Annotated in this window: 52 protein-coding genes, 1 tRNA gene and 1 pseudogene (2 of these 54 cut by a window edge); 19 read left to right on the top strand and 35 right to left on the bottom strand. The window is 59.5% G+C overall.

Annotated features, from left to right (window positions below; translation table 11 throughout):
• The 13 genes from argB to uvrA form a co-directional block, all read right to left on the bottom strand.
• Positions 1-731, bottom strand: the 5' portion of a protein-coding gene (gene argB, locus I6J26_RS00525; RefSeq protein WP_115022301.1) for an acetylglutamate kinase. The gene continues 205 nt to the left of window position 1, outside the view; only the first 731 of its 936 coding nucleotides appear in the window; the start codon lies at positions 729-731; the stop codon falls past the left edge of the window.
• A 20-nt stretch (positions 732-751) separates the two neighbouring features.
• Positions 752-1909 carry a bifunctional glutamate N-acetyltransferase/amino-acid acetyltransferase ArgJ gene (gene argJ, locus I6J26_RS00530; protein ID WP_115022304.1) on the bottom strand — a complete coding sequence of 386 codons (1158 nt, stop codon included), beginning with the start codon at positions 1907-1909 and terminating at the stop codon, positions 752-754.
• A gap of 54 nt (positions 1910-1963) precedes the next feature.
• A complete protein-coding gene (argC, locus tag I6J26_RS00535; protein WP_115022305.1) occupies positions 1964-3007 on the bottom strand; it encodes an N-acetyl-gamma-glutamyl-phosphate reductase in 1044 nt (347 codons plus the stop codon).
• 177 nt (positions 3008-3184) lie between these two features.
• Positions 3185-3637: a hypothetical protein gene (locus I6J26_RS00540; protein WP_115022306.1), complete on the bottom strand. Its 453-nt coding sequence runs from the start codon at positions 3635-3637 to the stop codon at positions 3185-3187.
• A 151-nt stretch (positions 3638-3788) separates the two neighbouring features.
• Positions 3789-6311 (bottom strand): phenylalanine--tRNA ligase subunit beta, encoded by a 2523-nt coding sequence (pheT, locus tag I6J26_RS00545; protein WP_115022307.1) that lies wholly within the window; start codon positions 6309-6311, stop codon positions 3789-3791.
• 27 nt (positions 6312-6338) lie between these two features.
• The gene (gene pheS / locus I6J26_RS00550) at positions 6339-7385 is read right to left on the bottom strand and encodes a phenylalanine--tRNA ligase subunit alpha (protein WP_115022308.1); all 1047 of its coding nucleotides are present in this window, start codon (positions 7383-7385) and stop codon (positions 6339-6341) included.
• A 97-nt stretch (positions 7386-7482) separates the two neighbouring features.
• On the bottom strand, positions 7483-8283 hold the full coding sequence (locus I6J26_RS00555) for a TrmH family RNA methyltransferase (RefSeq protein ID WP_115024355.1): 801 nt from the start codon (positions 8281-8283) through the stop codon (positions 7483-7485).
• Between the two features lie 131 nt (positions 8284-8414).
• The gene (locus tag I6J26_RS00560; RefSeq protein ID WP_239121803.1) at positions 8415-9635 is read right to left on the bottom strand and encodes an alkaline phosphatase; all 1221 of its coding nucleotides are present in this window, start codon (positions 9633-9635) and stop codon (positions 8415-8417) included.
• 84 nt (positions 9636-9719) lie between these two features.
• Positions 9720-10103 carry a 50S ribosomal protein L20 gene (rplT, locus tag I6J26_RS00565; RefSeq protein WP_039675591.1) on the bottom strand — a complete coding sequence of 128 codons (384 nt, stop codon included), beginning with the start codon at positions 10101-10103 and terminating at the stop codon, positions 9720-9722.
• Positions 10104-10159: 56 nt separating this feature from the next.
• A complete protein-coding gene (rpmI, locus tag I6J26_RS00570) occupies positions 10160-10354 on the bottom strand; it encodes a 50S ribosomal protein L35 (protein WP_039675593.1) in 195 nt (64 codons plus the stop codon).
• Positions 10355-10390: 36 nt separating this feature from the next.
• The gene (infC, locus tag I6J26_RS00575) at positions 10391-10912 is read right to left on the bottom strand and encodes a translation initiation factor IF-3 (protein ID WP_082013933.1); all 522 of its coding nucleotides are present in this window, start codon (positions 10910-10912) and stop codon (positions 10391-10393) included.
• Between the two features lie 267 nt (positions 10913-11179).
• On the bottom strand, positions 11180-12256 hold the full coding sequence (locus I6J26_RS00580; RefSeq protein ID WP_181815374.1) for an S-adenosylmethionine synthetase: 1077 nt from the start codon (positions 12254-12256) through the stop codon (positions 11180-11182).
• Entirely contained in the window at positions 12253-15090 is a 2838-nt protein-coding gene (gene uvrA / locus I6J26_RS00585) for an excinuclease ABC subunit UvrA (protein WP_115022309.1), read from the bottom strand. Before uvrA ends, I6J26_RS00580 begins: the two co-directional genes overlap by 4 nt.
• 76 nt (positions 15091-15166) lie before the next feature.
• On the opposite strand from uvrA, the gene I6J26_RS00590 reads away from it, so the two are divergent.
• From I6J26_RS00590 to I6J26_RS00605, 4 genes are all read left to right on the top strand, one after another.
• Positions 15167-15769 (top strand): MBL fold metallo-hydrolase, encoded by a 603-nt coding sequence (locus tag I6J26_RS00590; RefSeq protein WP_115022310.1) that lies wholly within the window; start codon positions 15167-15169, stop codon positions 15767-15769.
• Between the two features lie 72 nt (positions 15770-15841).
• Entirely contained in the window at positions 15842-16765 is a 924-nt protein-coding gene (locus I6J26_RS00595; protein ID WP_115022311.1) for a DoxX family protein, read from the top strand.
• A 195-nt stretch (positions 16766-16960) separates the two neighbouring features.
• Positions 16961-19147, top strand: coding sequence for a HelD family protein (locus I6J26_RS00600; protein WP_239121859.1), 2187 nt, complete (start codon positions 16961-16963; stop codon positions 19145-19147).
• Between the two features lie 10 nt (positions 19148-19157).
• A complete protein-coding gene (locus I6J26_RS00605) occupies positions 19158-20168 on the top strand; it encodes an App1 family protein (RefSeq protein ID WP_115022313.1) in 1011 nt (336 codons plus the stop codon).
• Between the two features lie 71 nt (positions 20169-20239).
• On the opposite strand, the gene I6J26_RS00610 is transcribed toward I6J26_RS00605, so the two are convergent.
• The 4 genes from I6J26_RS00610 to I6J26_RS00625 form a co-directional block, all read right to left on the bottom strand.
• Positions 20240-20680, bottom strand: a complete 441-nt coding sequence (locus I6J26_RS00610; RefSeq protein WP_039675608.1) for a universal stress protein — start codon at positions 20678-20680, stop codon at positions 20240-20242.
• Between the two features lie 113 nt (positions 20681-20793).
• On the bottom strand, positions 20794-21243 hold the full coding sequence (locus tag I6J26_RS00615) for a universal stress protein (protein WP_039675610.1): 450 nt from the start codon (positions 21241-21243) through the stop codon (positions 20794-20796).
• A 75-nt stretch (positions 21244-21318) separates the two neighbouring features.
• Positions 21319-23418 (bottom strand): excinuclease ABC subunit UvrB, encoded by a 2100-nt coding sequence (gene uvrB / locus I6J26_RS00620; RefSeq protein ID WP_115022314.1) that lies wholly within the window; start codon positions 23416-23418, stop codon positions 21319-21321.
• Between the two features lie 21 nt (positions 23419-23439).
• Positions 23440-23802: a DUF4259 domain-containing protein gene (locus I6J26_RS00625; protein WP_115022315.1), complete on the bottom strand. Its 363-nt coding sequence runs from the start codon at positions 23800-23802 to the stop codon at positions 23440-23442.
• A 104-nt stretch (positions 23803-23906) separates the two neighbouring features.
• Here I6J26_RS00625 and I6J26_RS00630 point away from each other — a divergent pair, with 104 nt between their 5' ends.
• The gene (locus I6J26_RS00630) at positions 23907-25277 is read left to right on the top strand and encodes a DUF4185 domain-containing protein (RefSeq protein ID WP_115022316.1); all 1371 of its coding nucleotides are present in this window, start codon (positions 23907-23909) and stop codon (positions 25275-25277) included.
• Here I6J26_RS00630 and coaE read toward each other — a convergent pair whose 3' ends face one another.
• On the bottom strand, positions 25278-25877 hold the full coding sequence (gene coaE / locus I6J26_RS00635; protein WP_115022317.1) for a dephospho-CoA kinase: 600 nt from the start codon (positions 25875-25877) through the stop codon (positions 25278-25280).
• 118 nt (positions 25878-25995) lie between these two features.
• A complete protein-coding gene (gene rpsA / locus I6J26_RS00640; protein ID WP_039675620.1) occupies positions 25996-27459 on the bottom strand; it encodes a 30S ribosomal protein S1 in 1464 nt (487 codons plus the stop codon).
• A 229-nt stretch (positions 27460-27688) separates the two neighbouring features.
• On the opposite strand from rpsA, the gene I6J26_RS00645 reads away from it, so the two are divergent.
• The gene (locus I6J26_RS00645) at positions 27689-28429 is read left to right on the top strand and encodes a class I SAM-dependent DNA methyltransferase (RefSeq protein WP_115022318.1); all 741 of its coding nucleotides are present in this window, start codon (positions 27689-27691) and stop codon (positions 28427-28429) included.
• 46 nt (positions 28430-28475) lie between these two features.
• Positions 28476-28946, top strand: a complete 471-nt coding sequence (locus tag I6J26_RS00650) for an RDD family protein (protein WP_115022319.1) — start codon at positions 28476-28478, stop codon at positions 28944-28946.
• Positions 28947-28949: 3 nt separating this feature from the next.
• On the opposite strand, the gene polA is transcribed toward I6J26_RS00650, so the two are convergent.
• Positions 28950-31613 carry a DNA polymerase I gene (polA, locus tag I6J26_RS00655; protein WP_115022320.1) on the bottom strand — a complete coding sequence of 888 codons (2664 nt, stop codon included), beginning with the start codon at positions 31611-31613 and terminating at the stop codon, positions 28950-28952.
• A 145-nt stretch (positions 31614-31758) separates the two neighbouring features.
• Between polA and I6J26_RS00660 the strand changes: the two genes are divergently transcribed.
• From I6J26_RS00660 to I6J26_RS00685, 6 genes are all read left to right on the top strand, one after another.
• Positions 31759-31835, top strand: a tRNA-Leu gene (locus I6J26_RS00660).
• 75 nt (positions 31836-31910) lie between these two features.
• Positions 31911-32198 (top strand): hypothetical protein, encoded by a 288-nt coding sequence (locus I6J26_RS00665; RefSeq protein WP_115022321.1) that lies wholly within the window; start codon positions 31911-31913, stop codon positions 32196-32198.
• Between the two features lie 141 nt (positions 32199-32339).
• Positions 32340-33155 (top strand): DUF368 domain-containing protein, encoded by an 816-nt coding sequence (locus I6J26_RS00670; protein ID WP_115022322.1) that lies wholly within the window; start codon positions 32340-32342, stop codon positions 33153-33155.
• A gap of 3 nt (positions 33156-33158) precedes the next feature.
• On the top strand, positions 33159-34040 hold the full coding sequence (locus I6J26_RS00675) for an ABC transporter substrate-binding protein (protein WP_115022323.1): 882 nt from the start codon (positions 33159-33161) through the stop codon (positions 34038-34040).
• Positions 34033-34971: an amino acid ABC transporter permease gene (locus I6J26_RS00680; RefSeq protein WP_115022324.1), complete on the top strand. Its 939-nt coding sequence runs from the start codon at positions 34033-34035 to the stop codon at positions 34969-34971. The genes I6J26_RS00675 and I6J26_RS00680 overlap by 8 nt, the downstream gene beginning before the upstream one ends.
• Entirely contained in the window at positions 34971-35735 is a 765-nt protein-coding gene (locus tag I6J26_RS00685; RefSeq protein WP_115022325.1) for an amino acid ABC transporter ATP-binding protein, read from the top strand. Before I6J26_RS00680 ends, I6J26_RS00685 begins: the two co-directional genes overlap by 1 nt.
• A 58-nt stretch (positions 35736-35793) precedes the next feature.
• Here I6J26_RS00685 and nusB read toward each other — a convergent pair whose 3' ends face one another.
• The 15 genes from nusB to aspS all read right to left on the bottom strand — a co-directional run bounded on the left by nusB (position 35794) and on the right by aspS (position 51863).
• Positions 35794-36321 (bottom strand): transcription antitermination factor NusB, encoded by a 528-nt coding sequence (nusB, locus tag I6J26_RS00690; RefSeq protein ID WP_115022326.1) that lies wholly within the window; start codon positions 36319-36321, stop codon positions 35794-35796.
• Between the two features lies 1 nt (position 36322).
• Positions 36323-36886: an elongation factor P gene (gene efp / locus I6J26_RS00695; RefSeq protein ID WP_039675637.1), complete on the bottom strand. Its 564-nt coding sequence runs from the start codon at positions 36884-36886 to the stop codon at positions 36323-36325.
• A 127-nt stretch (positions 36887-37013) separates the two neighbouring features.
• Entirely contained in the window at positions 37014-38105 is a 1092-nt protein-coding gene (locus tag I6J26_RS00700) for a M24 family metallopeptidase (protein WP_115022327.1), read from the bottom strand.
• Between the two features lie 44 nt (positions 38106-38149).
• On the bottom strand, positions 38150-38575 hold the full coding sequence (gene aroQ, locus I6J26_RS00705; protein ID WP_115022328.1) for a type II 3-dehydroquinate dehydratase: 426 nt from the start codon (positions 38573-38575) through the stop codon (positions 38150-38152).
• A gap of 32 nt (positions 38576-38607) precedes the next feature.
• On the bottom strand, positions 38608-39678 hold the full coding sequence (gene aroB / locus I6J26_RS00710; protein ID WP_115022329.1) for a 3-dehydroquinate synthase: 1071 nt from the start codon (positions 39676-39678) through the stop codon (positions 38608-38610).
• A 41-nt stretch (positions 39679-39719) separates the two neighbouring features.
• Positions 39720-40229 (bottom strand): shikimate kinase, encoded by a 510-nt coding sequence (locus I6J26_RS00715; protein WP_039675642.1) that lies wholly within the window; start codon positions 40227-40229, stop codon positions 39720-39722.
• Positions 40226-41437, bottom strand: coding sequence for a chorismate synthase (aroC, locus tag I6J26_RS00720; RefSeq protein ID WP_115024359.1), 1212 nt, complete (start codon positions 41435-41437; stop codon positions 40226-40228). The genes I6J26_RS00715 and aroC overlap by 4 nt, the downstream gene beginning before the upstream one ends.
• Positions 41438-41488: 51 nt before the next feature.
• Positions 41489-41881: a prepilin peptidase gene (locus I6J26_RS00725; protein ID WP_039675644.1), complete on the bottom strand. Its 393-nt coding sequence runs from the start codon at positions 41879-41881 to the stop codon at positions 41489-41491.
• Positions 41882-41955: 74 nt separating this feature from the next.
• Positions 41956-42756: a shikimate dehydrogenase gene (locus tag I6J26_RS00730; RefSeq protein ID WP_115022330.1), complete on the bottom strand. Its 801-nt coding sequence runs from the start codon at positions 42754-42756 to the stop codon at positions 41956-41958.
• 5 nt (positions 42757-42761) lie between these two features.
• Positions 42762-43955: an endolytic transglycosylase MltG gene (gene mltG / locus I6J26_RS00735; protein WP_115024361.1), complete on the bottom strand. Its 1194-nt coding sequence runs from the start codon at positions 43953-43955 to the stop codon at positions 42762-42764.
• A 22-nt stretch (positions 43956-43977) separates the two neighbouring features.
• Positions 43978-44526: a Holliday junction resolvase RuvX gene (gene ruvX / locus I6J26_RS00740; protein ID WP_039675658.1), complete on the bottom strand. Its 549-nt coding sequence runs from the start codon at positions 44524-44526 to the stop codon at positions 43978-43980.
• Between the two features lie 29 nt (positions 44527-44555).
• Positions 44556-47243 (bottom strand): alanine--tRNA ligase, encoded by a 2688-nt coding sequence (gene alaS, locus I6J26_RS00745; protein WP_115022331.1) that lies wholly within the window; start codon positions 47241-47243, stop codon positions 44556-44558.
• Positions 47244-47310: 67 nt separating this feature from the next.
• Positions 47311-48669, bottom strand: coding sequence for a replication-associated recombination protein A (locus I6J26_RS00750; protein WP_115022332.1), 1359 nt, complete (start codon positions 48667-48669; stop codon positions 47311-47313).
• Complete coding sequence (locus I6J26_RS00755) at positions 48669-49826, bottom strand: phosphotransferase (RefSeq protein ID WP_115024363.1); 1158 nt, start codon at positions 49824-49826, stop codon at positions 48669-48671. Before I6J26_RS00755 ends, I6J26_RS00750 begins: the two co-directional genes overlap by 1 nt.
• Positions 49827-50039: 213 nt before the next feature.
• On the bottom strand, positions 50040-51863 hold the full coding sequence (gene aspS, locus I6J26_RS00760) for an aspartate--tRNA ligase (protein WP_115022334.1): 1824 nt from the start codon (positions 51861-51863) through the stop codon (positions 50040-50042).
• Positions 51864-52065: 202 nt separating this feature from the next.
• Between aspS and ypfJ the strand changes: the two genes are divergently transcribed.
• The 6 genes and pseudogenes from ypfJ to I6J26_RS00790 form a co-directional block, all read left to right on the top strand.
• The gene (gene ypfJ, locus I6J26_RS00765; protein ID WP_115022336.1) at positions 52066-52959 is read left to right on the top strand and encodes a KPN_02809 family neutral zinc metallopeptidase; all 894 of its coding nucleotides are present in this window, start codon (positions 52066-52068) and stop codon (positions 52957-52959) included.
• A gap of 333 nt (positions 52960-53292) precedes the next feature.
• Positions 53293-54882, top strand: coding sequence for an inorganic phosphate transporter (locus tag I6J26_RS00770; protein WP_181815453.1), 1590 nt, complete (start codon positions 53293-53295; stop codon positions 54880-54882).
• Between the two features lie 106 nt (positions 54883-54988).
• On the top strand, positions 54989-55711 hold the full coding sequence (locus tag I6J26_RS00775; protein WP_115022342.1) for a CBS domain-containing protein: 723 nt from the start codon (positions 54989-54991) through the stop codon (positions 55709-55711).
• Positions 55712-55863: 152 nt separating this feature from the next.
• Positions 55864-56178 (top strand): annotated as a pseudogene (locus I6J26_RS00780) (5,10-methylene tetrahydromethanopterin reductase); the annotation flags it as partial.
• Positions 56179-56859: an FMN reductase gene (locus tag I6J26_RS00785; protein ID WP_115022345.1), complete on the top strand. Its 681-nt coding sequence runs from the start codon at positions 56179-56181 to the stop codon at positions 56857-56859.
• A gap of 68 nt (positions 56860-56927) precedes the next feature.
• Positions 56928-57671, top strand: partial view of an L-serine ammonia-lyase gene (locus tag I6J26_RS00790; protein ID WP_115022347.1) — the 5' portion only. Its footprint extends 666 nt past the window's final position; only the first 744 of its 1410 coding nucleotides appear in the window; the start codon lies at positions 56928-56930; the stop codon falls past the right edge of the window.

A 57671-nucleotide genomic window follows, 5' to 3' on the forward strand; every position in this document is an offset into this window, starting at 1 on the left:
GAATCTAGTCCCGGCAGCAGGGTTCTGAGTTTCGCAACTTCAATCTTGGACACCAATGAATCGCGGTTAGGCCAGTCGGTATACAACCCTTCCACGTTGGTGAGAATGACGAGGCGCTCCGCGCCCAATGCCGTGGCTAGCGCACCTGCTGCACTGTCCGCGTTGATGTTGTAGACCTCGCCATCCTGGCCGGGCGCAATAGTGGAGACCACCGGTATCCGCCCGGCTTCGATAATGTCCATAACGGCTTCGGGGTTAACGTCCACAATCTCGCCCACCATTCCGATGTCAGTCGGCACGCCATCGACGTCCACGAGGCGCTTGCGGGCACTAAACAGTCCAGCATCCTCACCGGATGTTCCCACGGCATAGGGGCCATGGGAGTTGATGAGATTAACCAGACCGCGCCCCACCTGGCCAAAGAGCACCATGCGTACCACGTCCACAATTTCCGGCGTGGTGACCCGGAACCCACCTTTGAATTCGCCCTCAATGCCCAGCTTGCCCAGCATCTCGTTGATCTGCGGCCCACCTCCGTGCACGACGACGGGCTTCGCTCCTACGGTGCGCAGGAACACCATGTCAGCGGCAAAGGCTGCCTTCAACGATTCATCCACCATGGCGTTGCCGCCGTACTTCACCACGACAATTTTGTCGCGGTAATGCTGCAGCCACGGTAGTGCTTCCGCGAGCACAGTGGCGCGGTCCGCACTCGTCAATCCTTGAATCATCACTACTCCTCTGTTGGGCTCTACGAGCTGTACGCGGAGTTGATCTCCACGTAATCGTGGGAAAGGTCAGTAGTCCGCACGAAGGCCGAACCTGGGCCACCGGTGCCTAGATCTACGCGGACATCAATATCCGTCCCGGAAAGGTCCACATCGCGGGCACCGGGGGCACCGGTGGACCCAAGACACACCGCCTGGTCGTTGAAGAAAACCGAAATATTGTCTGGATCCATGTCAGCGTCTGCCATGCCGACTGCTGCAAGCACGCGGCCCCAGTTCGGATCAGAGCCGAACATGGCGCACTTGAAGAGGTTGTCGCGCCCTAAGGTACGCGCAGCGTTGAGTGCTTGTTCGTCATTAGCCGTGCCTTCCACCGTGATCGTGACGCGCTTGGTCACGCCTTCGGCATCGGCCTGCAGTTGATCCGCAATATCGGAGCACACAGCAAGAACCGCAGCGTCCAATTCCTCTTGACTTGGTTCGACGCTCGATGCACCCGAAGCCATAATGATGACCGTGTCATTGGTCGAGGTCGAACCATCCACATCCAACGTATTAAAGGTCAGGTCACATGCCTTGCGCAGCGCTGACTGAAGGGCTTGTGAACTGGCGGAAGCGTCGGTAGTCAGGCACACCAACATGGTGGCGAGGGACGGCGCCATCATACCTACGCCTTTGCCCATCGCACCTATGCTCCAGCCATTGCCGGAAAAGGTTGCTTCCTTGACCACCGTATCGGTCGTCATGATGGCCTCCGCGGCCGCGTTTCCATGTGCCTTTTCCGCACCGAGGTTGCCTGCCACATCTTCAATACCAGCCAGGACCTTGTCCATCGGCAGCACTTCACCAATCAGACCCGTCGAACATGCAGCGATGTCAGCAGCCGGGATAGCAGTTCGTTCGGATACCGCCGCCACCATGGCCGCAGCATCGTTATCGCCCTGCACGCCGTTGCAGGCGTTAGCATTTCCGGAGTTATAAATGACCGCCTGAAGTTGACCATTTGCCACCGCCTCACGGGAAAGCTTCACGGGGGAGGCAACCACACGGTTTCGGGTAAACACGGCTGCGGCATCATAATTGGGACCTTGGTTAATGACGAGCGCCATATCGGGCTTGCCAGAGGGCTTAATTCCAGCAGTTGTTGCTCCAGCAATGAAACCAGCGGGAGTGGTAATCATCAGTGTGTCTCCTTGAAAATGTGAGAGGTAGTACTCGAGGCTTTGCGGTGGGGCTTAAGGCGCCACGGCCGCTTGCGGAAGACCAAGAGTTTCATCCCACCCCAGGGTCAGGTTCATGCACTGGACGGCCGCACCCGCAGTGCCTTTGCATAGATTGTCCAGCGCGGCGGTAATAATCAGGCGCTGTGCTTTCTCATCCACGTGCGCTTGGATATGAACCATGTTGGTGCCGACGACGTTCTGCGTTTCCGGCTGCTTTCCTTCGTCCAACACGTGACAGAAGGGCTCGTCAGCGTAATAGTTACGGAAGACCTCATGGACGCTGCGCTTATCGACGTCCCCCTTGAGCGGCGCCGTGATCGTTGCCAGGATGCCGCGGGGCAGCGGGGCAAGGACGGGTGTGAAGCTCACCGATACAGTGTCGTCGGTGAATGGCTGCAAGTTCTGGACGACCTCGGGTGTGTGTCGATGGGTTCCTCCAGGCTTATAGGCTTTGAGGTTTCCCATGGTTTCCGCGCCCAGCTGGGCAACTGACGCCTTCTTTCCAGCTCCGGAAACGCCCGTAATCGCGATGATGGAAAGCTCTGGCTCAATGAGCTTCTTCGCCACTGCCGGCAAGGCGCCTAGGGTTATCGCGGTGGGGAAACACCCCGGCACGGCAACTCGGTTGCTGCTCTGAAGTTTCTCACGGTTGCCGGGGACCTCCGGTATGCCATATGGCCATGAGCCGGCATAGTCTCCGCCGTAGTAGGCATCCCAATCAGCTTTATTGCGCAGCCGGAAATCCGCTGCACAGTCGATCACAGTGACGGACTCCCCTAGCTGCCTGCCAATCTCTGCTGAGTGACCATGGGGCAGGCCGAGGAATACGATGTCGTGTCCGGCGAGAGTTTCTGGCGTGGTGTCCTCAATGACGCGGTCTGCCAACTGCGGCAGATGCGGCATGAGTTCAGACACGTGTTGCCCCGCGTTGGAATGCCCGGCAAGTGTGCCGATACGCAGTTCGCCGGAGAGATAGGCCGGGTGAGAGAGCAACAGGCGCAGGATTTCACCGCCTGCGTACCCTGTGGCTCCTGCGATTGCTACTGAAATAGTCATGGAGCTCACCCTAGCAAATAATGCAGTGGACCGTATGTTATTCAGCGAATCGGATCCCTGTTTATCTCATCTTAAGATCACCAACACCCGGAAATCACCACTTTGAGCGTGGATCTTTCCGGGTGTTGGTGAAGGAAAGGAAAGTCGAAAAGGGATAGGGAATGTATAAGGGGCGACTTAGAAGGCGCGGGAGGAGATGGAGCCCATACCTTCAGGGCCCGAGACCGCCTTCTTGCCGGCGTAACCCAAGTAGCCCTTGGGGCCCACAAAGTGCAGGCCGCCCTGGTTATCGGCCACGACGGTCACCTCGTTGAACTGGTGAATCTGGCCCGGCTGCAGGTGCTTGAACTGTTCAGCCACCATGCCTTGGTTCCAGCATCCGGCGTGAGAACGGCCGGCGTAGTAGCTGAACTGTGGAACCAACTCGTTCGGCGGGTTGCACTCTGGACGGGTTTCTCGTGCACCAGAGGAAAGGCAGCTGATGTAGGTGCCGTTGACGTTGGTGGCATCGCAGGTTACTGTGCCATCGGCGTTTGAAAAACCGTGTGTGGGGTTGGCTGAGGCCAAAGGCGCGACAGCCAAAGCACTGCCGATTGCGGCAGTGGCGGCAAGACGAGAAACAAATCGCATAGCGAGGATAATCCTTTCAGTGTGGGAAACGCTGTGCCGCTTAGCTTATGGCCCAGCCCACACCTGCGCCATGGGAAGGGGATCGCTCCCCGACCCTCGGCGTCCTCCGAGATTCTCCCGGCCGCCCCATACCAGCCGCTAGGGTTAAGCGTTAGGCGCGCATCTCAGCACCCAAGCGCTGCTTTGCCAGCTCAGCAGCGGCAAGTCGGTGCTCGTTAACCTCATCATCCGTCAGCGTGCGGTCACCGGCACGGAAGAGCAGCTGGAACGCTAGGGACTTTTTGCCCTCACCAAGCTGCTCGCCACGGAAGACATCGAAGAGTTCCACAGACTCCAGAAGCTCACCGGCGCCCTCTTCAACCACCAGGCGAACCTGCTCAGCGGGAGTCTCCTCATCGACGACCAGAGCAATGTCCTGATGCAGCGCCGGGAACGAGGACAGTACCGGTGCCGGGAACTTCTCATCCAGAGGCAATGCGGTGACGTCAAGCTCCATGGCACAAGTACGCGGCGGAAGCTCAAGCGCCTCGAGGACCTGCGGGTGCAGCTCACCTGCGTAGCCTACGATGTTCTCTTCACCGTCTTGTCCGGCCACCACGATGGCCGCACAGCGGCCCGGGTGCCACGGCAGTTGCTCCGCTGCCTTCACAGTTACATCGACGCCAGCGGCACGAGCCACCTGGCGGGCGGACTCGATGGCATCGGCATAGCTGTAAGCACGTCCTGCTCCCCACGGCCCCTCGTGCTCAATATTGCCGGTGGCCACCGTTGCCACGTGCAGCGGTTGCTCCGGCAAGGTATCCAGCAGCTCAGCCACAACCTCGTCAGACGGGCGAGATTCGACCGACGGCATCGGCGAGGCTTCTGCGCGCCTAAAGGCCACCTGTTGGAGACCAAAAAGCGCAAGGTCATGGCGACCACGGGCAACGTTGCGGGCAATCGCCTCCAGCATGTTGGGAAGCAGCGTTGTGGACAGCACTGCCTTGTCTGCTTCCAGTGGGTTCTGAACGGCAACGGTCCGACGGCGAGCATCGTCCTTATCCAGACCCCACGTATCAAAGGTGTCGTTGGCGACGAACGGTGACGGCAGCACTTCGGCATAACCTGCATAAGCCAGGCCGTGGCCGATAGCGCGGCGGCGCTTTTGTGCTGGGGTTAATCCGCGACCACCTGCCGGGGTAGGAAGAACGGTGGGAATATCCTCCAAACCTTCGAGGCGCAGAATTTCTTCGATAAGGTCCACGTCCATGCCGATGTCAGTGCGCCACGTCGCCGGGGTGACCTCGAGGGTCTCACCGTTATCGATGACAGTGCAACCGACCTCCTCAAGACGCGTCACGACGGTCTCGCGGGAGTACTCCACACCGGCGTACTCGCTGGGCTTGGTGGTACGTAGGGTAATGGGCTCGCGCTTGGCGATGTCCCCCACGAGCGTGCGGCCGGCTTCGATAGTGCCACCGGCGATCTGTTGCAGCAACGCGCAGGCTACGTCGAGGGCGATCTCCACAATGGCGGGGTCAACACCACGCTCAAAGCGGCGGGAGGCCTCCGACGACAGCTTGTGGCGACGCGAGGTACGGGCCACAGTAATCGGATCCCAGATAGCGGATTCGAAGTAGACGTCCGTGGTCGCATCGGAGACCTCGGAGGTCGTTCCACCCATCACACCAGCCAGGGACTGGATACCGTTGTCATCGCAAATCACCACATCACCGGCGGACAGCTCGCGTGTGACGTGGTCGAGTGTTTCGAACTTCTCCCCTTCCGCAGCATTGCGGACCACAAGATCTCCGCTCACGACGTTGGCGTCGAAGGCATGCATCGGGGCACCAAGGAGCAGCATGACGTAGTTAGTGACGTCGGTGGCAACGTTGACGCTGCGCTGACCGGACAACATAAGCTCGCGCTCCATCCAGAACGGGGTGCGTGCAGTCGGATCGATGTTTGACACCTTGCGCAGGCCAAAACGCTGGGCCTTAGTTTCGTCGCGCAGGTCAACGTCGATAAGCGTGCCCTGTGCCTCCGGAACTGCCGTGGTATCAACACCGGCCACGCTCGGGTCCTGAGCCACGTCCGGGAAGGTGAGATCGAAGGCCGAGGCAATTTCACGGCTAAGGCCACGGGCGGACAGCGCATAACCGCGGTCTGGGGTGATGTTGACATCGAAGACGGTGTCAGCCAAGCCGATAATCGGGCGGGCGTCCTGCCCTACCTTGTCCGCGACCTCATCACCAAGGACAATGATGCCATCAGCCTTCGGGCCGAAACCGAGCTCGGCGGCGGAACACATCATGCCATTCGAGATGTGGTCGTAGGTCTCACGTGCGGCAATCTTAAAGCCACCCGGCAGCTCAGCTCCCGGCAGAGAGACCACGACATAGTCGTTGAGACGGAAATTGCGGGCACCACAGATAATGCCCTGCAACTCACCAGTGCCGTTTGCCTGGCCAACGTTGACCTGGCAGTAACGGATTGGTTTCTTGAACTGGGTAAGTTCTTCAATCTCGACAACTTGGCCAATGACAAGCGGACCAGTGGTCTCCGGGAGCGCCTCGTAACCTTCGGTTTCAAAGCCCACGCGGACGAAGCCGGAATCGAGCTCCTCAGAAGACACGGTCCAATCAGAATGTGCGGAGCCTAGGATGCGGGTGACCCAGTCTTGGGAAATAAGCATTGTTTCTTCTCTATCCTTTCTGGGTTCTTATGCCTGCACACCGAAGGGCAGGGTGAAGCGGACATCGCCTTCGACCATGTCGCGCATATCGGTCAAACCATTGCGGAACTGCAATGTACGCTCCAGGCCCATGCCGAAGGCGAAGCCGGTGTATTCCTCCGGGTCGATGCCCACGGCACGCAGCACGTTGGGGTTGACCATGCCGCAGCCGCCCCACTCAATCCAGCCGGCGCCGCCCTTCTTGTTGGGGAACCACACGTCAATCTCAGCGGAGGGCTCAGTGAACGGGAAGTAGTTCACGCGCATGCGAGTGGTGGTCTCCGGGCCGAAGAGGACCTTGGCCAAGTGCTCCAGGGTGCCACGCAGGTGGGCCATAGTTAGGCCCTTATCCACGGCGAGGCCCTCCACCTGGTGGAAGACCGGAGTGTGGGTAGCATCCAGCTCATCAGTGCGGAAAACTCGCCCCGGGCAAGCGATGTAGAGAGGTACATCGCGCTCCAACATGGTCCGTACCTGCACCGGAGAAGTGTGCGTGCGCAGCACCTGCTTGGAACCTTCCTGGCCCACGTGGAAGGTGTCCTGCAGTGTACGAGCTGGGTGGTCCGGCTTGAAGTTGAGGGCGTCGAAATTGAAGTACTCAGCTTCCACCTCAGGGCCGTCAGCGATTTCCCAACCCATGCCCACGAAAATGTCGGCAATGCGCTCGGACAACGCGGTAATGGGGTGGAGTGCACCGGTCTGCGCGCGGGTCGTCGGAATCGTGACGTCAACCTTCTCCGCCTTGAGCTGGGCGGCGCGGGCCTGCTGCTCAAGGACTTCACGAATCTGTGAAAAGGACTTCTCTACCTTGCCGCGGGCCATGTTCACCGCGCGGCCAGCATCCTTGCGCTGATCCTTGGGCAGTTGCCCTAAGGACTGTCGGGCCTGCGGAATATAGCCGCTGTCTCCGAGGTGCTCGCGGCGGGCAGCGGTGAGCTCCTCAAGGTCATGTGCAGCTTCAAAGGCGGTGATGGCCTTCTGCGCGGCTGCCTCGAGGGCCTCTTCGGTCAATTCGATCTGAGGTGTGTCGGACACGTGCCTAAATTACCTTCTTCTCGCACGAAAACTAACGGCAGCCATCTTACCGTGCTGCCTGACTCGTGTGGCCACCAGCCCTCCTGCGATAACGAGGCTAGTTTGCCTGCTGCTTGGCGGACTCGTAGAGGCAGATGCTGGCTGCCGTAGCAAGGTTCAAAGACTCAGCGCGGCCGAGGATGGGAATGCGCACGCGCATGTCCGCCTCATCCTTGAGATCCCCCAAACCATGCGCTTCGTTGCCAAACAGCCATGCCGTGGGCTGTGACAGGTCTGCATCAGCTAGGTCTACCTCGCCATCGGCAGCCGTAGCTAGCACCTGCATCCCGGAAGCACGTAGTTTACCCAGCACGTCCTTGATGTTGGGGTCACGGGCTACAGGAATGTGGAAGAGCGAACCTGCTGAAGCGCGCGCTACCTTGCAGCCTAAAGGATCTACGGTTTCACCGGCGAAGATAACTCCATCAGCGCCCATCGCATCAGACGTTCTGATCAGGGTTCCCGCGTTACCGGGCTCAGAGGTCAGTACCGGGACAGATACCAGCTTCGGTTTTCCTGCCAGAATCTTGCCGGGGGTCCACAGAACTGGGCGGCACACTGCAAAGAGTCCAGTGCTCGTCGCCGTATCCGAGAGGTGTTTCGCGGCCTTGTCAGTAATCGGATGCACGTACACATCCATGTAGCTGCAGGTGGTCACGATGTGTGCGAAGCGTTCTGCAGCTTTCTCCGTCACGAAGACATCCGTCGCCGCCCCCGTTGACACGGCTGCGTCCACAGCGTTTTCGCCTTCAATGATGAAACGATCAGCCTTCCTTCGGTTGGCTGCGCGGTGTAGTTTGGCGGCGTTGACCACGCGTGGGGTGCGTTCAGTAAACGCGGACGAGAAATCTAGTTCCATAGCTTTGACGGTACCCACCGACCTTGGCATTGAAAAGTCCTTCTCTGCTCGCCTGGACTGCGCAAGAGCACTGGGAATGAGGAAGGGGGACGGTGCCGAGAACCGTCCCCCTGTGCAATCACACGTCAGGCTTAGCGCAAACCGACGCGCTGAGCCAGTTGTGTCAGTGCCTTTACGTTGACGTTAACCAAGCCTGTCTGCTGCGCAAACGCAGCGAGTGCGGCTACAACAGCGGCAAGGATTCCCATGCCTGTTGCCACACCGGCACCGAAGTTCTTGCTGCTTCCAGCATCCTTCCCTGGCTTTGGCTCCTTGAAGGGCTCGGAGGGCTTGTTGTCTTCAGACGGTGCGGGCTGAGGAGATTGCTCCGTCGTGGAATCCTCGCTCGGCTTGGCAGCGTCATTGGACCACCACTCATCAAAGACCAGATTGGCCACCGTGGTGTTGTCAATGAAGTCACCACGCACCGGGTCAGTTCCAGCAGCATGTGCCTTGATGTCCTCGGCACCAGCACCCTTGAAGAAGAATGGGACGAGCTGGTTAGTGTGCTGACCGGAGTACCAGCCGTGACGGGCAACCTCGTCCTTGGCACCTTCCATGGCGTTGAACTTGTTATCGGCCTGCGGGTTCTTCTCCGTCGGCACCTCATTAGCACCAGAGAGGTAGCCGGTTTCATGGTCAGCGGTGACGATGAGCAAGGTCTCCTCCCAGGAGGAGTTCTTCTCTACCCATTCGATGGCCGCATCAACAGCCTTGTTGAAATCCTGAGTCTCTTCAATATCGCGGACTGGGTTGTTGCCGTGACCAGTCCAGTCGATGGCACCGCCCTCAATCATGACGGAGAAGCCATCCTCGTCTTGGCCCAGAGCATTAAGGGCACCCGTGGTCATGGTGGGAAGATCAACGACATCATTGAGCTCATCCGAATAGGGTGCCTCTGCCTCGCCCGTGCGGGAATTCTGAAGGGTAGAACCTATCGGCGCGATGACCCAGTATTTCTTGTCGGGTTCAACATCGCCTTCGGCCATGCTCTTGAAGTCATCGTTGGATTCGAAGTAGTTCCAGTCCAGCTTGCCTTCAGAGAGCTTGGCGTAATCCTCCTCGTAAATGAAGCTGTAGTCTGGAGTATCAAGCTTCTCGTGGTCATTGTTGTAGAAGGGGTGGCCGGCCGCCATCACGAGGTCAAGATCACTGTTCAGCATCTCCTTGGTGATGTCCTGCAGCTTGTCGCGGTCCATGTTGTGTGCTGCCCATGCAGCAGGTGTGGCCTCAGAGTAGGCAACACCAGCAGACTTCCCCTGCTTCTTGGCGCGCTCGGACATGTTTTCTTCCTTCATGCCGTAGTGCGACATGCCGGGTCCTCCGCACAACGCACAAAGCCCACCGCCTCCAGACAATGGGAGCGGTGGGCTCGATAATGCTTCTACGGCAGGCGCTTAGGCAGCCTTCGGAGCGTTGACGTCCTCCGGCAGTGCGGCCTTTGCAGCCTCACACAGAGCGGAGAAAGCCTCGAAGTCGTTGACAGCCAGCTCAGCGAGCATCTTGCGGTCAACCTCGATCTCAGCCAGGCGCAGGCCGTGGATGAGGCGGTTGTAGGTGATGTCGTTCATACGAGCAGCAGCGTTGATGCGCTGGATCCACAGCTTGCGGAACTCGGACTTACGGGCGCGACGATCGCGGTAAGCGTAAGTCATGGAGTGCAGCCACTGCTCCTTAGCCTTGCGGTAGAGGCGGGAACGCTGGCCACGGTAGCCCTTGGCGGACTTCAGAATCGCGCGGCGCTTCTTCTTGGCGTTAACTGAGCGCTTTACTCGTGCCACAGTAATACTTCCTTATCTTGATTGTGAGTGTGTGGGGATGGGGAGTTCGGCGCTGACTATGCGCGGCCGAGGAGGCGCTTGATGCGCTTGGTGTCTGCCTTGGCAACGTCCTCGGTGCCCTTCAGGCGACGGGTACGCTTGGACGGCTTGCCCTCGAGGAGGTGGCGGCGGTTAGCCTGCTCGCGGCGCAGCTTGCCGGAGCCGGTCACCTTGATGCGCTTGGCGGTGCCCTTGTGAGTCTTCTGCTTCATGAGAATTAAATCCTTAAATCCTAAGTGGAGCGTGGTCTACTTCTTGCCTTTGCGGACAGGTCCCAGGACCATGGTCATGTTGCGACCATCCTGCTTGGGGCGCGACTCCACAACGCCAATCTCTGCGACGTCGTCAGCCAAACGCTCCAACAGGCGGAAACCAAGTTCCGGACGCGATTGCTCACGGCCTCGGAACATGATGGTCACCTTGACCTTGGAACCCTTCTCCAGGAAGCGCACCACGTTGCCCTTTTTGGTCTCGTAATCGTGATCATCAATCTTCGGACGGAACTTCTGTTCCTTCACCACAGTTTGCTGCTGGTTCTTACGGGACTCGCGGGCCTTTTGAGCCTGCTCGTACTTAAACTTGCCGTAATCCATGATTTTGGCTACGGGCGGCTTCGCGTTCGGTGCCACCTCGACCAAGTCAAGGTCGGCTTCGTATGCGAGCTTGCGAGCATCGTCAGTGCGGACGATGCCCACCTGTTCACCACCGGGGCCAACAAGACGGACCTCGGGTACTCGGATGCGCTCATTAATGCGAGCTTCAGCGCTGATTGTGGTTCTCCTCGATTGTGGGGGGCTAGTAGTGCGCCTACCGTGACCACAAACGAATAAATCCCGGGTGCCACTGGCAACCGGGAGTCTCTAACAAGCACGCACCACTGTCGTGGTGCCTACTCTTTTACCTTTATCCTGCGCTCACACTGAATGTAATCTCATGTGCAACGCGGCTTCGGGTGGGAGAAACTCCGCTTGCGGCCCAAGTACCTCCTGGAGGAGGCGCTACGGGCGGTAGTGCCCATAACAGTAACACCCGCAGAGTTAAGAACCAAATCGCGGTGTCGAAGTGCGTGTCGGCGTGCTCGTAGCGGTGCTACGTGCGGACGTGGAGCTGGTCGGTACCCCGCTGGTCGCCGTCCTTCGTATCGAGGCAGAGCTAGTCGTCGCCGCGGATCCACCCACTGTTGCTGTGCTGCTCGTCGTAACGCTCGCGGAAGTCTCAACCTTCGGCTCGCAGTCCTTTACGGCAGTGAGTGCTCCCCCTTCAAGGGCCTCGGTAACGGCACGATCCACGCCGGCCGCCAAGACGTTTAAGGCGGGAATGGCCTTGTCGGCACTCTCACCGGGCATGGTGACTTCGATGGCAAGGCCAATCGAGCCGCCGTTACCGGTATCGCGCACACCTACCTGGCGGTGCGTATAGCCGTTGTCTTCCTCAGACAGTCCCCAGCCACCTTTGGCACGCGTGTTGGGTAGCTTGTCCAAACCGTTGTCCTGCCAGGCCACGATCTCATCCATGGCATCGTAGACATATTCAGCTTCAGGTATGCACGGCAGTTGTGAGCCAAACACCGCTTGGTCCTTGAGCAACCAACGCGAATATCCAAATGGCTCCTCCAGCTCACCAGTGGAGCCATAATCATCCAGAAGTTCCTTCAGCGCACTGCTGGCATCGCCCTCATTCCATTGCACGTGGGACCACAACGCGTAGGCGGCATCATTGTCCGATTCTTTGATGGCCAAGTCCACAAGGTCGGGACTTGCGCCGTCGCGCAGCGCCGCGATGGCAATCGGTACCTTGACCGTGGACCACGTCGGCTCCTCCCCTGGCAATCCTGCCTGCACCACATCAGTGCTATCGGCCACCGCGACACCAGCCTGGATGTCATACTCCTGGTACTCATTCTCAACTTCGCTGATCACGTTGCGCAAAGCAGCTTTCAGGTCATAATCGGAGGCTTGATCTGTTCCCTTCGCTCCCCGCACTGAGGTTACTTCAGCGCTTTGTGAGTTCTCCGCTGGCTTGGAGCAACCGCTAACCATCGCGCCCGTAGCCAGGCATACGGTCAGCAGCGCGGCGCCGAGGCGTCGGCCGCGTTCCGTTCCTTCAAAGGTCACAAAACCTCCTTGAGGAAGCTGCCGGTGTAGGAACCTTCAACCTTGGCAACATCTTCGGGGGTACCTTGAGCCACGACAGTGCCGCCGCCGGAGCCACCCTCCGGCCCCATGTCAACAATCCAGTCAGCAGCCTTGATGACATCGAGGTTGTGCTCGATGATGATGACTGAATTGCCCTTGTCGACGAGGCTTTGGATAACGAGCATCAGCTTGCGAATGTCCTCGAAGTGCAAACCAGTAGTGGGCTCATCAAGGATGTAAACCGTGCGGCCCTTCGTGCGTTTTTGAAGCTCAGAGGCAAGCTTCACGCGCTGTGCTTCACCACCCGACAAAGTCGTGGCTGCCTGTCCCAGGCGCACATAGCCCAATCCCACCTCGACCAAGGTGTTGAGGTAACGGTGGATAGAGGTGATCGGTTCGAAGAACTCGGCCGCCTCCGTAATGGGCATGTCGAGGACCTCGGCAATGTTCTTGCCCTTGTAGAGAACCTCGAGAGTCTCACGGTTGTAGCGTGCGCCCTGGCAAACCTCACACGGAACGTACACGTCCGGCAAGAAGTTCATCTCAATCTTGATGGTGCCGTCACCCTGGCAGGCCTCGCAGCGCCCGCCCTTGACGTTGAAGGAGAAACGTCCCGGCTTGTAACCGCGAACCTTCGCCTCTTGGGTCTCGGCGAAGAGGTTACGGATCTTGTCAAAAACGCCCGTATACGTTGCGGGGTTGGAGCGCGGTGTACGGCCAATGGGGCTCTGATCTACCTGCACCAGCTTATCCAGGTGTTCAGTACCTTCCACACGCTTGGCGCGGCCTGGTACCTGACGGGCACGGTTGAGCTTGTTCGCCAGGGTCTTGGCCAGAATCTGGTTGACTACGGTGGACTTACCCGAACCAGACACACCCGTGACACACACGAGGACGCCCAGCGGGATCTCCACGTCAATCCCCTTCAGGTTATTCTCGCGCGCGCCGACCACCTTGAGCATGCGGTCACGGTCAATCGCACGGCGTGAATCCGGTACGGCGAGCACTTTCTGCCCAGAGAGATACTGGCCGGTGAGAGACTCCTCCACCTTCTCAATGCCGGCCGGTTCGCCTTGGTACACCACTTGCCCGCCAAACTCACCGGCACGGGGTCCGACGTCAACCAGCCAATCCGCCTCCCGAATGGTGTCCTCGTCGTGCTCAACCACGATGAGGGTGTTGCCGATATCGCGCAAGCGTTTGAGGGTCTTAATGAGACGCTGATTATCGCGCTGATGCAGGCCAATAGACGGCTCATCCAGCACGTAGAGCACTCCTGCTAGGCCCGAACCAATCTGGGTAGCCAGGCGGATACGCTGCGCCTCACCGCCAGAGAGCGTAGAGGCGCCGCGGTCCAACGTGAGGTAGTTCAAGCCCACGTCAAGCAGGAACCGCAGACGGGCCTGAATCTCCTTGAGCACAGCACCGGCAATGATTTCCTCCCGGTGACCCAGCACCAGCGAGTCGAGGAACTCAGCGGCGTCTTCGATAGACAGCGCGCTCAAACCAGCGATGGACTGCTCACCATGCGCAGTGGAGGCCAAGCGCACAGCAAGAATCTCGGGCTTCAGACGGGTACCACCACAGGTCGGGCACGGCACCCGGCGTGTGTATTGCAACAGGCGGTCCTTCTGCGATTCGGAATCCGTCTGTTCCAATTTGCGCTCTAGGAAGCCAATCGCGCCTTCGAATGGTGCGCTCCAGTTGCGCTGGCGGCCGTAGCGGTTCTTGTAGCGCACCGTCACTTCGACGTCGGATCCGTAGATCAGTGCGTGACGCTGCTCCTTCGTGAGCTCCGAAACTGGAGTTTTCGGATCGAAGCCTAGGGTCTTACCCAGCCCTTCCACCAGCTTGACAAAATAACGCGAATTCGGGCTCGAGGTCCACGGTTGAATAGCCTCCACCGCTGGGGCATCCGGGTCCGGGATAAGCAGGTCAACGTCCACCTCAAGGCGCGTTCCTAGGCCATCACAGTCCGGGCAGGATCCAAAAGGAGCGTTAAAGGAAAAGGCGCGCGGCTCGTACTCTTCCACGGTCAGGGTGTGGCCATTCGGGCAGGCGGCCTTTTCCGAGTACGTGTGAGTCAGCTCTTCGCGGTCGACAAAGTCGAGTGTCACGAGGCCTTCGGCAAGCCGCAGCGCCGTCTCTACCGAGTCCGTAAGGCGTTGCTTCTGAGAAGCCTTGACTTGCAGTCGGTCCACCACAACGTCGATATCGTGCTTGATTTGCTTCTTGAGCTTGGGCGGATCGCTCAGTTGATGCAGCTCACCGTCGACACGCACGCGGGAGTAACCTTGCGCCGCTAAGTCCTTAAACAAGTCCACAAACTCGCCCTTGCGGCGGCGTACGACGGGTGCCAGAACCTGGAACTTCAGCTTTTCCTCGTGGCCTAAAACCTCGTCCACGATTTGCTGCGGGGTTTGGCGCTCAATAACCGCGTCACATTTCGGGCAGTGTGGGGTGCCCGCACGGGAGAAGAGCAGGCGCAGGTAGTCATAGATTTCCGTAATCGTACCGACGGTAGAGCGCGGATTGTGATTCGTGGACTTCTGGTCAATGGAGACCGCCGGGGACAATCCATCAATAAACTCGACATCCGGTTTATCCATCTGTCCCAAGAACATGCGCGCATAAGAGCTCAAGGACTCCACGTAGCGGCGCTGGCCTTCGGCAAAAATGGTGTCGAAGGCCAGGGAGGACTTGCCTGAGCCAGACAAGCCGGTAAACACCACGAGCTTGTCGCGCGGGATATCGATATCCACGCCCTTGAGGTTGTGCTCGCGTGCGCCTCGTACGACCAAACGATCAGCCACTGATTGTTGCCTTCCTACACAAGAGAATGTTGGCTATGGGAGTTCTGGATCAGAATCTACCCGTAAGGTGGGGTACATGAACAACGCGGTTGAACTTCATAAAATTTCCGTTTCCGAGATGGACAACCAGTGTTACCTGCTCTGTGCAGGTAATGAGGCCTTGCTTATCGACGCCTCAGCGGACGCCCCTGCACTCCTCTCCCTCGCTGAAGATCACGGAGTCACCATCACCGCTGTTCTGACCACGCACCGTCATTGGGACCATGTCCGCGCGCTAGAGGAGGTCTTGGACAAAACTGGGGCGACTCACTACGCATCTTTCCTTGACTCCCCAGCTTTGCCGGCGCCTGTCGACGTCGAACTGGAGCACGGTGACAGTCTCCCCTTCGCCGGGCACGAGTTCCCCGTCCTCATACTCCGGGGCCATACCCCCGGTGGCGCCGCGATTGCCGTTGAGATCGATGGCGTAACGAACCTTTTCGTTGGCGATTCGCTCTTCCCTGGCGGCGTAGGAAAGACGACGTCGGAGGGAGACTTCGTGCGTCTGTACAAGGATGTCACCCAAAGGATTTTTGATGTCTACCCGGACGAGGCAATTGTCCATCCCGGGCATGGAGACTCCACCACCCTGGGCGCAGAGCGCCCGCACTTGGAAGAGTGGTGGGAGCGCCGGTGGTAACAGCGATTGTTGTTTAATCCGCGTACTATAGTGTGGCGAACGTCTTTACATATCTAATGAATGGAGCACGTCATGATTCGTAAGCTCGCCCGTCCTATGCTGGCCTCTGTGTTTGTCTGGGATGGTGTGGATACCCTCCGCAACACCTCGGAGCACGTCGCGGACACCGAGTCCGTGCTCAAGCGCCTTCGCAAGGTGCTGCCCCGAGAGTACGCAGGCTACATCCCCAACGACCCGGAGCTCGTTACCCGCGCGCTGGGCGGCGCCAAGACCGCTGCCGGTACCACCCTGGCTCTGGGTAAGGCTCCGCGCATGTCGGCTGCTGTGTTGGCGTTGACCCACGTGCCGAACCTCACGGGTAATGCTTTTTGGTCCGCTGATTCCAAGGAAGAGAAGGAATCCAAGCGCACTAGTTTCCTCACCAACACTGCACTGCTTGGCGCCCTTGCCATCGTCACCCAGGACACCGAGGGCAAGCCTTCCCTGCGCTGGCGTACCGCTAAGGCCTCCGAGCGCGCCAATAAGAAGATTCAGGCCGCACTGCCGGGTAAGTCTGAGCAGCAAAAGTTCGCCGAGGACGTGTCCAACCGTGCCAGCGACATTTCCTCTGAAGTGACTTCTAAGGCCAATGACTGGTTCGAAACCGCCAAGGATTATGTCGAGGACAACCGTGATGACTGGGAGTCCACCGGCCGCGACTTCCTCGATAACGCCCGCTCCTTCGTCGAAGAGACCGCTGAGACCGCTCGTGAGTTCTTCGATGACAACAAGGATGACTGGCTCAATGCGGCTCGTGAAAACACCGAAACCGCTCGCAAGGGTTTGGTGAAGGCCGCTGGCAAGGCACAGGATCGCGCTGATGCTGCCCTGGCACAGGTCGACTCTGTCGACAGCAAGCGTGCCCAGAAGAAGGCGCGTAAGCGTGCTGACAAGCTGCAGAAGGACGCCACCAAGAAGTTGGACAAGGCCTTCAAGAAGTTTGGTGACCGTTTCTAAACATCACGCCTAAACTGCGGATAGTCTCCGCACAAACACTGCACTTCTCGTTGCAGTAGAGAGGACAACGGCTCAGCGAGTATGCTGGGCCGTTGTCTTTTTTCATCTCCCTCTCTGTGCCTCTGTTCCACGAGAAGCCGTCGTACGCATCCAAGGAGCCTTGTGTCTGAATCTTCCTCTGCCACTCACACCGAGATGTGCGCCGAGCAGTCTTATGTCGATAGTCTCTTTGCACGGCTCGACAACGAGGTGCAGGCAGCGAATGAGCGCCTCAACGAGGTACAGGCAGCTGTGGACCCGCATACGCCAGATGCAGATGCTCTAGTGCGCCGCGAAACGGAGTATCACGGTCTGCAAGCGAAGCTCGACCGGCTCAACGTCGCTCAACTCGGCCTCGTGTTCGGCCGCATCGACATCGATGCGCCTGGTGATAACCCCACACCGGAAGGCCTGGATCGCCGCTATATCGGCCGCATGGGTCTTGATGCCCGCGAAGAGAACTATCGCACGCTTCTTCTGGACTGGCGCGCACCGATGGCCCGCCCCTTCTACCTCGCCACCACCGCGCACCCAGAAGGCGTGCACGTGCGCCGTCATATCCGCACGACCGGCCGGACCGTCACCGGCATTAGCGATGAGGTTTTGGAAGGCGAAGCCGCAGGTGAAAGCAGTGATGTAGCTAGCGAATCTGCTCTACACCACGTGATGCAACGCGCTCGCACCGGGCACATGCCATCCATCGTGGAGACCATCCAACGTGAACAGGATGAAATCATCCGCGATAACACTCGTGGCGTCATGGTCGTCGAAGGCGGTCCGGGCACCGGCAAGACAGCGGTGGCGCTCCATCGCGCGGCGTATCTGCTGTACACCTACCGCGAACAGCTCGCCGCTACTGGTGTGCTCATCGTGGGTCCCAACTCCACGTTCCTCGACTATATCTCCCGGGTGCTGCCAGAACTTGGTGAGACCGGTGTCGTACTCTCCACTATTGCGTCCCTCTTCCCTGGAATCGACGCGACCCACGCGGAGTCTTTGCTGGCACGCGAGATCAAGGGTTCTGAGGCTATGGCAGAGATTTTGTCGAACGCCGTCAAGGATTACCAGTGTCTTCCGGACGAACCTCGTACTGTCGACATCGATGGCCTTGAGCTCACCGTTACCGCCGACATGGTCAAGGCGGCTCGTACCCGCGCCCGACGCTCCCGCAAGCCCCATAACGACGCCCAAGGAGCTTTTGCTGAGCATCTCATCGAATCCTTGGCGCAGCACATGGCGGAGCGCATCGGCGCGGATCCGCTGGGTGGGGAGAACCTGCTCTCTCGCGCGGACGTGGACCAGCTCCACGACGATTTGGCTGAAGAGCCACTCATCGCGGAACTTATCGAGGAGTACTGGCCGCACCTGTCCCCCACGGAGGTCCTTGCCACGTTGCTTAGCAGCACTGCCCGTATAGACTCTGCTGCTAGCGCGTATGATGATGAAACCCGTGAGGCTCTCTACCGTGAGGAGGGCACCGCGTGGACATCGTCGGACGCGGCGCTTCTCGACGAACTCGCGGTCCTTATCGGAATGCCGGACCCGGAGGCTGAACGCGCTGCCGAAGACAAGCAGTGGCGTGAACAGGTCGCCGAAGCCGAGGATGCACTCGACATTTTGAGTTCCTCTGATTCGACAGACAACGATGATGACATGTTCGAGGCAGAGATTCTCTCCGCGCACGACGTCATCGATGCCGAGCATCTCGCCCGCCGCCAGGAGGTGCGTGATTCTCGTACGACTGCGCAGCGAGCCCGGGAGGACTACACCTGGGCCTATGGCCACGTCATTGTCGACGAAGCACAAGAGCTCACCCCCATGGAGTGGCGCATGATCTTCCGCCGCAGCCCATCGCGGTGGATGACGCTCGTGGGCGATACCTCTCAGACCGGATCCCCAGCAGGGGTCGATGAGTGGGCAGAAACGCTCGAGCCGTTTGTGGGCGATCGCTTCCGACAACACGGCCTCACGGTCAACTACCGCACCCCACGCCCCATCACGGAGCTAGCAAATCAGCTGTTGGAAGAGATCAACCCGGATGCCGCACCGAGTATTGCGGTGCGCGATGGCGTCGACGTCATCTGGCACCGCGGGGAAACGAGTGCGGATACAGTACAGAACACACCAGGAACGTTTACGGACGCTCAAGGCCGCTTGCATGCCGTGATCACCGCGGACACTGTGGAGGACATCAAAGGCCTCGAGTTTGACCACGTCGAAGTAGTTCATCCCGATGACATCGTGGCAGCCTCGCCCCAAGGAATACACAACCTCTATGTGGCGTTAACGCGCGCAACGCAGTCATTGACCATCTCTGGCCGCTACTCGGAGGTTTTCCGATAATCTGGTGCGCATGGCACTTTCCGATATCGCCCGCAAGATCGAATCTTCCACCAACTCCTTCACATTGAAACGTTCGGCACGTCAAGGCTGGCGTCCGTCCGTCACTGGTTACTCCGGGTACGGCAATGCCGAATTCGTGCACGTGTTAGGCCGAGTGCTGATGCACGATCCCGAATCGGAAAATTCCAGAACGTGGGCGCAGCGCGGCTACCGCCAGTTCTTCACCATCCAGGTACCACGCCATGAGGTGGAGGTCACCGTCGGCGGAAAAACAGTGCCAGGAACGACCAACCACAACGGCTATATTGATGTCCTCGTCCACAATCACGGTCTTGAACCCGGTTGGCACGAGGTCACCATCCGCGCAAAGGGCGCGGATGAGGTTACTGCGGACGTGCTCATCGTGGGGGAAGACGTAGAGCTTGGTGTGGTAAGCGATATTGATGACACCATCATGGTGACGTGGTTACCTCGCGCGATGATTGCTGCGTGGAACTCGTGGGTCAAGCGCACCGATAAGCGCGCTCCTGTAGCAGGTATGGCCAGCTTTTATCGGGACATCGCGGAGAAGCACCCTGGAGTGCCGTTCATCTACCTCTCCACCGGTGCGTGGAACACGTACGACACCTTGGTGACCTTCATGGAGGAAAACGGCTTCCCACGCGGCCCGCTCTTGCTCACGGACTGGGGCCCTACCCCTACCGGACTCTTCCGCAACGGTCAGGAACACAAACGTGTGCAGCTGCGTAACTTGTTCATTGCCTTCCCGAAACTACGGTGGCTGCTCGTTGGCGATGACGGCCAGCACGATCCCTTGACCTACGCCGATGCAACGGCCGAGCACCCGGACCGGGTGGCAGCGGTAGCGATTCGCAATCTTTCTCCGCAAGAGCAGCTACTCTCCCACGGTTCACTCGCTCCGCTGGTCAAGGCAAATGAGACGGGATCCTTTGACATCCCGCTCATTCAGGGCGCTGATGGTCATGTTCTCGCTCGTGCTCTGAGCAAACTCCATCTGTAGGCTTTGCGCCCAGAAAACGACACAGCGCGCGGCCTCCCTAGTCAAGGGAACCGCGCGCTGGATGTTGCGTCTTAGTTGACGGTGTGGACGATCATCACGTCGCAGTCAGACTGGCGAGCCACATCCGCCGGGACGGAGCCCAGCAGACGGCCGGTCAGGGAGTTGATACCACGGTTACCCACGATGAGCAGGTCAGCCTTGTTGTCGTTGACGATGGACATCAGGGCCTGCACCGGGGTGCCCGGGCGAACAGCGGTCTCGACCTTCGTCGCACCGAACTGCTCTGCGTGCTCCTTGCCAGCGGTGAGGTTGGCCTGAGCCTTCTCATCACCAAGGATGGTTACGGAATCCTGGCGCAGAGTCTTGGACGCCTGCTCCTGGTTCTCGTAGTAGGCACAGCCGATAATGAGGGTGGCATCGAAGGCTGCGGCGATCTTGGCGGCGCGCTCCACTGCAAGCAGGGAGGACTTGGAACCGTCGGTACCGACCACGATCTTGTTGTAATCGCTCATGATGACCTTTCTTCGCGAGCCCTCACGCACACGGGGCTCGGTTGACAATCAAATAAAGTTTTCGCGCACCCGCTAGTCTAACAACGCGGGCGCCACCACGTCGATCGGAACCCCTAGTCCTCGGTGGTGTTGACCACAACGACGTCAGCATGCGCCTTGCGGGTCAGCTCCGTAGCCACTGAGCCGAAGACTCGGCCACGCACGGAATGGATGCCCTTATTACCCACGACGAACAGGTCAACGTTGTAATCGCGGCCCACCTCGATGAGGGCATTCACAGGGTCGCCCGACTTTGCGATGATTTCGATATGCTTCGCTCCCTCATTGTGAGCAATTTCAGCAGCGTTGTTGAGGTAGCTTTCGGACATCTCCTCGCTCACCACTGGTAGGCGAGCATCCTCCGAGTTCGGGGCGCCCAACATGGAACCGGAGTGGTTGTAGAACGCAGAAACGATGATCAAGGTGGCGTCGTAGGCGCGCGCCATCGATGCGGCGGACTGCACCGCACGCAAGGACGTCTTCGAGCCATCGGTGCCGACGGCGATAACGTTATAGCTCAGCATAATTCTCCTTATAAGTAGCGTTTAATCTGTTTCTAGTATGACACGCCAACCCACAACAAGGGCGCTCATTTTCACCTAAATTCCCGCTTCCCTGAGACCGCGCTGTTCCTTCTTCAAATCCGCAATCTCGTCGCGCAGGCGCCCCGCCAACTCAAACTTGAGCTCGCGCGCGGCGTCCCGCATTTGGGACGTGAGATCGTCGATAAGCGCCTGCACTTCATCGGCTGCCATGGAGGACACATCGCGCTTCTCGACGATTGCCGTCGGATCCCCATCCGCACCATCCTCGGCGCCGTCACCGTCCTCATAGACTTGGTCGAGAATATCCGCGATCTTCTTGCGCAGTGGCTGAGGATCAATGCCGTGCTCGGTGTTATAGGCAATCTGCTTCTCGCGGCGGCGCTCGGTTTCCTCGATAGCCTCCTGCATTGAATCCGTAATCTTATCCGCATACATGATGACCTCACCGGAGACGTTTCGAGCGGCACGGCCAATGGTCTGAATGAGCGATGTTGTCGAGCGCAGGAAACCTTCCTTATCAGCATCGAGGATGGCCACGAGGGACACCTCCGGAAGGTCAAGCCCCTCACGCAACAGGTTGATGCCGACGAGCACGTCGAACTCGCCCAAGCGCAGCTGCCGCAAGAGTTCCACGCGCTGCAGGGTATCGATATCAGAGTGCAGGTAGCGAACCTTGATGCCGTGCTCCAGCAGATAGTCGGTGAGATCCTCCGCCATGCGTTTGGTCAAGGTCGTGACAAGAACGCGCTCCTGCTTGGCGGTGCGGGCACGGACCTCATCAATCAGGTCGTCGATCTGTCCCTTCGTGGGCTTCACCGTCACCTTCGGATCCACCAGGCCGGTCGGGCGAATGACCTGCTCCACGAACTCGCCGCCGGAAGCCGTCATCTCAAAATCACCCGGGGTCGCAGACATGTACACGGTTTGCCCCACGCGATCCTCGAACTCGTCGAAGGTCAACGGGCGGTTATCCACCGCCGAGGGCAGGCGGAAGCCGAACTCCACGAGGTTGCGCTTGCGGGCCATATCGCCCTCAAACATTCCGCCAATTTGCGGAACGGTGACGTGGGACTCGTCGATGATGGTGAGGAAGTCCTCGGGGAAGTAATCCAACAGCGTCGCTGGTGCCGAGCCCGCTGGACGGCCATCGACGTGGCGAGAGTAGTTCTCAATTCCGGAGCAGAAACCGACCTGCTCGATCATTTCCAGATCGTACTCAGTGCGCATGCGCAGACGCTGCGCCTCGAGCAGCTTGCCGCGGTTTTCCAAGTCTGCAAGACGCTCCGCCAGCTCTTCCTTGATGTCCTCGATGGCGCGAGCCATGCGTTCTGGACCGGCGACATAGTGGGTCGCTGGAAAGATGCGAATCTCGTCGACCCGCTCGATGACATCTCCGGTCAGCGGGTGAATGTAGTAGAGCTCATCCACGTCATCGCCGAAAAACTCGATGCGCACCGCGCGCTCCTCATAGGCGGGAATGATATCCACAGTGTCACCTTTGACGCGGAACGTACCGCGGGTAAAGCCCACGTCATTGCGCTCATATTGAATATCAACGAGCAAGCGGAGGAAGCGATCACGGTCGATCTCCTCGCCTTCTTCAAGCACCACAGATCGGTCAAGGTAGGACTGCGGGGTACCGAGACCATAGATGCACGAGACAGACGACACCACCACGACATCGCGGCGCGAGAGCAACGCCGAGGTGGCCGAGTGACGCAGGCGCTCCACGTCCTCATTGATAGAGGAATCTTTTTCAATGTACGTATCGGTCTGCGCGATATAGGCCTCAGGTTGGTAGTAGTCGTAGTAGGACACGAAATATTCGACCGCATTATGAGGTAGCAGCTGGCGTAGCTCGTTTGCCAGCTGCGCCGCCAGTGTTTTGTTCGGCGCCATGACCAAGGTGGGGCGCTGCTGCTTCTCAATCAGCCACGCGGCGGTCGCGGATTTACCCGTACCCGTGGCACCCATGAGAACAACATCGCGCTCGCCGCGCGTGAGGCGCTCATCCAATTCTGCAATCGCCGCTGGCTGGTCACCAGCGGGTTGATACTCTGATTCGACCTTGAACTCGCCGGAACGGCGCTCGACTTCACCGACGGGGCGGTGTTCAGAAACGGGCAGGATGGGATGTTCAGCAGCGAAAGCCATGCCGACCAGTCTAACGCGTCTTTAGGGCAAGGCGGCACGGGTCGAGCGCAGCCAGTCCTCCAGCTCACCCGTGGTCTCCCACAGGGCATAGACCGGGGATGAATCAGGTTCCATCGCTCTATTCATTCGCTTGCGCAACCAGGCTTTAGTTTGCGGGGTGCGCAGCATGTGCACATCGTCAACACTCAAGCCGGCGGGAAGCTGATCAGGCGGCGTCGTGGCCAGGGCCCCAAGAGCAATGATGACCTCCGCATCATCGACGTCAAGCGGTGTATCGACACAGGTGCGTTTGAAGTTTTCGAGATCGAAGGAGCCATCACGAATCTCCGCGAGCACTGCGCACGCGGCATGATTATCGAATGGTCCAACATCCCAAGTTCCCATGGAGGATGAGATTAAGCAGTGAAGATGAACGAGTCGGGAGCGAAAGGTAAATTTTGTCTACCAAGTCCTTTAAATGTTGCTGCTCTGCTTTAGAATCGGCAGGCATGAAGTTTCGTTCCCTTGCTAGCGCGGTAACCGTGACCGCTCTCCTCCCCGTTGCCCTCGTTGCCCATGCCCCACAGGCCCTCGCTGCTCCCTGCACGCCATACTCCAAGTCCGGAAGCTTTACCTCGAAGCCTGTCGGCCCTTCAGGTGGATCCTCATTGGGCGGACTAAGTGCGCTGTTCAATGGCTCGTCCAAGCCATCGCAGTCGGAGCGCTCCACTACTGGCCAGCGCAGCAACTATAACCAGCGCCAAATCACCGGCGGCCCTACCCAGATCATGCAGCTCATTACTGGCGCCGGCTCGCCCAACCGTACAGACCTTGACTTCGATGTTTCCGGTACAGACCTCGGCATTGCCTACGCGGATGGTGGTGGGCGTTCCTACTACGTCTTTGGTGACACCATGGATTGCGTCGGCGAAGGTGATGGCTGGCGCTCCAATGTCATCCTGCGGACCACCGACCAGGATTACGGTGACGGTCTGCGCCTCGATGAAGCACTGACCAACCGCGGCTGGTCAGGCTCCGGCCGCGCGAAAGAATTCATTCCTTCGCAGAAGGTCGGCGATGCCGACACGAACGGTGAGCGCACGACCATCCCTACGGCGGGCATTGCGGTCGACGGCGTGCACTATATCGATTACATGTCGGTACGCTCCTGGCATGACCCGGAGACCGGCTGGTCCACCAACTATGCCGCAACGGTGAAGTCTACCGACGGCGGTGTTACCTGGCACGCGGTTCCGGAGGCTACCCGCACCAACGCCAGCCACGGTGCGAATGCGCCCATTCCGGGCGGGGCAAACTACCAGGACGGCTTTGAGAAACTCCAGCAGTCGGCATACGTCGAACACGGCGACTACGTCTACCGCTTCACTACAGGTCAAGGTCGCCGCGGTCCGGCCTACCTTTCCCGCGCGCTCAAGTCCGAGTTCCCCAACGAAGATGCCTTCGCCTACTACGCTGACGGGTCCTGGGTCGAGGATCCTTCCCAGGCGAGCGTCGTGCTGGATGGCAAGGTCTCCGAGCTTTCCGTTGCCTACAACGATTACCTAGGCAAGTTCGTCACGATGTACGGCGTCGAGGGCGAGGGAATTGTCATGCGCACAGCAGATTCCCCCGAGGGCCCGTGGTCCTCACGCCGAAAGCTTGTCGACGCCTCCACGGCCAAGGTCATTAGCGGTGAGCCCCTCAATGACACGTACGCTCCCTACGTGCTGCCACACCAAGATGACCAGCACCTCTACTACACGCTGACCTCATGGCGCGATTACAACACCATGCTCATGCGCACGGATCTTGACTTCGTGGGCGAGGACATGGAAAACAACGATCACATCGCTGTCTCTGACGTCGTGGCGACGCGCTAGCTAAAAGCGACGCTTCAGCTCCTCAACGGCCGCCGCAACCTGCGCATCCAGCGCCTCGCGGGGGCCGTTGTTGTCAATGAGGACGTCGGCTGCTGCGCGACGAACATCATCAGGAATCTGCGCCGCAATGCGGCGGCGCGCGTCGTCTTCCTCAAGCCCCCGAAACTCCACGAGGCGGCGCACGCGTTCTTCCACATCGACGTCCACGACGATGGTCGCGTCCATGTCCTTATGCAGGCCATTATCCACCAACAGAGGCATGTCATAGACCACAAACTCCTCGCCAGCACGGCGAGCAGCGGCGAATTGGGCCTGAGCTTCCTCCTGAATTCGTGGATGCGTAATGGAGTTGAGAAGGTCCGTCTTCTCCCGGCTCGCAAAGGCACGCGAGGCAAGCAGGCCTCTATCGAGCGAGCCGTCTGCGCGCAGGATATCCTCCCCAAAAGCCTCTGCCAGCTCCGCTAGTGCGGGCTGACCAGGTTCGACGATGTCGCGGGCGATCCGGTCGGCGTCGACAAGCGCCCAGCCCTGCTCCACCAACAACTGTGCCACTGTGGATTTGCCGCTACCGATACCGCCGGTGAGTCCAATGAGTTTCATACCGGCCCACGATACGCTACACCAACGACTCAAGGCCGCCCCTCCCGCAATGGGGAGAGACGGCCTTATGAACTCAGACGCTCACGCGCACGACACGTGGGGCGTCAACGAGTCGGGTTTAGTTGCCTGCGAGCTTGTCGCGCAGAGCAGCAAGCTGCTCATCGGATGCGAGGGAACCGCCAACCTCTGCCTCGGTCTCGGATGCCGGAGCTGCATCCTGGGACTCGGAGGAGTAGTTGGAGTTGTTCGCAGCGGACTCAGCGGCCTCAGCAGCTGCTGCACGGTTGCGCTCGATCTGAGCGGTGTGCAGGTTGAAGCGACGCTCGGACTCGGCGTAACGAGCCTCCCATGCCTGGCGCTGCTCGTCGAAGCCTTCCTTCCACTCGTTGGTCTCCGGGTCGAAGCCCTCGGGGAAGACGTAGTTGCCCTGCTCGTCGTAGGAGTCAGCCATGCCGTACTTGGACGGATCGAACTCGTCGGTGTAGTCCTCATCTGCCTGCTTAACGGACAGGGAGATACGACGACGCTCGAGGTCGATGTCGATAACCTTGACCATGACTTCCTGGCCAACGGTGACAACCTGGTCCGGGACCTCCACGTGGCGCTGAGCCAGCTCGGAGATGTGGACGAGGCCCTCGATGCCCTCCTCGACGCGAACGAAAGCGCCGAACGGAACGAGCTTGGTGACCTTGCCCGGGACGATCTGGCCCACAGCGTGGGTGCGGGCGAAGACGCGCCACGGATCCTCCTGGGTTGCCTTCAGGGACAGGGACACGCGCTCGCGGTCCAGGTCGACGTCGAGAACCTCGACGGTGACCTCGTCGCCCACGGTGACAACCTCAGACGGGTGGTCGATGTGCTTCCAAGACAGCTCGGAAACGTGAACCAGACCGTCGACACCGCCGAGATCGACGAAGGCGCCGAAGTTGACGATGGAGGAGACGACGCCCTTGCGGACCTGGCCCTTCTGCAGCTGGTGCAGGAACTCGGAGCGGACCTCGGACTGGGTCTGCTCGAGGTAGGCACGGCGGGACAGGACGACGTTGTTGCGCTGCTTGTCCAGCTCGATGATCTTGGCCTCGAGCTCCTGGCCGATGTACGGCTCCAGGTCGCGAACGCGGCGCATCTCAACGAGGGAAGCCGGGAGGAAGCCACGGAGGCCGATGTCGAGGATGAGACCACCCTTGACAACCTCGATGACGGTACCGGTAACCGGCTCTTCCTTGGCGTGCAGCTCTTCGACGGCGCCCCAAGCACGCTCGTACTGTGCGCGCTTCTTGGACAGGATCAGACGGCCTTCCTTGTCCTCCTTGGTGAGAACAAGTGCGTCGATCTCGTCGCCGACCTCGACAACCTCATCCGGGTTGACGTCGTGCTTGATGGAAAGCTCGCGGGACGGGATAACGCCCTCGGTCTTGTAACCGATGTCGAGCAGGACCTCGTCGTGGTCAACCTTAACCACGGTGCCCTCGACGATGTCACCATCGTTGAAGTACTTGATGGTGGCGTCGACAGCTGCGAGGAAGTCCTCTGCGGTTCCGATGTCGTTGATCGCAACCTGAGGGGTGTTAGAAGTTGGCATGTAGTTATGCTCCGAAGTGACGTAGGAGATCGTGATTGGACAGTTACGCGTCTCTTGAAAAGCGTCATTAAGCAGCGTAAATACGCAAGGCTTAAGATGGATTTCAATCCCGACTCGCGGTCCGGCTGAACTCTCCTACAGTAGCCCAGTTCGTCCCGAGTCATAGACACGCTCGTCCAACACTACATCCATGCAGCTACAAGGGCAAATGTGCCACGCGAAAGGACCTATGTTTTCTGTCTCGGCGGCCAACCGCGCTTTTTGGGACTCCGATGCTGACTCGTATCACGCTACCCACCCGGAGTATCTTTCATCCTTTTATTGGTGCCCGGAGATGCTTCATGAGTCGGAGGCGCAGTTGCTTGGCGATGTCTCCTCGGCCACCGTCCTCGAACTCGGTTGCGGCTCCGCGCCCTGCACGCAGTGGCTGCAGGGACGCGCGGAGTTCGCGACGGGATTCGACCTCTCCGCCGGGATGCTCTCCCATGCCGAACCCGGGCTGCCACTAGTCCAGGCGGATGCCCTGGCACTTCCCTACCGCGATGAGGCCTTTGACGTGGTCTTTTCTGCTTTCGGGGCACTGCCCTTCATTGCAGATTTGGATGCGGCGCTCGCTGAGGTACACCGCGTCCTGCGTGCCGACGGCCGATTCGTCTTCTCCGTGCCGCACCCGATGCGCTGGGTCTTCCCCGACGACCCGACCAGTCTGACAGCAGAGCTGTCCTACTTCGACCGCGCGTACCTTGAGCAGAACTCTGACGGTGAGCTCACCTACGCCGAGTTTCACCGCACATTGGGTGATTGGCTGCGCGCTCTCCAGGTCCGCGGGGGTTTTAAGATTCTTAACCTGATAGAACCAGAGTGGCCAGAAGGCCTCGACATCACGTGGGGGCAGTGGTCGCCTGAGCGAGGCGCACTCTTCCCCGGAACCGCGATTTTCGTCTGCCAGGCCGTCGATACCCTCCCGTAACTCCCCACAGCAAAGACAGGAGGTGCGGGGACGTAAGCTGGCAGACATGGTTCTAGAACGCCTCGGCATTGTGCTGCGCCGCGTGGTGGCGTGGTGGATCGATGCTTTCCTCGCCGCCGCTATCATCCTCGTCATCAAGTGGCTAACCAACCTAGCCACCGATGGCATACTGACTGGGCGCGCCGGCGAAATCTACGACATCACGGCCCTCGCTGTGGTTTTCTATACCTACCGTGTGTGGGTCGAAACTACGAAGCAGACTTCGCTGGGTAAGTGGTCGCTCAAACTGGAGGTTATTGCGCAACGCCCCGGCATTGCCAGCGCCGCTATCCGCAACAGCTGGCTGTTGCTCACGCTGCTAGCGCTCACCGGGCTTCCCATGGTCGAAGGCATCATTCTTGCAATCTTGGGCCTTAGCGTGGTGCTGATCGGCCAAACGCCCTTCGACCTGTTGGCGGGCTGCCTTGTGGAGCGCCGCACGCCCACTGAGGATGAACGTGCGGTGGGATTGACCTAATTCCTAGTGTGCGGCCGCATCCCAGTTCTTGCCCTGGCCCACGGAAACCTCCAGCGGCACCGTTAACTCGATAGCCTTATCCATCTCGCGTTCCAAGATGGTATGCACCTTTTCCACCTCACCGGCTGCGACCTCAACCACAAGTTCATCGTGGACCTGGAGCAATACGCGCGACTCCATGCCCTCAAGTGCCTTGTCCACGCGAATCATGGCCACCTTGATAATGTCAGCCGCCGTGCCCTGAATCGGGGCATTGAGCGCAGCGCGCTCAGCATTCTCGCGAGCTACACGGTTGTCGGAGTTGAGTTCTGGTAGGTAGCGACGGCGACCGAAGACTGTTGAGGTATAGCCGTCCTTGCGAGCTTGGATCACCACCTCATCGAGGTAGCGCTTCACGCCTCCAAAGCGCTCGAAGTAGCTCTCCATAATCTGCTTTGCCTCGCCGGCCGGAATTCCCAGCTGCTGCGATAGGCCATAGGCCGACAAGCCGTACACCAGGCCATAGGACATGGCCTTGACGCGACGGCGCAGCTCCGGAGTAACCTCATCGACGGGCACATCAAAGACCCTTGACCCCACATAGTTGTGCAGGTCCTCGCCTTCTCGGTAGGCCTCGATGAGTCCCGGGTCGGCTGAGAGGTGCGCCATGACGCGCATCTCAATTTGGGAATAGTCGGCAGTAATCAGCGTGTCAAAGCCCTCGCCCACCACAAACGCGGAACGAATCTGGCGTCCGGCTTCCGTACGCACCGGAATGTTCTGCAGGTTAGGTTCCGTCGATGACAAACGTCCAGTGGAGGTCACCGTCTGGTTAAAGGTGGTGTGGATGCGGCCATCCGGGTGGATCGTCTTGATAAGTCCTTCCAGCGTGGTCTTCATCTTCTGGTACTCGCGGTGCGCCAAAAGATGGTCGAGGAAAGGATGCGGGTGGCTAGCCGCCAGCTGCTCAATTTCCTTGGCAGCGGTGGAATAGCCGGTCTTGGTCTTCTTCGTCTTCGGCATATCGAAGGTCTCGAAAAGCACCGCCTGCAGCTGCTTCGGCGAATTCAGGTTGAGAGAGTCATCCCCTGCCAACTCGCGTGCAGCGCGTTCCTGTTCATTGACCTGCTCGATGAAGGCATCACGCTGGGTTTCCAGGATGTCCTTGTCCACGGCGATGCCGGCGGCCTCCATACGAGCCAAAATAGTTACCAGCGGTAGCTCAAGATCGGTATACAGCTCGAAGGAATCGATCTCTTGCAGTTGGGTCGTAAGCTCTGCGGCGAGCTCCATAATTGCCCCAGCTTGGTCTACCAACGGGTTGTCGTCGAGGATAGAGAGCTGCTCGCTTGCCTGCCCCAAAGACTTCTTCAGGTGACGCTGGTAGACGTCACTCAGCTCGTACGTGCGCTGGCCCGGCCGCAAGAGGTAGGCAGCGAGGGCAGTGTCATGTGCGATGCCTCGCAGCTCGATGCCACGGCCGGCCAACATGTGGAAAGCGGCTTTGGCTTCATGGAAGTACTTCGGCGCGTCCGAGGACAGCCACTCAGCAAGGGCAGCATCATCCTCCGCGCTGAGATCAGCAAGTTCGAGCTGGAGGCCTTCAAAGGATTCGTCGACAAGCGCCAGCGCTGAGGCATCACCCGCACCCGGAGTTCCATTTCCTTGCACAAAAACCGCAACGTTCTTGCGCACACTATCGCCGTCCTTGAGCCACTCCGCCACTGTTTGGTCAGTAATGGACACTGCGACCTCAGGCGACTCTTCCGCCGCTGCGGCCTCAGCATCCGCGTCGTGCGGAATGGCACTCAGTACACGTTCGCGCAGGTTAGTGCCAAATTCCAACTCGTCAAAACGCGCGGCTACCTCACTAGCAACTGCCCCTTGGAAAGCCAGGTCTGCCGGCCCCACCTCAAGCTCCATGTCGGTCACCATCTGTGTGAGCTGTCGGTTCAGCTTGACTTGCTCGATGCGGTCACGGAAATTCTGACCGGCCACGCCCTTAATCTCATCAGCATGATCGATGAGTTCGTCGAGGGACCCATACTGCGTAATCCACTTCGTAGCGGTCTTCTCCCCCACCTTCGGCACACTAGGCAGGTTGTCAGAGGGATCTCCACGCAGGGCCGCAAAATCCGGGTATTGCTGCGGAGTCAGACCATACTTTTCCTCGACTGCTGCCGGGGTAAAGCGATGCAGGGTAGACACGCCGCGCATCGGGTACAGAACCGTCGTGGACTCATCGACTAACTGCAAGTAATCGCGGTCACCCGTCACCAGCAGGGTCTCGTAATCAGATCCGGCTTGCGTGGACAAGGTGGCCACAATGTCGTCGGCCTCAAAGTTGTCACGGGACAATGTCGTGATACCCAGCGTGCCCAAAACTTCACGTATGAGCTCTACTTGGCCGCGAAACTCCTCCGGGGCTGCTTCTCGTTGAGCCTTGTAGTCTGGGAACATCTCGGTACGGAATGTCTTGCGGCCAACATCAAAAGCCACGGCCACGAAATCAGGCTTCTCCTCGTTGAGAATATTGGCCAGCATGGACAAGAAGCCATACACCGCGTTGGTGTGCTGACCTCCCGAGGTGGAGAAATTCTCCGCGGGAAGTGCATAAAATGCGCGGAAGGCCATAGAGTGGCCGTCGATAAGCAAAAGTCGGGGCTGAGAAGTAGTCACCCAGCCCATCCTAACGTGTTGTGTGACGCGCCACCGCTCGCCCTCATTCCGCGCCCCAAGGTCTTCTCCTACCGCCTTCAAACCGCCCTCAAACCGCGCGCGGGCAGGCAATTAGGTCTGCGTTAGTCGGCTGCGCTAATATCTTTCCCAGTGCGCCCCTGTAGCCCAATTGGCAGAGGCAACGGATTCAAAACCCGTCCAGTGTGAGTTCGAGTCTCACCAGGGGCACCATTACACCCCACGACAGAGTATGTTGTGGGGTGTTAGCGTTTCCCCTATCTTCCCTTCCGAAAGGTTTCCCTCCCTATGCGTCGCACCATCATCGCTCTCAGCACCGCAGCTGCCCTCACCTTTTCTGGCACGGCCGTAGCCACCGCCGCTGAGTCGAGCGTGAAGACTACCAACTCCTCCACTATCTCTTCCAAAGCTGAGGACTCTTCCTACTACCAGAAGCTTCGTGAGTCTGCGGCGTCCTCCAACGACCCGGACCTCAACCGTTTCTACGTTGTCCTCCTCGACGGGCTCATCGGTCTCGCCGCCTTCGCCGTCATTGGTTCCCTGTACGGCGAGTTGGCCAAGCGCCTGCCCTTCTAACGCTCCAGCGCATATCCTTCCTTCGAGTGAATAATTTGCATACGACTGCCGTTCGGTGAAAGAATAGGGAGTCATCTGCTCATCTCCTTCCCCTCGGCACGGCATTCCCACCGCAGGGGTAGTCAACGATACTTTCGGTTTATGCACTTTATTCTTAACGCCATCCGCGGCGCCCTCATTGGCATGGCCGAGTTGGTCCCCGGAATTTCCGGTGGAACCGTCGCGCTCATCGTCGGAATTTATGAACGCGCTCTGCGCAACGCCAATGATCTCATTTCCGGCCGCTTCACAAAGGTCGAATGGGGCTTTCTTCTATCCGTTGCCGCTGGCATGTTTATTGCTGTCTTCGGTTTCTCCACGCTGCTCCACAACTTCGTGGAGGGCCAAGTTTCCCTCTCCCGCGCACTGTTCCTTGGCATGGTCGCTGTGTCCATCATCGTGCCGCTGAGCATGATGTCGCGCTTTTCGCCGGGAGCCATCGTCGCGTTTGTCATCGCCACCGTCGCGATCTTTTTTGTCACAGGCTTTACCTCCAGCCCCGTGGAGGATCCCAGCCTCGTCGTGGTCTTCTTCGTCGCGATGGTCGCCGTCTGCGCTCTCGTTCTGCCCGGTGTATCTGGCTCCCTCATCCTCTTAACGATGGGTCTCTACGAGCCGATCATCGGCGCAGTATCTGACCGTGACATGGGCACCGTCGGTGTCTTTGCGCTGGGTGCCGTGTGCGGCCTTGCGGCCTTTGTCAAGATTCTCAACTACCTTCTGGATAATCACCGCAATCCCACCCTCGCAGCCATGGCAGGTTTCATGCTGGGTTCCTTGCGCGCACTGTGGCCCTGGGGCGCTGAGCAAGACGCATCCACGCCGATGATTCTGCTCATGCTCGTCGTTGGCGCTGTCATCGTGTCCATTTTCATCGTTGCGGACAGGCGCAAGGCCGCAACCTATCAAGAGAGTTAAGCCATGAAGAAGACCACGGCCGTCGTGAGCGCTGCCGGGCTAGCGGTGACAGCCATGCTCTCCGGCTGCGTCACCAACGAGGAACCCGCGCTTCCGGAGGGGTGGACCGCGCCCAACGTCGACGAGGTCCCTGAAATCGCTGCCATGTATGAGGACGCCGACGGTGTCCTCACGGTGGGCACTAACCCACCTTTCGCACCTTTTGAGTTCAAGGACTCGGACGGCTCCATTATCGGGTTAGAAATGGACCTGGCACATGCCGTAGCCCAGGTATTGGGCTTAGAGTTTCAGCCAGTAGAGCAAGACTTTTCCATGATTCTCCCGGCTGTCCAGTCAGGCCAAGTTGACCTCGGCGGTTCTGGTTTTACAGATACTCCCGAGCGCCGAGAAAACTTTGACTTCGTCGATATCCTCTATGCCGGTATCCAGTGGGCCGCCCTTACCGATGGACCCCGCGACGTCGACCCCTCCAATCCCTGTGGCCTCACAGTTGCGGTTCAGCGCACCACCGTGTCGGAGACTGATGACCTCCGCCCTAAGCAGGAAGCATGCAACGGTGACCTCACTATTTTGCCGTATGACACGAGCGACAATGCCGCCCTCGCCGTCCTCATGGGCCGCGCCGATGCGCTTTCTGCCGACTCCCCCGTTTCTGCTTGGTCGGTGAACCGCTCGGACGGCCGCATGGAGATGGTCGGCGAAATGTTTGATGCCGCCCCTTACGGCTTCGCAGTGCCCAAGGACTCCGACTTGGGCCCAGCTGTGGCCGCGGCGTTCCAGCACCTCATCGACACCGGCGCGTACGCAGAGATTCTTCAACAATGGGGTGTCGACGAGGGCCTCGTCGAGCACGCCATGATTAATGAAAGGCCGATCAATGACTAACTCTTCCTCTCCGGCAACGTCTACACCCCCGCCTAAAATCGAGGCCCGTCCGCTCCGCCACCCATGGCGCTGGGTTTTCGCGGCTGTTCTTATCCTCTTGGCCGTCTGGTTCATTATTGCCTCGGCCCGCAATGAGGCCTTTGGGTGGGGCACATATGCGCAGTATCTCTTCGATACCCGCATCGCCACTGCGGCCCTGCACACCATCGCCATTACTATCTTGGCCATGATCATCGGTGTGGTGGGTGGCGCCGCCCTCGCCGTTATGCGCATGTCCCCTAACCCGGTGCTCAGGGGCGTGTCCTGGGTCTTCCTGTGGCTCTTCCGCGGCACTCCTATTTATGTCCAGCTGGTGTTTTGGGGCTTGCTGTCTGCCCTCTACCAGTCCATCAACTTGGGCTTTACGGAGATTTCTCTTACCGCCGTGCTCACCAACGCTTTCCTGCTCGCGGTACTGGGCTTGGGCCTCAATGAGGCTGCCTACATGGCCGAGATTGTGCGCTCCGGTATCTCCTCGGTTCCGGAAGGCCAGAAGGAGGCCTGCAAGGCGCTGGGAATGGGCTGGTGGATGACCATGCGCCGCACGGTTCTGCCACAGGCCATGCGCATCATCATCCCGCCGACCGGCAACGAGTTCATCTCCTTGCTCAAGACCTCTTCTTTGGTTGTGGCCATCCCCTACACGGCAGAAATCTTTGGCCGTGCCACGGATATCTCGGCGGCTCTCTTCGAGCCCATTCCGCTCCTCATGGTCGCTGCCACGTGGTACCTCGTCATCACTTCCCTACTCATGGTGGGCCAGTACTTCCTCGAGCGCCGCTTTGAGCGCGGAGCCACGCGCGAACTTACTGGCCGCCAGCTTGCTGCGTTGGCTGACGCTGAAGGCACCATTCCCCGCAACGTGTCCGTCATCCCGGAGGTTAAGAAGTAATGACGACTCCCATGATTTCCGCACAGAACGTGTACAAGTCCTTCGGCCAGCTGGAGGTGCTCAAGGGCATCGACATCACCGTCATGCCTGGTGAGGTGGCATGCCTGCTGGGCCCGTCTGGTTCGGGTAAGTCCACGTTTTTGCGCTGCTGCAACCACTTGGAAAAAGTCACGGCGGGGCGTCTCTACATTGACGGAGAGATCATTGGCTACCGTGAACGCGATGGCGTGCTCTATGAGATCTCCGAAAAGGAGGCCGCCACTCAGCGCCAAGACATCGGCATGGTGTTCCAGCAGTTCAACCTGTTTAGCCACCGCACGGTTCTCGAGAACATCATTGAAGCACCTATCCAGGTCAAGAAGCAGAATCCCCAACAGGCTAAGGAACGTGCCATGGAGCTGCTCGACAAGGTCGGGCTAGCCCACAAGGCTGACGCCTACCCGGTGCAGCTGTCCGGTGGCCAGCAGCAGCGCGTCGCCATTGCCCGAGCTGTGGCCATGGAACCCAAGCTGATGCTTTTCGACGAACCCACCTCCGCCCTCGACCCCGAGCTCGTGGGCGAGGTCCTGCGCGTCATGAAGGAGCTTGCCGCCGATGGCATGACCATGCTCGTCGTGACCCACGAGATGGGTTTCGCTCGCGAAGTTGCGGACAAGATTTTCTTCATGGACGGCGGTACCGTCGTCGAGTCTGGCACTCCGGAGCAGGTCCTAGACAACCCGCAGCACCAGCGCACCAAGGACTTCTTGTCCTCGCTGCTCTAAGCGGCATAAAACGACTGAAGTCCGGCTAGATCGTTTTGATCTGGCCGGACTTTTGCTTTTAAGAATCGGAAGAATTCGACGTCTCTTCTGTGCCCTCATCCTCGGCTTCTTCGGATGAAGAAGCCATTGGGTTATCAGCAGACTGTGCTTGGATAACATCATCCAACACCGCGTGGATATAAGGCGCGGCCTGATTGTTGGAGTACTCCGAAGCAAGCTCTACGCCTTCGACGAGTGCCGTGGCGTTCGGGACGTCCTCGTTGAAGAGAATCTCCCACACAGCCACGCGCATAATCGCACGGTCAACTGCTGGGATACGCTCCAGTGACCACTCATCAGAGAGGTAGCGGGCGATCGCCTCGTCGATGGCGTCGAGCTCCTCAGCAGCACCCGTCACAATGACGCGGGTGTAGTCAGCGATAGGAGCAACACCGTTCTCTGGGTCACGGGCAAGAACCACGCGGTCTTCGACGATGGCGACAGGGTCAACGTCACGTGACTCAGCTTCGAAGAGGATGTCGGCGGCACGACGGCGCGCACGGTAGCGCGCGGTGTGGCGCTTATAGTTTGGCTCAGGCTGGGTCATCTTAGTTGTTGACGCGGGAGAGGTACTCGCCAGTACGGGTATCGATCTTCAGGATGTTGCCGATCTCGATGAAGAGCGGAACCTGGATCTCAGCACCGGTTTCCAGGGTGGCCGGCTTGGTGCCACCGTTGGAGCGGTCTCCCTGCAGACCCGGCTCAGTGTGCTCGACCTTGAGGTCAACGGAAATCGGCAGCTCGCCAAAGAGAGCCTCGCCATCGTGGAAGGAGACCTGCACGCGCATGTTCTCCAGCAGGAACTTGCCGGCGTCACCGAACTTGTCAAACGGCAGCTCAAACTGCTCGTATGTCTTGTCATCCATGACCACGTAGTTCTGGCCATCGTTGTACAGGTAGGTCATGTCGCGGCGGTCTACGTTAGCGGTCTCCACCTTGACACCAGCGTTGAAGGTCTTATCCGTCACCTTGCCGGAGACGACATCCTTGAGCTTGGTGCGCACGAAGGCAGGGCCCTTGCCCGGCTTTACGTGCTGGAACTCAACGATCTGCTGCAGCTTGTTGTCGATCTTCAGAACGAGGCCGTTCTTGAAGTCAGTGGTATCTGCCATGAAATGACTCTCCTGAACACATTGAAGTAGAAACTATGAAAACAGTGTTTAAGCATACCGTACGGCATATGAGTACTGTAGGTAGGGCCGCTGGAATGTCTCCAGCTCCTCCCGGCTGCCAGGGAGCCTAAAGCACCTGCAGGTCCTTCGGGTAGGCAGTAATAATCTTCGGTGCACCGGAGGTGATGATGAGGCTGTCTTCGATGCGTACTCCACCTTTACCTGGGACATAGATGCCCGGCTCGATGGTCAGGGTCATACCTTCGGCCAGTTCACCCGTCCCGGTCTTCGCGGCCGACGGCCCCTCGTGAACATCGAGGCCAATACCGTGGCCGGTGGAGTGGACGAAATACTCGCCATAGCCGGCTTCGCTAATAATGTCGCGGCAGGCCGCGTCGACGTCGACAAGCGAAGCTCCCGGCACCGACGCCTTCACGCCCGCTTCCTGTGCGCGCAGGACGATGTCGTAGATCTCCTGGGCGAACTCAGTCATTTCACCGATCACAAAGGTACGGGTGCAGTCTGAATTAAACCCACGGAGATGGGCGCCGAAATCGATGGTGACGAGATCGCCATTGCGTAGCTCACGGTCATCAGCACCATGGTGAGGTTTCGCGGAGTTCTCACCAGAAGCCACGATGGTATCGAAGCTGACGCGCTCCGAACCGAGCATGCGCATGCGGTATTCCAAATCCGCAGCAACCTGGCGCTCAGTGCGGCCAGCGGCAACCTCACCTGCCTCGATGAGCTCGGTAAGAGCCTGGTTAGCCAAAGCGGCGATTTCTTCGAGCTTCTGCAGCTCGATGTGGTCCTTGATGAGGCGAATATCTTCGATAACCCCGCTTACTGGCACCAACGTGACGCCTTCAGGCGCAGCCTCTTCCATGCGCTTAAGCTGTGACACGGTCACATAATCCGCCTCGTAGCCCACTCGCATTTCGCCGTCCAGTTGGCTAAGAAGATGCGGTCCTACGTCGCGGCCCAACACGGCCTCGATATCCGGAACCTCATCTGCGATCTGGGTGGTGTAGCGGCCATCGGTGGCCATCAGAGCGGAGAGATCCTTGCGCAGCAGCAGCCCACCATTGGAGCCGGAGAAACCCGTTAGGTAGCGCACGTGTGTCAAGTGCGTAATGACAACGCCGTCGATGCGCTGACCAGCCAGCGTTGAGGCTAGCCTGCGGCGGCGGTTGCTAAAACGAGTATCGGCTAGTGCCATGAGAGAACCACTCCAATCTTCCTAAAGGCGATACTCCATGATAGCTAATCCGCCACGAAGTACCTCAGAGCCGCGATGTAGCCATAGGAACCCAGCCCAGCGATGACGCCACGGGCGATGGGGCTGAGATACGAATGCTGGCGGAAGGATTCGCGTGCATGCACGTTGGATAGATGCACCTCAACGAAACCTGCGCCATCGGCGACCTCCGCCAACGCGTCGCGCAGGGCCACTGAGGTGTGGGTAAAGCCGCCGGGGTTGATTATGACCGGCCAGCCCTCATCTGCGGCGCGGTGCACGTAGTCGATGAGTTCACCTTCGTGATTGGACTGGAAGAATATAATCTCTTCCTGCCCGGCTGCTGCGCGCATACGCTTCTCGATGTCCTCGAGAGTTTCACTGCCGTAAATCTCCGGCTGGCGCTTTCCCAAGCGGTTGAGGTTGGGGCCGTTGAGCACAAGGATGGGCATGATGTTCTCCTGCGGATGCGATGGTTGAGGTCTTAAGCGCTGAGCTGCGCGTAAGCGGCACGCAGTTCGTTGTTGCTAGCGTCTTCAATGCGGGTTGTCTCCCCGATTCCAGTCAAGGCTACAAAGCGGATCTGGCCGTCGCGATTCTTCTTGTCATGGCGCATAGCGTCAAGCAATTCCTCGAAGTGCCCTTGCTCATACGTCGTGGGCAGCCCTACAGAGGTGAGGATATCGCGATGCGTCTGGACCAGCTCAGCGCTGATGAGACCGCGAGCGCGCGATAGATGGGCAATGAACATCATGCCCACCGCAACTGCGCGTCCGTGACGCCAGATGTAGTTTTCACGGCGCTCCACGGCATGGCCGAAGGTATGGCCGTAGTTGAGGGTTTCCCGCAAGCCAGATTCCTTGAGGTCTTGGCCCACAACGTGTGCCTTCACGGCGATGGAACGCTCAATTAGTTCAGGCAGGAAACCGTGCGGATCAAGGCAAGACACTGGATTATCGAGGTATCGCTCGATAATCACGGGATCGTGAATGAAGCCGGTCTTGATGATTTCAGCTGACCCCGCCACGATTTCATCCTCCGGAAGGGTGCGCAAACGGTCGAGATCCACGAACACCGAGTCAGGTTCGTGGAATGCACCCACGAGGTTCTTACCGGTGGCGGTATTGATGCCGGTCTTCCCTCCCACTGCGGCATCCACCATGGCCAAGAGCGTCGTCGGTGCCTGAATGACAGGGATACCGCGCATCCAGGTCGCTGCCGCGAAACCGGCAAGGTCTGTCACGGCTCCACCGCCAAGACCCACGACGGCGTCGCGGCGGCTAAATCCGGCCTTGCCCAACACGTCCCAGAGGTGTGCCAAGACGTCGAGCTGCTTGGCCGCTTCGGCGTCGGGAACCTCGGCCACAGTGGCCTCCAGCCCATGTTCGGCTGCAGCGGCGGCTAAAGCTTCGGCGGCAGCAGTAAGCGGAGGCTGATGGATGATAGCTATCTTAGCGGCGCCAATGGATGCGGCGCGCTCCACGATGCTCTGACTCAAATCCGTGCCGATGGTGACGTCGTAGGGCGATGGTCCGTTGACTGGGATGGTGTGCATGGTGGGAACGCTCCTTGTTGAATGCGGGCGCGGGGAGAGGATTACAGCGATTCGAGGAAGCTCAAAATGTCGCCCACTACCTGCTGCGGGGAGCGCACGCCGGTGCGCACCTTGAGGTCAGCGACCTCCGCGTAGAGCGGACGGCGCGTTTCGAGCAGCTGGGCATAATGTGCAAGCGGGTCTGCGGAGTCGAGAACCGGGCGGTTGCTATCACCCAAGGTGCGTGCCACGCCTTCTTCTGGGGTGACATCAAGGAAGACAACGTTGAGGTTAGCCAGCAGTGTGCGCGTGGACTCAGTCAGCACGGCGCCACCGCCAAGGCTGACGACGCCTTTGGTCGTCAATGCTTCTCGGACAACCTCGGCCTCGACCTCGCGAAATGCAGGTTCGCCCAGCTCGGAGAAAACCTTTCCACAAGGTTTGTCATAGCGCGCCTCGATAAGCTCATCTGAATCCACGAGGTCGCAATTCAATGCCCGGGCAAGGCGGCGGCCGATGGTGGATTTCCCGGCACCCGGTGGGCCGACGAGGACAACGTGTGGGGAGCTCATGCCTCACCCCACTCGAGGCGGCGCGCCACATACTCCTGGTATGAGGCAATGTTGCGCTTGGTCTCCTCCAGGGAGTCACCGCCGAATTTCTCCAGCACAGCGCGCGCGAGTACGAGTGCCACCATGGCCTCAGCCACGACGCCGGCTGCCGGCACGGCACACACATCTGAGCGTTGGTGAATAGCTGTCGCGGCGTCACCGGTAGTCATATCGACAGTCTTGAGTGCGCGCGGCACAGTGGAAATCGGCTTCATCGCCGCCCGCAGACGCAGGGTCTGACCATTAGTCATGCCACCTTCCAGGCCGCCCGCGCGGTTGCTTTCGCGCTCCACGCCTCCATCCGCAGGCACCATCTCATCGTGAGCTTCGCTGCCGCGACGACGAGCCTCCTCGAAACCGTCACCGACCTCGACGCCTTTGATGGCCTGGATACCCATAAGAGCTGCCGCAAGCTGTGCATCAAGGCGGTCCTCACCGGACGTGTGGGAGCCCAACCCAATGGGGAGGCCCTCGACGATGACCTCCACGATGCCGCCGAGGGTATCGCCCTGCTTCTTGGCGGATTCGATCTCAGAAATCATAGACTCCTCGGCAGCCTTATCGAAGGCCCGCACCGCGGAGGCATCGATATCCTCTAAGGCATCAAAGCTGGGGTGCGGTCCCTCGTAAGGTTCAGAGGCGCCGATGGAAATGACATGGGAGAGCACTTCGACGCCGAGGGTCTCGCGCAGAAAATTGCGGGCTACGGTCGCGGCCGCCACACGAGCAGCCGTCTCACGGGCAGAGGAACGCTCCAGGATAGGACGCGCCTCCTCGTGTCCAAACTTCACCATGCCGGCAAAATCAGCGTGCCCTGGGCGCGGGCGCGTCAAAGGGGCGCCGCGGCCGGAATTCATCGCCTTGGCTACCTCCGGATCCTCCATATCCAGCGCATCTGGAGACATGATGGTGGTCCACTTCGGCCACTCAGTATTGCCAATCATGATCGCAATGGGACTGCCCAGAGTTCGACCGTGGCGGATGCCGCTAAGCAGGGTGAGATCGTCAGCCTCAAACTTCATACGTGCGCCGCGACCATAGCCAAGGCGCCGCCGAGAAAGCTGGAGAGCGATGTCATTCTGAGAGACAGGCACCCCCGCCGGCATGTGCTCCATCATGGCGATGAGCGCTTGGCCGTGGGATTCACCTGCGGTAGTCCAACGAAGCATGCGCAACATTATCGCACGCCAGGTGTGGATTTGATGCCACTGGGCTGTGTATCACACCGTGTCGGGGCTGAAAATCAAGACAAGCCCTGTGGCGATGAGCATTCCAGGGCCGTGTGCCGGTGCGCGATCCCGCATCACGAGGCCCCACAGCACCGTGCTTATCGACGCCCCCATGATCGCCCCCAGAACCCCTATCACTCCCCCAACGTGGGCTGTTGCCATGCCGAGCGGGATCGCGAGCTTAAGATCCCCGCCGCCGATGCTGCCGCGCTGGGTGGCAAGCGCCAGCGCGATATAGAGCCCAGGCCATATCAACCCAACTGGGCTGAACCACCACAGCGATATCAGCGCTGCAGGAAGAGTGAGGTAATTGGGCAGCCGCTTGAAACGGATGTCATAGATGATTAAGGCGCACCCCCACGCCAGGAATACAAGAACCCCCATGGGCAGCGAGCTTACCCTGTACCAGTTCTGCGTGCGCGCCAGAAGGCTAGTGCTAGAAAGCTGCTACCAGAAGGCTAGGCCAGCGCGGCATTGAGGGCCGCGAGCATCTCCGTGCGCGGAGCGGTATGGCCAGTAAACTGCTCGAATTGCGAGAAGGCCTGGTGTGCCAACATGATGTGGCCGCCAACAGTGGCAAAACCATCGGCAGCCGCATACACGGTAAGCGGCGTGGGCCAGGGATCATAGATGACGTCAAACACAGGAGCCTTCGCTAGCTGTGTGAGATGGCTATCTAGGGCCGCCGAGGGAACGGTCGAGACAATGAGATCGACCGAACGGGCCACGCCCACCAGGTTCTCGGTGAAGGTGATGGCTCGGAGGGTGAGCCCAAGGGCGTCGGCAAGCGGGCGCAACTCCGCGAGGCGATCCGAGCGGTTGAGCACCGTGACATCCGTGACGCCGCGCTTGGCCAATCCCCACAGGACTGGGCGTGCAGTGCCACCTGCGCCAATAAGCAAAGCCGTCGTTGGTTGAGTCGCACCGAGCAGTTCCGCAAGCGCGCCGAGGACGCCCTCGGTATCGGTATTGTCCGCTCGCCACCCGTCATCAGTACGCACGAGGGTGTTGGCTGAGCCAATGAGCTCAGCGCGCTCACTCACGATGTCTGCATAGGTCAGGGCATCAAATTTGAGCGGCATCGTTACCGAAAATCCGAGGTACTCCTCACCCACCGTCTCCAAGAAGGCCGGCAAGTCAGTGACGTCGAACTTCGTGTATTCCCAGTCCTCAAGCTGCAGGGCGGCATAGCCCCCGTTGTGGAGAGCCGGGGACAGGGAGTGGGCAATGGGGCTGCCCAGGACTGCGGCGCGAGGCATCGGACTTACTGTTCCTCTGCAGCGGCCTCGTCTGGTGCAGCACCAGCGCCCTCGGCCTCACGCTGGCTGTCGAGGATGCCGGAGCGTACGGCGTCGTCGACGTTAGCTAGGTGCTCATCGTAGTTATCTGTAAACACCGTAGTTCCCTCACTGTCAACGGTGACGAAGAAGAGCCAGTTGCCCTCGGCCGGGTTCTCCATTGCTTCGATGGCCTCATTGGAGGGCGAAGCAATCGGAGTATCCGGAAGACCATCCTTAGCGTAGGTATTCCACGGCGTTTCGCGGTGACGGTCATCGTCGGTGGTTGCTAGCTCAACGTCCTCAAGGCCATAGTTCACCGTGGAGTCCATCTCAAGGCGCATAGGCTCGTCAAGACGGTTGAGGATGACGCGGGCAACCTTGTCGAATTCACCTGCCGGGGACTCGCGCTCAACCAAGGACGCAGAGGACAACAACTCGTAGGGAGTCAGTCCGATCGCCTGGGCTCGCTCAACAATATTAGTGTCGTTGTACTTCTTTGTTGAGCGCGTAATGAGGTCAGTGAGGATCTCCTGGGCATCCATGTTCGGATCGAGAACGTACTGGCCAGGGGCAATAAGTCCCTCGAGGCGCTTCGGGTCCTCGCCGCGGGCACGAACAGCGTCCAAGGCCCACTCCGGGGCTCCTAGCTCGGCCGGATCCACGGTTGCGGCGATCTTCTCCAAATCTTCAGCGGAAACGCATTCGCCCTCCTTGCAGGAAACTTGGGAAATCAGCGAGTAGATACCAAAGCGGACATCGCCGCCGACCACGTTGACGTCGAGAAGCGTGGCTCCTCCTTGGACGTCGAGCAGGTCGACCATGTTGGCGTCATCCAGCAGCGCTTCCACCGCTGACTTCGCACTCATCTCTTCCTGAAGTCGGTAAAAGCCCGGCTTGATCTGGCCAGCGCGCGGATTGCTATTGGCAGCTGATGAGAAGGCTTCCGGGGTCTTGACCACGTTTCTTTCCGCAAGTTCTGGGGCCAACTCACCCATCGATGAACCTTCCGGAACCTCAACGAGCTGTACCACGCCATTGCCTTGGCCTTCGTAATCCAAGCTGCTGCCTCCTCCTAAAATGCGGAATCCGATGTAGCCAAGAGCGCCGATAATAAGGACCAAGCTGGCGATGAGCACAGCCATTCCGCGTTGGCGGCGTTTAACGTGGTGGGGCTCCATCGAGCGTCCGATGCGTGAAGGGTTACGGCTCACGTACTTCGTCTCCTAGTTGTGAAGGCTGGTGGCCGTTCAACGCGACATCGCGCGCATCCAGCCAAGATTGCAAAATTTCCACGGCAGCCGCCTGGTCAATAACCGAGCGGCCACGTTTCTCTGATACACCAGAGGCCCGCAGCGCAGAGGTGGCCACCACCGTGGTGAGGCGTTCATCCACCATGCGCACGGGCGGAGGTGTCTTCATCGTGTCATCTTTTGCCAAGCGGCGGCGGATACGAAACGCTATTTCCTTGGCATGTTTCACGCTTTTGGAGCCATTGCCCTTGAGATCGCGCGGCAAGCCCACGGCCACCTCCACAACCTCGTACTCGCGGATGAGCTGAAGAAGACGGTCAATATCACCTTGATCGCGGTCCTTAAAGCCGGTTTCGCGCCGCACGGTTTCCACTGGCATGGCTAAGCGGGCTTCGCGGTCTGAGACGGCCACGCCGATACGCACAGTACCGACGTCAAGGCCCAGACGGCGGCCTGGGCCCGGGTCCTCTACTCCAGGTTTATCCGGCTCAACGGCCATGCAGTTCCTCCTCTGGGCTGGGACGGCGTTTACAGGGCAGACAGCTCGTCGCGTACGGCGTTGAAGGCTGCCTCAAGACCTGCAGCGTCGGCACCGGAGCCCTGGGCCATGTCGGGCTTGCCACCACCCTTGCCGTCGACATAGCCAGAGATGGTCTTCACCAGGTCTCCTGCCTTAACTCCGCGTTCATTGGCGGCCTTGGTAGCGCCGACGATGAACGGCATCTTGCCGCCCTCATTCTCAGAGGCGAGCACCACGATGCCTGCGGCATCACCCAGGCGGTTCTTGATATCGGAGGCCAAAGTGCGCAAATCACCACCGTTGACGCCGTTGGGTAGCTTGACAGAAATAACGGAGAAACCGTTAATGTCGGTCGCACCCGCAATCATGTCCGCAGTTTGGGACATGAGCTGGGCCTTGTGAAGGTCAGCGATCTGCTTCTCTGCTGCCTTAAGCTTCTCGGTGAGCTGCGCAATACGTTCTGGGAGATCCTCCGTCTGAACTTTAAGCTCGCGGGATACGCCTTCCACCAAAGCGGTTTCCTTGGAGTAGTAGCGGAAGGCATCCAAGCCCGAATAAGCCTCGATGCGGCGCGCGCCAGAGCCCACGGAGGATTCTCCCAGTACGGAGACAGGGCCGATTTCGGACGTGTTGGTCACGTGAGTACCACCACAGAGCTCAATGGAGAAAGGCCCGCCCATCTCCACAACGCGGACATCGGAACCGTAGTTTTCCCCAAAGAGCGCCATGGCACCCATGTCCTTGGCTTTATCCAGGGTGGTCTCGATGGTGTGGACTGGGAAATGCTGGTCGACGGCCTGGTTGGTCACCAGGGCGATCTCCTCCAGCTGTTCCGGGGTGAGCTGCTCGGTGTAGTTGAAATCGAAGCGCAGGTAGCCTGGTCGGTTCAAGGAGCCAGCCTGGACTGCGGTGGGGCCAAGCACCTGGCGCAGGGCAGCGTGGATGAGGTGGGTTGCGGAGTGCGCCTGGACGGCTCCGTGGCGCCACTGCTCATCCACCTCAGCGGTAACACCGCTGCCCAGTTCGAGTCCGCCGGAGGTCACAGTGGCCTTGTGAACCCACAGCTTCTTGCCTACCTTCTGGACATCATTGACCTCAAGCAGGGTCTCCCCCGCGAGGATGCGGCCGCGGTCAGCGGTCTGGCCGCCGGCCTCGGCGTAGAGCGGTGACTGGTCCAAGATCACCTCAACGGTATCTCCCGCCTGAACCTCGGAGACCTTTTCGCCATCGCGAACCAGACCGATGACCTTGGCATCGGACTCAAGAGTCTCGTAGCCAGTAAAGACGGTCGGGTTGTTATCGACCCAGTCGCGGTAGAGCGAGAGGTCAGCGTGGCCGTGCTTCTTAGCTTGGCTATCGGCCTTGGCGCGGCGGCGCTGCTCACCCATAGCGGCATCAAAGCCGTCCATGTCCACGCTGAGGCCGGCTTCTTGAGCCATCTCAAGCGTCAGGTCGATGGGGAAACCATAGGTATCGTGCAGCTCAAAGGCCTTCTCTCCGGACAGCACCTTCGGGGTTGCCGCACGGGAGGTGTTCTTGAGCTCATCCACGGCTTCGTCGAAAAGCTTGGTGCCGGACTCCAGGGTCTTAAGGAAGGCCCTTTCCTCTGCCACGGCTACGCGCAGGATGCGCTCGCGGTTGTCTGCGATCTCGGGGTAGGACGGAGTCATGGTGTCCATGATGGTGTTCATCAAGCGTTCCATGGTCTCGCCCCGGGCTCCGAGCAACTTGGCGGACCGAATGATGCGGCGCAGTAGGCGGCGCAGGATGTAGCCACGGCCTTCATTACCCGGGGTCACGCCGTCGAGGATCAGCATCATGCCGGTACGCGAGTGGTCAGCCACCACGCGGAAGCGGATGAGGTCCTCCTTCGGTGCATCCGGAACGTACGTCGCACCGGTAAGCTTCTCAGCTACGTCGATAACCGGGCGCAGCAGATCCGTCTCATAGACGTTATCCACGCCCTGCAGGATGCAGGCCACGCGCTCGATGCCCATACCGGTATCGATGTTCTTCTTGGGCAGCTCGCCGACGATCTCAAAGTTTCCCTTACCGATGCCCTCACCGCGCTCGTTCTGCATGAAGACCAGGTTCCAGATCTCCATATAGCGGTTATCGTCCTCGATGGGGCCGCCGTCTTTGCCGTACTCCGGGCCGCGGTCATAGTAGATCTCAGAACACGGACCACAAGGTCCGGGGATACCCATGGACCAGTAGTTATCCTCCATTCCGAGGCGCTGAATGCGTTCGCGGGGAACACCAATCTTGGTGTGCCAGATATCGGCTGCCTCATCGTCATCGAGGTAGACCGTAACCCACAGGCGCTCTGGGTCAAGGCCCAAACCGCCCTCGTCAACGGAGTTTGTCAGCAGCGTCCAAGCGTGGGTAATAGCACCTTCCTTGAAGTACTGACCGAAGGAAAAGTTACCCGCCATCTGGAAGAAAGTGTTGTGACGGGTGGTGATACCTACCTCTTCGATGTCCAGGGTGCGCACGCACTTCTGGATGCTGGTAGCCGTGCCATTGGCAAAAGGTGGGTTCTGCTGACCTAGGAAGTAGGGCTTGAAGGGAACCATGCCGGCGTTGACGAAGAGCAAGTTCGGGTCATCCAGGATCAACGACGCGCTGGGCACGGCTTCGTGGCCGGCCTTGACGAAGTGCTGGGTAAATCGTTCCCGGATCTCATGAGTCTTCACGAGCAAAAGTCCTTCACTGTTGAGTCGTTTCTAGTCAGCGCTCAACTTTACCCGTCGTGGGGCATGCTTATCGACGCCGCCCCCGAATGATGTCTCGCAATCTTCCCAAATAGTCACGCACGCGCGTTTCCGCACCGTGGTCAGTGGGGTGATAATACGTGGCGTCACCAAGCGCATCCGGCATGTATTGCTGCGCGACGACTCCCCGGGGATCATCGTGCGGATAGATATAACCCACAGCGTTGCCGAGGCGCTTCGCCCCTTCGTAATGGCCATCACGCAGATGAGCGGGGACGTGGCCAATCTTGCCAGCTTGGACATCGGCTTGGGCTGCATTGATGGCATTAATGACGGAATTGGACTTCGGCGCGGTGGCCAGGTGAATGGTGGCTTGGGCCAGCGGAATGCGGGCCTCCGGCAGTCCGATGAGCGCTGCGGCCTCCGCGGCAGCCACCGCGGTGGGAAGGGCCGTGGGATCCGCCATGCCGATGTCTTCAGAGGCATGGATGATAAGCCTGCGAGCAATAAACCGGGGGTCTTCCCCTGCCTCGACCATGCGGGCAAGGTAATGCAACGCTGCGTCGACATCAGAGCCGCGGATGGACTTGATAAAGGCGGACACCACGTCATAGTGCTGGTCGCCGTCGCGGTCATAACGAACGACTGCGCGATTAACGTTCGCGGTGAGAACCTCACTTGTCAGTTCCCCGCCATCCGGTACGGCCTCCGCTGCGGCTTCCAAGTAGGTCAACGTGCGACGGGCGTCTCCCCCAGCCAGCAACACGAGCTGATCCAAGGCTTCGTCGCTTGCGGTGATACGCCCATCCAATCCCCGCTCGCTGGTGAGCGCACGTTCGGCAAGGGTACGAAGGGCAGCATCATCAAGCGGCTGCAAATGGCACAGAAGGGAGCGCGATAGCAACGGCGCTACGACTGAAAATGAGGGGTTCTCCGTGGTCGCAGCCACAAGGAGAACGGTGCGGTTTTCGACGGCAGCAAGCAACGCGTCCTGCTGGGTCTTTGAAAAGCGGTGAACCTCGTCGATGAAGAGGACGGTACGGCGGCCTTCGATCAACTCGCGACGAGCGTGCGTAATAACCTCACGGACTTGCTTGACTCCAGAATCCAGAGCAGAAAGGCCAATGAAGTTATCTCCTAGGGCGGACGCGATGAGTGACGCCAAGGTGGTTTTACCCGTTCCGGGAGGACCATAGAGAATAACGGAGGCTTCCCCGGAGCCCTCCACAAGGCGGCGCAGCGGAGTGCCCGGTTCCAGAAGGTGCTCCTGCCCCACTACCTCATCAAGGCTCTGCGGGCGCATACGAGCAGCGAGGGGCGAGCCGGAGTGCGTAGCAAACATGTCTGCGCCCGCCGCAGCCGGGCGGAACGTGGCGGTATCATCGCCGAAAAGGGAATCCTGACCCATTAGGAATCCTGCAAACGATGAGCGACGCGGCCACTAAACTCCGCAACGTCTGCGCACATGTCATTGGGACACAGCGCGGCAAAACGTGACAGCGCTTCGAAGGTCTCGTACAGGTCGCGCCGAATGAGGTGTTCATCCTCAGTGAACGGGCCCCGATCCGACGGCCGCAGGAGTGAGCGCTGCGGGTCATGGTTGATGTCCGCATTGCCCTCCGACAACGCCACCACACCTTCGATGCCGCCCGCGTACATCGTTGTGACGCTGGAAAAAGCCCAACCAATGAGGCAGGCGACGAGCAGCTCATGCAGTGTTTGCTCATCCGCCAACTGCGGCCAGACATCGACGATGCGTCGTTGCCAGGCGTGGATAAACACCTCTGCTTCCTCATCGCTAATGGGGCGCGTAAAGAGGAACTGCGGGAAGCCGGCCACCACACAAGCCACGTCAAAGCCGACGTTGCGGAAACCTGCCCACTCGTAGTCCAAGAAGGTCAGGGTGTGTCCCACAATGATGTTGTCTGGGGAGAGGTCAAAAGGGGTAAAGGCGCGGATTCGTCCCGAGCTCAGGTTCCCAGTAGCTGTGCGGGCCAACTCCAGCACGTGTTCCGGGGGTTCTATACCGGCTTCGGTGAGGATATCAGCGCCGATGAGGATAGAACTTTGCAGAGAGTCATCACGCAGCGCTTGGTGCTCGGCATACTCTGGGTGCTTGCGCAGCTGACGATTGAGCAACGCATCATAATCCTCTTTGCGGCTTGCCGTTCCGACATGCATTTTGCCGAGCGCGCTGCCGAGCCTGCGAAGCAGATCGCGGCGCTCGTTCTCATCGCTTCGCGTGAGAGTATCGGCAAGAGTATCGCCATCGCCAGCATCTGACAGCACGAGAATGCGCTTGTCGACGTCATGCGCCAACAACACCGGCCCCGGGCGCACCTCTTCCGACAGAGAGGTGGTGAATTGATACGCCACTACCTCGCGCAAGAGGGCGGCATCGTCGATAGTGTGGCCGGTAACCGGGTTGTATTTGATGACGACCGAGCGGTGAGGAAAGAAGGCACTTGGCGTGGTTCGTGCGCGCAGCACGACGGCGTTGCCGGAACCACCGAGAGATTCAATATCACTCAGCTCCGGTTCACCGCCGAAGCGGCGGGACAGCATCTGCGATGCTTCCTCGACCACGCTGTTTTCGACTGATTCCTGCTCCACAGCATTCACTGGCTCGTCTGCCTCCACTTGTCATTGGCCCAATCATGATACTCGCCTCTCGACCACGCGGCACGGCGCCCCCTCATCAAGGAGGCGACGCGCACGCACACGTGGCTAGAGGCAGATCATGTGATTGTGGACTGCGTTCATAGACCAGATAAAGGCCTATTCTGCCTTGGCCTCAGCCTTTGCAGCCTTATCAGCCTTTGCGGCCTTCTCCGGCTTGAAATCGACACCCGTCTCCTTACGCTGTGCCGCTGGGATGGTGCCAGGGGCGTCGGTCAGCGGATCCACGCCACCACCGGACTTCGGGAAGGCAATGACGTCACGAATGGAATCAAACCCGCCCAGAAGGGAGACGATACGGTCCCAGCCGAAGGCGATGCCGCCGTGCGGCGGTGCACCGAACTGGAATGCGTCGAGCAGGAAGCCGAACTTCTCCTGGGCTTCTTCCTCACCAATCCCCATCACATCGAAGACACGCTTCTGCACGTCCTGGTTGTGGATACGGATGGAACCGCCGCCAATCTCGTTGCCGTTGCAGACAATGTCGTAGGCATACGCGAGGGCCTCGCCCGGCTCCTTATCGAAGGTGTCGAGGTATTCCGGCTTCGGGGAAGTAAAGGCGTGGTGGACAGCAGTCCACTTCGAGTGCCCCAGAGCAACATCACCGGATGCCGTGGCATCTGCGGAAGGCTCAAAGAGCGGTGCGTCGACAACCCAGGTAAAGGCCCAGTCGCCGTCCTTGATGAGATCGAGCTTCTTAGCAATCTCGCCACGCGCCGCACCCAGCAGTGCGCGGGAAGACTTAGTGTCGCCCGCAGCGAAGAAAATAGCGTCACCCGGCTTGGCACCAACGTGCTCCGCGATGCCCTCGCGCTCGGCATCGGTAATGTTCTTGGCCACCGGACCACCCAAGGTACCGTCCTCAGCGATGGTGATGTAGGCAAGGCCCTTGGCGCCACGCTGCTTGGCCCATTCCTGCCAGGCATCGAACTGGCGGCGTGGCTGAGAAGCGCCACCTTCCATGACGACAGCGCCGACGTACTCGTTCTGGAACACGCGGAAAGTGGTGTCCTTGAAGAAGTCGGTGCACTCCACGATCTTGATGTCAAAACGCAGGTCCGGCTTGTCAGAGCCGTAGTACTTCATCGCATCGGCGTAGGTCATGCGCGGAATCGGGGTCTGGATCTCATAGCCAATGAGCTTCCACAGAGCGGAAACAATCTCTTCTGCCAAGGCGATGACATCGTCCTGGTCAACGAAGGACATCTCCACATCGAGCTGGGTAAACTCCGGCTGACGATCAGCACGGAAGTCCTCATCGCGGTAGCAGCGAGCGATCTGGTAGTAGCGCTCCATGCCAGACACCATGAGCAGCTGCTTGAACAGCTGCGGGGACTGCGGCAGGGCGTACCAGCTGCCCGGCTTCAGACGCGCCGGAACCAGGAAGTCACGAGCACCTTCCGGGGTGGAACGGGTCAGAGTAGGAGTCTCAATCTCGGTGAAGTCGTGGCTATCCAGCACCTGGCGGGCTGCACGGTTCGCTGCAGAACGCAGGCGCAGGGCATTGGCCTGGCGCTCGCGGCGCAAATCCAAGTAACGGTACTTCAGACGAGTCTCTTCGCCTACCTCACCGGAGGAAGAGGGGTCATCAATCTGGAACGGAAGCGCTGCAGACGTGTTGAGCACCTCGAGCTCGGTGACGTTGACTTCAATCTCACCAGAGGCAAGGTTCGGGTTTGCAGAGCCGTCCGGGCGGGGCTCAACCACGCCTGTGACCTTCACGCAGTACTCAGAGCGCAGGTCGTGAGCGCGTTCGGCCACCTCGGTTTCGCGAAAGACTACCTGGGCAACGCCGGAGCGGTCACGCAGGTCGATGAAGATAACACCGCCATGGTCGCGACGACGGGCCACCCAACCAGTCAGCGTGACGGTCTCCCCCGCCAGCTCCTTGCGCAGTTCGCCTGCCAGATGTGTACGCAGCACGTTCGTTCAATCCCTTCTTATTGTTGACGCTCATGCCCACCCACGCCACGCGTAAACAGCACGCGCCGAGGAGCACAAGAATTTGAACAGCCCAAGTCTACCGCTCCCTCCAGACGCGCTCAGCGCGGGGGCCAGGCACCGTCTCCACGCAGCTCCCCATGAAGCACAGCCAAGCCACTCTGCGTGTGGCAGAATCTGTTTCATGACTTTCAAATCTGGCGCAAGTTTCGACGGCAAGCGAGCCAGCTCAGGCGGTGGCGGCCGTGGCGGAATGATTGCTACCGGCGGCGGCGTGGGCTCCCTCCTCCTTATTGGCCTGTACCTCCTGCTGGGCGGCGACCCGGGAGCGCTCACCACTGATCAAACACAGCCTGACCAAACTCAGGTAAGCCCCGAAGAAGGCGGCGAGGATGCCTTCGCACACTGCCAGACTGCAGAAGACGGCAACAAGTACGACGATTGCCGTGTCATGTTTGCGGCACAGTCAGTAGATAAAGTCTGGGCGAAGCAGCTTCCGGAGCAGGCGGGCCTGGAGTATTCCGAGCCAGGCCGCGTCATTTTCAACAACACGACGGTCTCTGGTTGTGGCCAAGCTTCCGGCGCCACCGGCCCCTTCTACTGCCCTGCCGATGAGTCTGCCTATTTCGACACCGCGTTCTTTGATCAGCTTCGCAACTTCGGAGGCGAAAATGCGCCGCTGGCACAGATGTACATCGTCGCTCACGAATTTGGTCACCACATCCAAAAGCTTGAAGGAACGCTGAGCCTTTCCAACTACAACGACCCCGGCGAGGACTCCAATGCGGTCAAGATCGAGCTGCAGGCAGATTGCTACGCAGGCCTGTGGGCACACTACGCAGACGAAGGTGATGATGCCCTCCTAGAAACCATCACTGAACAACAGGTCACTGATGCTGTTAACACTGCTCGTGCGGTGGGCGATGACAACATTCAGCGTCGTTCTGGCGGCGAGGTACGCCCGGATACGTGGACGCATGGCTCCTCCGAGGACCGCGCCAAAGCCTTCTTGGCGGGCTACGAGTCCGGCAAAATGGCGCAATGCGACACGTTGGAGCGTGGAGTCTACAAGTCCTAGCTGTAGTTAAGTTGGCGCGCCAGCAGCCTTGCCTTCCCTCTCACTGTGCACATCCTTGTTCATACAGGGCTGTGCACATTTTTCGTGTGAAACGAGGATTGTCACAAGGTGTGGCAACCACGCACACCTCCAAAGGCATTTACTCAATAAGATTTAGGACTGCCGACATAGCTCGTTCACTTTCTGGCCACCTAGGTTTCTTACGCTATCCAAGTTCCCGCCGGCTCGTGGTGGGTACCGCTCTATCTTTTATTACTTCATTGAGCCTGCGATTTACCTCGCTAGGCTCTGTTCTCAGAAAGGAACGACGTTTTGAGCACCGCCACACCCACGATGCCGGACCTCGAGACCGTAAACGGCAAGAACAGGGATTGGATCTGGCACCTGTTCTTCGGCGTTCTCACCGCCGGAACTCTCATCTTCTTTATTATCTGGGGCAACGGCGAGGTTGCCGAGGGCGCCAACCGCATCCTTTTGGTCACCGCCATCGTCTTCGCCCTCTTCATGGCCTTCAACATCGGTGGCAATGACGTAGCCAACTCCTTCGGTACCTCCGTAGGTGCCGGCACCTTGTCCATGAAGCAGGCCTTGGCCGTGGCAGCCGTCTTCGAGGTCTCCGGCGCTATTCTCGCCGGTGGTGAGGTCACGGATACCGTACGATCCGGCATCGTTGATCTAGACGCCATCGACGGTTTGGACCCAATGGAGTTCGTGTACATCATGATGTCCTCGCTCCTCGGTGCAGCCATCTGGCTTCTCGTCGCCACCCGCATGGGCTGGCCAGTGTCGACGACTCACTCCATCGTCGGCGGTATCGTCGGCGCTGCGCTTACCGTTGGCTTCATCACCGGCAAGGGCGGTATGGACATGGTTCAGTGGGGCGGCATCGGCACCATCGCCTTCTCGTGGGTTCTCTCCCCGGTCCTCGGCGGTATCGCAGCCTTTCTGCTGTTCAAGTGGATTAAGAGCTCCATCCTCGTCTACAACGAGGCAGCTGATGAGCGTCTGCGCGAAATCAAGACCCGCCGCGCAGAGCTGCGCAAGGAGCACAAGACTCGCTTCGAGCGCATGAACGAACTGCAGCAGATTTCCTACACCAACGCCATGGCTCGTGACGCAGCACTGACGTCCGAGGATGATTACGACCCCGATGCTCTAGAGTCCGAGTACTACCGCGACCTGCACGAAATCAACAAGGACTTGGATGATGTTCACGCGCACAAGGCCCTAGAAAATTGGGTCCCGCTGCTCGCTGCTCTGGGCGCCATCATCATTTCCGCGATGGTGCTGTTCAAGGGCCTCAAGCACACCGGTGTCGACTTCACAACCCTGCAGAACCTCCTCGTCATGGGCATGGTCGGCGCGGCAGTCTGGATGGCCGTGTTCATTTTCGCTCGTTCCCTGAAGAACAAGTCCCTGTCCCGTTCGACCTTCCTCCTCTTCTCCTGGATGCAGGTGTTTACCGCGTCCGCCTTCGCGTTCTCCCACGGTTCGAACGATATCGCTAACGCTATTGGCCCGTTTGCCGCAGTCTTTGACGTGATGCAAACCAACCAAATTTCGGACGAGGTGTCCGTACCGCTACCTGTCATGATTGCCATGGGCATTGCCCTGGTTTCCGGTTTGTGGTTCATTGGCCGCTTCGTTATCCAGACTGTCGGTTCCGGACTGACCAAGATGCACCCATCCTCAGGTTTCGCCGCCGAGCTGGCAGCTGCCGCCGTGGTCATGGCCGCGTCTTTGCTGGGTCTGCCGGTCTCCTCCACGCACATCCTCATTGGTGCTGTGTTGGGCGTGGGCATTGTCAACCGTGCCGCCAACTGGAATCTGATGAAGCCCATCGCCCTGGCGTGGGTCATCACCCTGCCGGCCGCTGCGGCTATCGCCGCCGTGACCGTCTCCATCCTGCGCGTGGTCTTCTAAGCTACCGCTTTTTCCGCACACCGCCGCGAATCCTCACGGATTCTCGCGGCGGTGTCGCCGTTTTCGAGCCGTCCCACCCACACCGCTGTCCGTACACTGGGGATCCATGAGCGAGAACTCCTTGACGCGCTTCTTTGCGGCCTTCAACGACATTGAACAGTTCCTGCGCCAAACCATTGGCGCGAAGAATTCAGATTCCTTTTGGTGGATGGTCGTTCGCGCCCACGACAAACACCTCCTCAGCAAACGCCAAGCGGAGCAACTCAAGGATATTTCCGCCCTGCGCAACGCCATCGCGCATGGCCGCTACTACGGCGATGAGCCCATTGCTACCCCACACCCACAGGTCGTCAACCAACTGGAAAACCTTCAGCGCCTGCTCACTGACCCGCCCACCGCGCTATCGCTTCTACCCCACAACGAGGTGACCATTCTAGATCCAGATGCGGACATCCTCGACGCCCTTGCTCTCATCAACCAGACCGGATACTCACAAATCCCCATCTATGACTCAGGTACGTTTACTGCGCTGCTGACTACCAATGCCATCGCGCGGTGGGTAGCGGCGGATTTGGGAGAAGATGGGGCAATTAGTGCGGCGTCGGTAAGCGCAGTGCTCGCCATGACAGAACGCAAAGACCGCGCCGAGTTCCTTCCTCGCACCGCCACGGCCCAAGAGGTCGTCGATGTTCTCACCGAACCGACCAAGGACGGCACGCACCCAAGCGCGGTTCTCTTTACTGAACACGGCAAGCTTTCGCAGCGCCCAGTAGGCATCGCCACACCTGCGGACTTGGCCGTGCTTGTCGACGCCCTCGAGTGGGAATAATCCCTCACCCCACCCTTGTTGTCATGCCACAGAAAGGAGTTGGCATGCAATTCGGAATCTTTAGCATGGGTGACGTCACACAAGTCCCCATCCGCCTCGCCGAGGATTACGCTTTCCTCCAGCACCAGGCTGGCGGGCGCAGTGATCTTTTCTATGGCCATGGCCGGGCAGACCAGGCGATTGTGGGCCTGGGTGGGCAGGTCTTTATTGGCTGCACGGAGCAGGACGCCAAGGACTTCTTCCGCCCCTACTTCGACAACGCCCCAGTCAATGGTCACGGACCTTCGCTGGAAGAGTTCACTGCGCAGACCCTGCTGACGGTGGGCACGGTAGAACAGGTGGTTCCGGAGCTGCGCCGCCGCTTTGAGCAGCGCCGCCCGGATCATGTACCTTCTGATCCGCCGACGCACGGCGCGCTCGCTTCCTACGCGCCGCATGCACTGATCAGCCCAGGAGAGGAGAAATAGGTGCGTTCATTGGTTGTCGTCACGGCAGGTTTGTCCTCACCTTCTACGACGCGCGCGCTTGCCGACGCCCTCTCCGCCGCCACCTCCTCCCAAGTCACCGCCCGCGGCGAGGGCGTGGACGTGACGGTGGTGGAGGTGCGTGAGCTGGCCGGAGAATTAGCTGACTCGATGACCAACTGGGGCTCGCCTACTCCCCACCTCGAGGCGGCACAATCCGCAGTAATGCAGGCAGATGGTCTCATCGCCGTGAGCCCCGTCTTCCAAGGCAGCTATTCAGGCCTGTTCAAGATGTTCTTCGATACGTTGGAGCCGCACGCTCTCAACGGTCTGCCTACCCTCATCGCTGCGACGGGCGGCTCCAGCCGGCATGCGCTGGTGTTGGACTACGCCCTGCGCCCACTCCTCAATTATCTGCACGCCACGGTGGTGCCGACTGGCGTTTTTCACGCCACGGAGGACTACGGCACTGCGGAAGGTGCGCGCACCGAGCAACGCATTAAACGGGCCGCGCGCGAGTTAGCCGACTTAATGGTTCGCCCCCGCGACCGTGTCGCTGGCCTGGCAGGTCCGCTGGGTGAGAAATCCCGGGCAGAAACCGGCACCGACACAGCGTCCGGGAGTGACTCCGATCCGACGGGATTCCGCGCGCTCCTGGCTGACCACAACGGCCAACCGGGCTAAGCAGTCGGCCACGGTACTCGGTACTATCGTGAATCGATACTTATTGAAAGCCACCTAAGGAGGTCTCCATGACTATTAGCGTGACCGATATTTTCTCTATTGGAATCGGCCCCTCCTCCTCACACACTGTGGGCCCCATGCGTGCCGCGAAGGCCTTTCTCGAAACACTCGATCAGCACCCGGCGAAGGTCCACACAGTGCTACGCGGTTCCCTTTCCGCTACCGGCCGCGGCCACGCCACCGACCGCGCCGTCATCCTCGGTTTGGCTGGCTGGGAACCGCTCAGCGTACCGCTCGACGCCGAACCACGCGCCGACGCCTTCATCCCTACTGAAGGCACCGTCGCTGGACCCACAGGTGGAGTGCAGTACAGCATCGAATTCAACAACGAGCCGGTACCCGAGCACCCGAACTGCCTCATCTTTACAGCCTGGGACGACAACGGCTCGGTTCTTGCAGAGAACGCAGAATACTTCTCCGTCGGCGGCGGCTTCATCCTGTCCCGCGAAGAATTCGATGCCCAGCTTAAGACGGACACCGGTGTGCCCGCAGGCGTCGCCGCGGCTTCCGCCGAGGACACGGTTCCCTATGAGTTCCAGTCCGGCGAGCACCTGCTGCATCTGTGTGAAGCCCATGACAAGGCCATTTGGGAGATCGTTGCTGCCAACGAGGCTGTTCTCCACCGCGACGAGGGCGGGTTGGATTACGTCTACGAGCATCTCGACCTCGTCTGGGACATCATGCGCCAATGCGTGACCGAGGGGATCTCCACCAAGGGAATTTTGCCTGGTGGCCTGCGCGTCAACCGCCGT

Source organism: Corynebacterium minutissimum (assembly GCF_016889765.1).
In the GTDB taxonomy this organism is placed as follows: domain Bacteria; phylum Actinomycetota; class Actinomycetes; order Mycobacteriales; family Mycobacteriaceae; genus Corynebacterium; species Corynebacterium minutissimum_B.

Excerpts from the sequence above, each read along its gene's own strand:
- argJ (WP_115022304.1), bottom strand. The coding sequence starts at position 1,909 with ATGATTACCACTCCCGCTGGTTTCATTGCTGGAGCAACAACTGCTGGA.
- argC (WP_115022305.1), bottom strand. The coding sequence starts at position 3,007 with ATGACTATTTCAGTAGCAATCGCAGGAGCCACAGGGTACGCAGGCGGT.
- I6J26_RS00540 (WP_115022306.1), bottom strand. The coding sequence starts at position 3,637 with ATGCGATTTGTTTCTCGTCTTGCCGCCACTGCCGCAATCGGCAGTGCT.
- pheT (WP_115022307.1), bottom strand. The coding sequence starts at position 6,311 with ATGCTTATTTCCCAAGACTGGGTCACCCGCATCCTAGGCTCCGCACAT.
- I6J26_RS00555 (WP_115024355.1), bottom strand. The coding sequence starts at position 8,283 with ATGGAACTAGATTTCTCGTCCGCGTTTACTGAACGCACCCCACGCGTG.
- I6J26_RS00560 (WP_239121803.1), bottom strand. The coding sequence starts at position 9,635 with ATGTCGCACTACGGCATGAAGGAAGAAAACATGTCCGAGCGCGCCAAG.
- rpmI (WP_039675593.1), bottom strand. The coding sequence starts at position 10,354 with ATGAAGCAGAAGACTCACAAGGGCACCGCCAAGCGCATCAAGGTGACC.
- I6J26_RS00590 (WP_115022310.1), top strand. The coding sequence starts at position 15,167 with ATGAACAACGCGGTTGAACTTCATAAAATTTCCGTTTCCGAGATGGAC.
- I6J26_RS00595 (WP_115022311.1), top strand. The coding sequence starts at position 15,842 with ATGATTCGTAAGCTCGCCCGTCCTATGCTGGCCTCTGTGTTTGTCTGG.
- I6J26_RS00600 (WP_239121859.1), top strand. The coding sequence starts at position 16,961 with ATGTGCGCCGAGCAGTCTTATGTCGATAGTCTCTTTGCACGGCTCGAC.
- I6J26_RS00605 (WP_115022313.1), top strand. The coding sequence starts at position 19,158 with ATGGCACTTTCCGATATCGCCCGCAAGATCGAATCTTCCACCAACTCC.
- I6J26_RS00610 (WP_039675608.1), bottom strand. The coding sequence starts at position 20,680 with ATGAGCGATTACAACAAGATCGTGGTCGGTACCGACGGTTCCAAGTCC.
- I6J26_RS00615 (WP_039675610.1), bottom strand. The coding sequence starts at position 21,243 with ATGCTGAGCTATAACGTTATCGCCGTCGGCACCGATGGCTCGAAGACG.
- uvrB (WP_115022314.1), bottom strand. The coding sequence starts at position 23,418 with ATGGCTTTCGCTGCTGAACATCCCATCCTGCCCGTTTCTGAACACCGC.
- I6J26_RS00625 (WP_115022315.1), bottom strand. The coding sequence starts at position 23,802 with ATGGGAACTTGGGATGTTGGACCATTCGATAATCATGCCGCGTGCGCA.
- I6J26_RS00630 (WP_115022316.1), top strand. The coding sequence starts at position 23,907 with ATGAAGTTTCGTTCCCTTGCTAGCGCGGTAACCGTGACCGCTCTCCTC.
- coaE (WP_115022317.1), bottom strand. The coding sequence starts at position 25,877 with ATGAAACTCATTGGACTCACCGGCGGTATCGGTAGCGGCAAATCCACA.
- rpsA (WP_039675620.1), bottom strand. The coding sequence starts at position 27,459 with ATGCCAACTTCTAACACCCCTCAGGTTGCGATCAACGACATCGGAACC.
- I6J26_RS00645 (WP_115022318.1), top strand. The coding sequence starts at position 27,689 with ATGTTTTCTGTCTCGGCGGCCAACCGCGCTTTTTGGGACTCCGATGCT.
- I6J26_RS00650 (WP_115022319.1), top strand. The coding sequence starts at position 28,476 with ATGGTTCTAGAACGCCTCGGCATTGTGCTGCGCCGCGTGGTGGCGTGG.
- polA (WP_115022320.1), bottom strand. The coding sequence starts at position 31,613 with ATGGGCTGGGTGACTACTTCTCAGCCCCGACTTTTGCTTATCGACGGC.
- I6J26_RS00665 (WP_115022321.1), top strand. The coding sequence starts at position 31,911 with ATGCGTCGCACCATCATCGCTCTCAGCACCGCAGCTGCCCTCACCTTT.
- I6J26_RS00670 (WP_115022322.1), top strand. The coding sequence starts at position 32,340 with ATGCACTTTATTCTTAACGCCATCCGCGGCGCCCTCATTGGCATGGCC.
- I6J26_RS00675 (WP_115022323.1), top strand. The coding sequence starts at position 33,159 with ATGAAGAAGACCACGGCCGTCGTGAGCGCTGCCGGGCTAGCGGTGACA.
- I6J26_RS00680 (WP_115022324.1), top strand. The coding sequence starts at position 34,033 with ATGACTAACTCTTCCTCTCCGGCAACGTCTACACCCCCGCCTAAAATC.
- I6J26_RS00685 (WP_115022325.1), top strand. The coding sequence starts at position 34,971 with ATGACGACTCCCATGATTTCCGCACAGAACGTGTACAAGTCCTTCGGC.
- nusB (WP_115022326.1), bottom strand. The coding sequence starts at position 36,321 with ATGACCCAGCCTGAGCCAAACTATAAGCGCCACACCGCGCGCTACCGT.
- efp (WP_039675637.1), bottom strand. The coding sequence starts at position 36,886 with ATGGCAGATACCACTGACTTCAAGAACGGCCTCGTTCTGAAGATCGAC.
- I6J26_RS00700 (WP_115022327.1), bottom strand. The coding sequence starts at position 38,105 with ATGGCACTAGCCGATACTCGTTTTAGCAACCGCCGCCGCAGGCTAGCC.
- aroQ (WP_115022328.1), bottom strand. The coding sequence starts at position 38,575 with ATGCCCATCCTTGTGCTCAACGGCCCCAACCTCAACCGCTTGGGAAAG.
- aroB (WP_115022329.1), bottom strand. The coding sequence starts at position 39,678 with ATGCACACCATCCCAGTCAACGGACCATCGCCCTACGACGTCACCATC.
- I6J26_RS00715 (WP_039675642.1), bottom strand. The coding sequence starts at position 40,229 with ATGAGCTCCCCACACGTTGTCCTCGTCGGCCCACCGGGTGCCGGGAAA.
- aroC (WP_115024359.1), bottom strand. The coding sequence starts at position 41,437 with ATGCTTCGTTGGACTACCGCAGGTGAATCCCACGGCCAAGCGCTCATC.
- I6J26_RS00725 (WP_039675644.1), bottom strand. The coding sequence starts at position 41,881 with ATGGGGGTTCTTGTATTCCTGGCGTGGGGGTGCGCCTTAATCATCTAT.
- I6J26_RS00730 (WP_115022330.1), bottom strand. The coding sequence starts at position 42,756 with ATGCCTCGCGCCGCAGTCCTGGGCAGCCCCATTGCCCACTCCCTGTCC.
- mltG (WP_115024361.1), bottom strand. The coding sequence starts at position 43,955 with ATGGAGCCCCACCACGTTAAACGCCGCCAACGCGGAATGGCTGTGCTC.
- ruvX (WP_039675658.1), bottom strand. The coding sequence starts at position 44,526 with ATGGCCGTTGAGCCGGATAAACCTGGAGTAGAGGACCCGGGCCCAGGC.
- I6J26_RS00750 (WP_115022332.1), bottom strand. The coding sequence starts at position 48,669 with ATGGGTCAGGATTCCCTTTTCGGCGATGATACCGCCACGTTCCGCCCG.
- I6J26_RS00755 (WP_115024363.1), bottom strand. The coding sequence starts at position 49,826 with ATGCTGTCCCGCCGCTTCGGCGGTGAACCGGAGCTGAGTGATATTGAA.
- ypfJ (WP_115022336.1), top strand. The coding sequence starts at position 52,066 with ATGACTTTCAAATCTGGCGCAAGTTTCGACGGCAAGCGAGCCAGCTCA.
- I6J26_RS00770 (WP_181815453.1), top strand. The coding sequence starts at position 53,293 with ATGCCGGACCTCGAGACCGTAAACGGCAAGAACAGGGATTGGATCTGG.
- I6J26_RS00775 (WP_115022342.1), top strand. The coding sequence starts at position 54,989 with ATGAGCGAGAACTCCTTGACGCGCTTCTTTGCGGCCTTCAACGACATT.